Origin of the sequence: Capnocytophaga gingivalis ATCC 33624 (assembly GCF_000174755.1) — a bacterium.
GTDB lineage: Bacteria > Bacteroidota > Bacteroidia > Flavobacteriales > Flavobacteriaceae > Capnocytophaga > Capnocytophaga gingivalis.
This window is the reverse complement of sequence record NZ_ACLQ01000019.1, coordinates 230,687-288,357: the sequence shown is the minus strand read 5'-3', so window position 1 is coordinate 288,357 and position 57,671 is coordinate 230,687. Positions and strand designations below refer to the sequence as shown.

The following is a 57,671-nucleotide window of genomic DNA, read 5'->3' as shown; positions in this document are numbered from 1 at the left end:
ATATCCTATACTACGCCCTTGTAGGTAGCAGAAATGTAAATAAAGACATTGTAGTTAATGATTAATGGTCAATTGTTAATAAATTATATAATTATAAGGGCGAATGATTCATTTGCCCTTTTTTAGTTTGTAATTATATATTATGTGGTATTTTTTTAATTATTGTAATCAGATGATTATTAACTTGTTATATTTTGTTTATTGGAAAATTATCTTTAGTACTCAGAGATAAAGAACAAGGAGGTGATAATTAACAATTAATAATCAACAATTAACCATTATTATCACTATCTTTGTTCCTTAAAATATGATCTTATGACAATTGAGAATTTTGATAAGTTTGTTGATAAAACTTTGGTAAAACAAGGCTGAGAAGTTTTCGAAAAAGGTAAAGTTTCTTCCATAGAAGAACTTGAGGATGGGCTATGGGTTGCCACTGTGACCGACAAAGATTCATACAATTATCTTCTTAGCTGAAGACGAAAGAGTGCCACTTGCTCTAAAAGAAAAAGCTACTTCTTTTCTATTAAAAGAATTATATAATGCGACAAATTACGAATATGATTATTATGGAAAGAAAATAACAGAGGCTTCTAAGAGAATTTGTCTACAGTTTCAAAAAGAAGAGGAATATTTAGCTGCCTTAGATAGAATTCTTTCTAAAAAGAACCTTTCGGGATATGACAAACGTATTTATACAGCTGAAAAAATAAGTATTCTTTCTCAAAAAGGAGATACTGAGGGAGTTAATAAGATAATTGATGAGAATCTTGAGGATCCTGAACTCGGAAAAATAAAAATACAAGCTTGTATAGAAGAAAGAGATCTAAAAACGGCAAAGAAACTACTCGAAGAAGGGATAAAGACACTTACTCAAAAAGGAAGGAATCAAAATATGATAAAAGAATGGACAGCAGTCCTAATATACATTGCTGAGTTAGAAAAAGATATCCCAACTATTCGTCATTATGCTAAAAAAATTGCTTTGGAAGACAAAGGAAATATAGAATACTATGAAAAATGGAAAAAAACCTATACAGAAAAACAATGGAAGGAGGTGATAGAGAAAGAAATTAAGGAACTCGAAGATGATTACAACCAGAAAAGAAAAAAAATCTCAAGTTATTGGAATTATTCTATCATTTCTCCTACATTATTCTTTATCTATGAGCAAGAAGATAACCATGAAAAGCTTTGGAATTATGTAAAAGAATTAGATATTCAGACTACTTTGTATTTCCTACCCTACCTAAAGAAATATTACAAGGAAGAAATAATAGAAAGATTAGCCTATTTAGTTCATTTATTTTGCGAAGAAATGTATACAAAAAATGACTATGAAACTATAGGGAAAGCCATTCGCTATATGATTAAAGAAGTTCCTGAGAAGATAAATATAATAAAAGATCTAGTGCTTGAACTTAAAACAATCTATAAAAGAAAACATAACTTTGTAGAAATCTTAAACCAAATAATAGTAGAATACAAGATATAATACAATTATGATAAATATATTGAAGAATTATTTTATATTATTTCTTATTCTTGTAGTTCTTAATATAATTTTAATTAGTACTACAGGAAACGGATACTTTATGTATCTTTTTTTCTATCTCTATGGATTTTTTGCCTTGCTTGCTTTTGCAAACATTCTCTTCCATATAGGAATCCATCAGAAAGGTTCAAGAATCTATATTCTTGCTTTTGTTTTCTTAGTGCTCATAGGAGTATTCCTTACTTATTATGGTGGAGAATTGTCTAGCAAACTTTTACTCTACAACTCCAAAAGAAACTTTCCTCCCGCACTTGAAAAATTCGTTTCCCTAGGAGAAAATCCCATTTCTGTAGAAGGAAAAGAGATTATTCCTTTTAATTCTTACAAATGGTTTGATTTGGAAAACTATACAATGTCTGAGAAGAACGAACTCATTGCTCTCTATAGGGATTCAAGACCTCAGGAAGGAGACTTAGAAGTTCTTGTGAGGAAATTCGATACTACGGGAGAGGTTATTGATTCTCTTTCCTTTCATTATTCAAAGGAGAAAGAAAGCAAAGTATTTCTCATAGAGGATTGCCTAATAGATGTTTATAGTCGGACTTATAACAAATCTTGGTTTGTAGATGGAAATAAAGAATTTCTTCCTATGAAATTAGTAGAAGGTTCTCAAAAGTGGAATTTCCAACAAGTAAAAGACTTTCATTATAACAGAACTAAAGATTCTCCTTATTGTCATATTATAAAAAATTCTTATTGGTCACTTCCTGATAAAGGTGATTTCCCCGAGTCAGGTGACCCTCAATTTATAATTGTTTTCCTAAAAAACAATCAATTATATTATTACATTACCTCTTATGATATTACTGACGATTTTTATTTCTATAACGAAAAATATGTAATAAAATTCCCTGAACATACATCCTCTCCTCTCCTATTAGCTTACAGAAATAAGTTCTTATATAATGAAGACCATTTAGTAAAAGGGGAAAAATCATCACAACGTACCCATATTGATCCCGTTTATTATTTGGACAAAATGATAGAATGTAGAGGACTAGAACCACTTCATCCTTCTTGGTCTTTTGAAGTGGGAAATAGATACGGTGAGTTATATTATAGATTAAAGATAGAAGATAAAATACTCCCTTTGAAAATGGATTATCGCACCTACGGAAATCATGAAAGAAGTATAAAATATCCTACTTACTATTGGAAAAACGGCACCGAAACCATTGAAGAATGTAAAAATATATATTTGTATAGTAATAAAAACCTAAAATATTATCTGCTACACACTCCATTAGGATTTTACATCATAAAATAAATATTTTATAGTTATGAAAAAGAAATTATTACACTTGTTTTTTGCCTCTCTTACAGGAATTGCTTTTGCTGTAGCTTATGCTTTTATAGTGTATAAGATATATACTTTAGTTACACAAATGGGAGGTAAGTTCTTAGCAAAGTTTGTTCTTATTCCTTTTGTCTTGGGGATGTTGGTGTTTTATAGCTTTCATTATCGTTGGGCTAAAAGATTTTTTTTCTATGGAATAGGGGTGTTTACAGCTTTTGTACTCTTTGTACTTTATTCGCCAAATATATGCCAAGAAGTGTTTCTGCAATATTCACGTATCGGGAAGCAAGAACAAGCACGCAGTTTCCTTTCCTTAGCAGATACGACAAGAGTTACAGCTAATACGAGATTTTCACTACTTTCCCCTAAAGAAGGATATCAGATAAAACAATGTTTGCTTAATCAAAATCACGAGTTAGTAGTACTATATACAGAAAAGTATCATGTGGAAAATCCTTTCTATATATCAAGGAAACTTGTAGGTCAAGATTCTTTTGAGACACCTCCTTATATGGTTGTGTATGATACAATAGGAAAAGTTAAGTATATTGTCTTCTTGGCACATCCAGAGGAAGAACCAATAGGAGAGTTTTTGCTAAAAGGAAACTATATTATAGATCTTAGTACTTATGAATATGCAAATTATACCTATGACGGATCATTTATTATGCAACCTATGGAATATTTGAAGGGATATGATCCTGCTCATAGAGAAACGAGGGCACCTATATCTTATTACGAAACATTCCTCTCTGATGAAGGAGAATGTGGAGGATATCCTGCAATAATAGGAATATTTATAGAGGATGACCAAGCCTATTACTTTTTCCCCCCTACATCAGAAAAGAATACTCAGTACAGAGATGATCAGGATGAAAATATGCTAATAAGTAATCTGTTCTCTATATTAGAAGAAGAGGAAGAAAAGGGAGCGCATTCTTTCGAGCGGAGAAATATTCTTCCACAAGATTTTTATTATGAGTATCTTACTATGAATGGATTTTTTAGGAATGACCAAGGGGAAAATTGCGAGTTGACTTATTCTGATATACAATTGTTATTTGACCTTAAAATAGGAAAAGATACTTTTCACTTTAAGAAAGGAAAAGTATCTAACTATAAAGGATATAACCAACTTAAAACCCCTACTTATTATATAGAAAATGAAGAAGAAACCTTAGAGAAGTACAAAGATATGTTTCTTTATACCAATAAGCATCTATCTTATGCTATTTTCTATGATGGGGAATATGTTTATATGATAAAATAAATATTTTACAGCTATGAAATCAAAATTATCACATCTGTTTTTTGCCTCTCTTACAGGAATTATTTTCTTATTAACCTATTTATTGATTATTTATTGGGATTATGAAGTCATTTTTAGAGGAAAAAAAATATTACTATATGTTTTTTATGCATTATTTTTTGGAATAGGTGTTTTCGCTTATTATTATTTCCAAAAGAATAGTATAACCAAGCGTTTTATACGTATATTTCCTATTTGTATGCTTGTATTTTTTCTTTTCAAACATTCTTATTCGGTATATTCCTATTACAAATACCTTGTTTCATATAGGGAAATGCCTAAAGAACTTAGAAAATATGATTTGTTGGATAATAAAGAGATATATCAAAGAGGAAAAATAATTTCTCCTATTTCTCAAAGTAAAATACCCGCCGATACTGATTTATTCCTTGATAAAGAAGGTCATCTGTTCATATATTATAAATTTTATGATGATGAAACTACATTTTATATAGATTGTATATTGAAATATGATACTGAAGGAAACCATATGGAAACTTTATATTTGGAAAATTTTGTGAATCAAAAAAGAGACATCGTGGTAAGAAAAAAATATTTGATAGATATTTATGAAAAATCCTATTCTTCTTTTTTGATAGATGGCAATAGGGACTTTCTACCTATGAAAGAGCTAAAAAAAGAGGAACAACCTTCAGAAAAAGATATGGAAGAACGTACATTTAAAAATTCTAATAACAATTTAATAGTTATTATTCAAAAAGATAGCGAAAGAGATGCAATGGTTATTATTAAAAAAGAAAATAAGTTGTACTATTTCTATACACAAGAGTTTTATTATCTAAAATATATGGATTTTCCTGTTTCAGATGATTTTAATTTGTTTAACGACTTCATAAAACCTCCTAAAGAAAAAGGAATAGCTCCTCAAGAAAGCCCTATAAAATATATGTATTATCTGAAGGAATATACATCCAATTCAGGACTTCATCTATTTGGAAAAGAGAAATCTTTTCAAGAAGATTGGAGTCAAGGCTATGTATATTTTAATTTAATATTGGATGAACAAGAGCTACACCTAAAGACTTTCTATAGTCAAAATCTTTTTTCTTTTAATCAAACCTCCGATGATATTCGCTATTATGAAAATCAAAATGAAACACTTGAAATACACAATAACATCCGATTATATAGAAATAAATACTTATCTTATTACTTACTCAGCACAGGATATCAATATTATTTAATAAAAAATAAATTTTAAAGATTATGAAAGAGCATACACAGCATAAAAAAAGATTTCCCATATTGGTTTGGCTTCCTTTTGTGACATATTATGTTATGCAATATAAGGTATATATGCTTAACATCAAGAACGAAAAAGTTGTTACATTCTTTATTTATATTATGGTAGGAATGATAGCTTGGCTTATCTCACTTGCCAATATGCTTACCTATGTAAAGAAATATCATTGGTTGGTTATTTTATTATATTGCATTATTTTTGTATATTGTTCAGCATAACTATCCAAAAACACAAAAATATAGAAAATACCATCTTGTAAATAGAATAAACAACCTTGTATAATTCATTTTCTATCTTGTAAAATGGAAAACACATCTTGTGTAATCTGTTTTCCTTCTTGTAAAATAAAATAACCATCTTGTGTAATTAATTTACAAGGTATAAAATCACATAAACTATTTGTATAATTAAATAAAAATAAAAAAATATGAAAAAACCTCATTTTTTTAGAATAATGATAAAAGTATTTTCTATACTTTTTTTATTGATTTCAATTTATATTTTATATATTTTCATAAGAGAAGGTATGAATAACAAATTTGAAGCTACATCAATTATTTGTTCTTATTTGTTTATTTATTCTATTGTAGTAAATTTATTGGGGTATTATATATATAAGAAAAACAAAATAGGAATACCATTATGTAGTATAATTATTCCAAACCCTTTCGGTTCCAACCTTCTTGGCACATCCAGAGGAAGAACCAATAGGAGAGTTTTTGCTAATAGGAATACCATTATGTAGTATAATTATTCTATATATGATTTATGTTCCTTCTATTTTGTTTATAATTTCTAATTCGTGGATTGATGATTCTTCTGAACTTTTATTTTTTTCAATTAAATGTGCTATTATCGTTACATTATTATTAATAATTTTCTTTTTGAGTATTTATACTTTCTATTATAGAGAATTAAAGAAGTTTCTCATTATTTTTGGCACTATTTTTGTGGTATGTATATTGGTTTTCTATGTGATTTCATTTGTGATTTTCAAGAAAACTAATTTATTTTCTGTATAAAATAAATTATTTTCATTCATTGTTTAATATATAAAAAGTAAATTTATGCCGAGAAAAAATTTTTCAACAAACTTAGCTGAATCATCTGTAATGATAGATGGGCTAAAGGGTCGCAATGACAATTTGCCTTTGGGAATAAAGGCTGAAGATATTACCAAGCTCGAGGAGCTTCGTAAGAAAATGGAAACGCTCAATAGTGAGCAAGAAAAGCTAAAAGCTGACCTCAAAACAAAAACCGAAGAGCTTAACAAAGCTGTTTCTGAGGTAGAAAACAAGGTTACTTTTCTTAAAAAACTTATAAAAATTGATATTCCCCAAACACAATGGAGGGAATTCGGGATTGAGGACAAGCGATAGAAAAAATACCTTGTAAGATTCTTATCCTTACAAGGTATTTTTATATTCTATTCAATCAAAAAATAATTTTATGAAGAAAAAACCGAATGTTAAAATAGGAATCATTATAAACATAGCACTTACTGTGTTATCTATTGTTTATATGTTTGTATATTATATAGGACAAAATGGTTTCGAATTTAATTACAATAGTTTAGAGTTTTTTATTTATTTTTTTATATTCTATATATTCCCTTTTATCCTTGGGGTCAACTTTTTATTCTTTCTATTTTATAGTTTCTTTTATAAATGGGCGAGAATAGGATTAGTTATTACTTTATTAATGGCTGTTTTGTTTTATTTATAAAAATAATATTTTTATACTATCATTAGTTTATGAAAAAGAAACCGACTATCTCAGTAGGAATTGTTATAAGTTTGATTCTCTTGCTTATCAATTTCTGTTACACTATAAAGGAACTTCTTCTCCAATGGGATTATCTTGATTTTAATAGTTTCAATACTTGGATGATCTATTTTTATATAAATCTTATAGTAGTTCCTTTGTTTATAGCTTTATTATTCTTTTTATTTTATAGTTTTTTCTACAAATGGGCAAAAAAATGGCTTTGGAATATAGGTTTTTTACTTGTAATAGCATTAATAGTTTATTGGTTCTATGGAGCGACTTTAGTTTTCTAAAAATATAAATTTTACACTTATGGAAAATAAAAAAACACCTTATACTGACGACACCATAGTTGCTTTGGCTACTGCTACAGGTGTGGGAGCTATTTCGGTAATACGTTTATCAGGAAAAGAAGCTATCGAACTTGCTGACAAAGTATTCAAAACACTAAGTGGAAAGCCTTTATCCGAAGCACCTTCTCATACCGTTCATTTAGGAACTATCAAAAGCGAAACTCAAGTAATTGATGAGTGCTTGGCAACTATTTTCAAAGGCAAGAAATCTTATACAGGCGAACCCGTAGTAGAGTTTTCTTGTCACGGAAGTGCTTATATTACTCAGGAAGTAATAAAATTGTGTTTAGCAAATGGTGCAAGGCTTGCTCAGGCTGGAGAATTTACCAAACGAGCTTTCCTCAATGGGAAATTAGCTCTCAACCAAGCCGAAGCAGTTGCTGACCTTATTGCCTCAGATAGTAAAGCCTCTCACCAAGTAGCTTTACAACAAATGCGAGGTGGTTTTACCTCCGAGATAGAAGGACTCCGACAAGAGTTGCTTAACTTTGCTTCTTTGATAGAATTAGAATTGGATTTCTCAGAAGAAGACGTGGCCTTTGCTGATAGAAAACAATTAGAGCAACTACTCAAAAGGATAAAAACAACCCTGCAAGAGCTGGTGCAGTCCTTCTCTGCAGGTAATGCTATCAAGAATGGGATACCAGTGGCCATTGTAGGCAAACCCAATGCAGGCAAATCAACCCTACTTAATACCCTGCTCAATGAGGAGCGTGCTATCGTGTCGGACATTGCGGGGACTACTCGCGATACCATAGAAGAAACACTCCATATAGCAGGGGTTACATTCCGCTTTATTGATACCGCAGGCATCCGTGATACACGGGACCAAATAGAAGCTATAGGAGTAGAAAAGGCTAAAGAAAAAATAAAAAAAGCACAAATAGTACTCTATCTCTATAATGAAAAAGAGAATACTACCGATGAAGTAGTACAATTTGTAGGAGAAAACTATCGAAAAGGACTTAAGATATTACTTTTACATAACAAAACAGATAATGAATATATAGGCTTATCTGATTTTGATGAAGAAATAGAGAAAAAACTAAATCCAGAAGAACGAAAATATGGTTATGGTAAGCTAAGAATCTCAGCTAAAGAAAAAATCAATATAGAGGCACTTAAAAAACTCCTTTCTTTCTATGCCAAAGAGCTCACCTCAACAGAAAGTGCTACTATTATTACCAATATACGCCATTATGAAGCCTTAAAAAATGCTTTAGAAGCTCTTGAAAAAGTGGAAGAAGGGCTTATAAATCATCTTTCAGGGGACTTATTGGCTATTGATATACGAGAAGTACTCTATCACTTGGGTAGTATCACAGGAGCGGTGAGTAATGATGAACTGTTGGGGAATATATTTTCTCGCTTCTGTATCGGGAAATAAGGAGATTTTTTTAGGATTTACCAGTTCATTCATTTTAAGTTTCGCAAGATGTTTTTAGGAGATAAATATTTTTTTAATGTATTAAAATTCAATAAATTAAAAATCTTGCGAAACTTTTACATGATTTATGAATTAGCTTCTTCTTCTATGATGATTTCTGGATATAGAAAATTGTTATAAGGGAAGCGTGTGACGTGTATTTCTCGTACTTTTTGGTATACTTTTTCTCTAAATTCCTGTATATTTTCTTTGTTGATGGCCGAGATAAAGATAGCATCTCCATTCATGCGATTCATCCATGTCTGTTTCCATTCTTCCAAGGAGAAGTGACGGGAGGTTTTCTCGGTCATTAGGTCGTCATCTTCTATAGTTAGGTGCGTATAGGCATCTATCTTGTTGAATACCATGATAGTGGGTTTGTTGATGCTCTTTATCTCACCTAATATTTGATTTACTGAAGCGATGTGATCTTCGAAGTTAGGGTGAGAGATGTCCACTACATGCAGGAGAAGATCGGCATCTCTTACTTCATCCAAGGTGCTCTTGAAGGATTCGATAAGTTCGGTAGGAAGTTTTCGAATAAAACCTACTGTGTCACTCAGTAGAAAAGGAAGATTTCCTATAACTACCTTGCGTACCGTGGTATCCAAGGTAGCAAAAAGTTTGTCTTCTGCAAATACATCACTCTTGCTGATAAGGTTCATCAGGGTGGATTTCCCTACATTGGTATAGCCAATAAGGGCTACCCGTACCAAGGCGCCACGATTTCCTCGTTGTGTAGCCATTTGCTTATCTATGGTTTCGAGTTTTTTCTTCAGTAGCGCTATACGATCACGGACAATACGGCGGTCAGTTTCTATTTCTGTCTCCCCAGGACCGCGCATACCTATCCCTCCTCGCTGGCGTTCCAAGTGAGTCCAAAGACCGGTCAGGCGGGGGAGTAGGTATTGGTATTGAGCCAGTTCCACCTGAGTGCGTGCATAGCTGGTCTGTGCACGTTGGGCAAAGATATCTAAGATAAGGGTTGTCCTATCTAGTATCTTGACTCTAAGTATCTTCTCTATATTATTCTGTTGGGCAGGGGTAAGTTCATCGTCGAAAATAACGGTGCCTATCTCATTGTCTTGGACAAACTGGGTGAGTTCTTCCATCTTTCCTGTTCCGATAAAGGTTTTAGGATTGGGGGTATCCAAGCGTTGGGTGAATCGCTTTACGACTTCTCCTCCTGCTGTATAGGTGAGAAATTCCAATTCATCTAAGTATTCGTGAGCTTTTTCTTCGTTTTGGGTGGCAGTAATTACTCCTACCAAAACAGTTTTTTCATATTCTAAGTTCTTTTTTTCAAGCATAAACAAATGATTAATGAGCTATCTTATAATAGGATAAAAATAGTGGGTTGTTTCTCTAAGTGGAGCTCCTTGAATCGGTATTTCCACTCTCCTATAGTATAGGTGTGGATAGCTTCTTCTGGAAGGGTTACATTGGTGGCAACACATAGGGAGGTGTGTGGGGAGAGTACCTGTAGCATTTCTTGCAGTAGGGCTTCATTGCGATAGGGAGTTTCTATAAATAATTGAGACTGACGTTCTTCCTTAGCTCTTTTTTCCAATCGCTTGAGTGATGCTTTACGTTCGTCCTTATCTATAGGTAGGTATCCATTGAAGGCAAATGACTGCCCGTTCATTCCGCTTGCCATCAGAGACAGTAGGATAGAGGAGGGGCCTACCAAGGGAATTACACGAATCCCGTGCTGGTGTGCCATACGAACGATTTCACTACCAGGGTCTGCAATAGCTGGACAACCTGCATCGGAGATAATACCCATGGGAAGCCCTTCCAAGCAGTGGGATAGGTAAGTCTCCTTATCCGCTTGATCGGTATGTTTGTTCAACGGAAAAAGTTCTAAGGATTCTTGTGATTTTTCAGGAGCAATAGCCTTGATAAACCGACGAGCATTCTTGGGGTTTTCTACAATAAAATGATTGCATAGAAGGACTACCTCTGTTACTCTGAGAGGAAGAACATCATTCACTGCACTTTCCCCTAATAAGTTGGGGATTAAGTATAAGTCACCTATTTTTTTCATCGATTAATGGATATCTATTTTCTCACCTAAGAACTTAGGTTGTACCCCAAGGCTTAAGTCCCAAAACACTTTAGCACGGGCAAAATACTCTCTTAGCCTTGTCTTCATCCCCGAATATTTATCTACATCTCGGGCACAGAAGCCTATTGCCTTGATACCGTATTTCTCAGCTAAGTAGATGGCTCTTTCGTCATGGAAAGCCTGAGAGACTACTGTGAGGGCTGTCAGATCAAAGATTTCTTTAGCTCGTACGACAGAATCCAAGGTGCGAAATCCGGCATAGTCCAAATATATTTTCCCCTCAGGAATGCCCATAGCTACCAAGGCTTCTTTCATATCGGTAGGCTCATCATATCCTTGTCTGCTATTATCTCCGCTGATAAGGATAAAATCTACCTTCTGAGCCTTGAAAAGAGCTGCTGCTGCCTCTACTCTGTATCGAAAATACAGGTTAGGCTGTCCATCCTTGAGGTATTTGCCTGTGCCTAAGAGTAAGGCTACTTTGTTCTTAGGAATACTATCTACCTCTGTGTAGAGTTTTCCTTCAGCATTCTTGTGGATAGTACTATTGGCATTGTGGATCACTACTATACCCAACAGTAAAGCAAAGAGGATGAAGAACATACCTTTTTTTAGGAATTTTTTAGAAAAACGCAATTTTATACCCATCATTGTTAGAATTAGCTTTACAGCAGGCAAAGATACTACTATTTATGTTTTTGAGCAAAAATATATTCAAAAAATGTAGGTGGTTTCGTTTTTTTTAGTATATTTGCTATCTGAAAATAAATCTTAATTTATAATGAAAGTATCAGTAGAACTTACTCTTAGTCCTCTGCAGGACGAATTTGAAGCACCGATTATTCACTTTATCAAGAAGCTCAGGACCTCAGGGCTTATCGTATATGAGAACCCGCTGAGCACCCAGATATATGGAGAGTATGATCGGGTAATGGAGGTGCTAACCAATGAGGTAAAGGAGGTTTTTGAACTCTTGGAGAAAGGTCTTATTTATATAAAAATTGTAAAATCTGATCGCCACGACTATGAACCACATTTTTGATTGGGTATTTGCTCAATACCAAGGCGTACCTACTCATCTGATCTATGTAGAGGTTTTTGGTGTATTGTTCGGATTGCTTAGTGTTCTTTTCTCAAAGAAAAGAAATATTTGGGTATATCCTACCGGAATTATCAGCACAGTACTTTTTGTCTATCTTCTATGGGTAGGAAGGCTTTTTGGCGATATGTTGATCAATGCTTACTATACTATTATGAGTGTGTATGGTTGGGTGCTTTGGGCAAAAAACAGTCAGGATAATGTTCATGTGGAGATTGCTACTATGGGGGCTAAGGATCGAAAGATAACACTATACCTTGCTCTACTGAGTGGACTTTTTGTGATGTTGGTCTATTATTTCAAGCCTTATATCAATAATGATTTTTCTATGGAGGGGATAGCCTTAGGTTGGGGGCACTTTGTGTGGACGGACTGGGTAGATGCTTTCACAACAGCTATTTTCTTGGTAGGAATGTGGCTCATGGCAAAGCGCAAGATAGAGAATTGGCTCTTTTGGATAGTAGGGGATGTGATTTCTATTCCTTTATATACCTACAAAGGTTTTGTAGTCACAGCTTTACAATATGTGATTTTTACAATTATAGCTATTTTAGCCTATAGAGAATGGAGAAAGAATTTGTACAATACCCCAGTTCTTGTAAGCGAATCGTATTCTTAGGCCCTGAATCCACCGGAAAGACGACCCTAAGCCAATACATGGCGGCGGCTTACCATACACAATGGGTTCCAGAATATATGCGACTCTACTTGCAAGAGAAGTGGGATAAGTTTCGGCAGCTTTGTACTTGGGAGGATTTGCTGCCTATAGCCAAAGGACAGGTGGACTTGGAGAATAAGGCCGTACAGGGAGCTCACGACTATGTCTTCTGTGATACTTGTCTGATAGAGTTAGTTATTTATTCTTATATATATTATGGGAAGTCTGATCCTATTATAGAGCGTTATGCTTTCACACATCGGTATGATCATTATTTCCTAACCTACATAGATACTCCATGGGTGGCTGATGACCTTAGGGACAAGCCAACTGAGAGAGCAGAGATTTTTGCTTTCTTCAAGGAGTTTTTACAGAAAAAATCTATCCCTTTCTATGTTTTGAAAGGGGATTTAGATAGCAGAATCCAACAGATTAACCAAAAACTAAAAGCATGAAAGAATTGACCGAGTATGACCAACTTCTCTTAGGAGAAAAAGGGATTAAAGTGAGCAAGTTGCAAGAGCAAGTAGCTATTTTCTTAGCAGGGGTTCCTCCAGTGAATCTGGTAGCACCTGCCCATGTAGGCAGTGGAATCCTCTCCTTCTCGCGTGATGAGGCCATTCAGTACGTAGCCATCTACCAGAAGAAAAAAAACGGGTTGGATATCCTTAAGTTTGTCCCTGCCTCAGGGTCTGCTACCCGTATGTTCCAGTTTCTCTCTTCCTTTATCACTGATTTTGATCCTGAGAAACAGACTTTTGAGGCGTATATCAAGGAAAGTGGTAATGTGAATGCAGAAATTTTCTTTGAGTATCTCTCGCAGTTTGCTTTTTATGATTCCCTACAGAAATATATAGAGCAGCACAAGCTCTTGGAGGGGCTTTCCTCAGATCAGCAGAAACTCCGTATAGCTAAGCTGCTTTTGGAAGAAGAGCCTTTCAACTATAAGAATAAGCCTAAGGGACTTTTCCCTTTCCACAAATATGGGGAAAAGGTAGTAACAGCCTTCGAAGAGCACTTCCGTGAAGCCTTTCTCTATGCCTCTCAAGGGGAAATCGTCAATATTCATTTTACGATTAATAAGGAGTATACTTCTCTCTTCCTCAATACTTTGGCTGAGATTCGCCCTAACTTAGAAAAGCATTATGGAGTACATTTTGAAGTCTCTTTTTCTCATCAGAGTGAAAGCACTGATACTGTAGCGCTTACCTTAGACAACGAGTATTTCAGAGATAGAAACAATCAACTGCTTTTCCGCCCAGCTGGGCATGGCGCCTTGCTTAAAAATCTGAACGAACTCAATGCTGATATTATCTTTATCAAGAATATTGACAATGTGGTAGCAGAAGCCTATACCGATGAGGCTATTTTCTACAAAGAAGTACTCGCAGGAAAGCTCGAGGATACACGCTCTAAGGTACATAAGATTCTCCGACAGATTCAGAAGGAAAAACTCAAGAAAAAGGATCTTCCTGAGGTGCTCAAGTTCCTTCCTGAATTGAATATCAAGGTGCCTGCTTATGTATATAAGTTTGCTAAGCGCTATATGATTGAGTATATCTATCAGGTGCTCAATCGCCCTATACGTGTGTGTGGTATGGTTAAGAATGAAGGTGAAATAGGAGGTGGACCTTTCTGGGTGAAAGATATGGATGGCAATGAGTCCTTACAGATTATTGAAATGGCTCAAATAGATAAGAACAATCCCCAACAATGGGAACGCTTGAAAGCCTCTACTCACTTCAATCCGGTAGATATAGTGTGCTGTATCAAGAATTACAAAGGTGAAATCTTTGATTTGGAAGAGTTCCAAGACAAAAAACTTAGCTTTATCACTGAAAAATCTTACGATGGTCGCCCCTTAAAAGCCTTAGAACTCCCAGGCTTGTGGAATGGAGGAATGGCCGGATGGATAAGCATTTTTGTAGAAGTACCTCAGATTACCTTTAACCCTGTGAAGTCTGTAAATGATTTGCTAAAGAAAAATCATCAAGGATTTTAAAAACGCCATCGATTCCAAATTATGAAACTCTTTTTGATGATCAGTAGCTTGCTACTCACTTATATAGGATACGGACAGGGAGAGCTACAAAGAGCTAAAGATAAGCTCTCCTCTCCGCCTATGAGTACTTCCTCTGAGTCAAAGGAGGTACACACTTATAGTACTTACGAGGATAGCCCTCAAAACAATTCCTCATGGGATGATATTTCCTTCTGGCCTGCTTTCTTAGACCTTACATTAGTTTTGGGGTATAACTTAATGGTAGAGAGTAGCTATGAAAAGTCAGGGCGTATGCGTCACGCAGAATTATCTCCCTATCCCTATTATAAGGATAAGGGAGATTATACTTATGATAAGCATTCGATAGAGGATTTTTCCCTCTTTCGTACAGTGCTTAGTAATGAACTTTTTGTAAGTGAACACCTCTTCCAAAATCACTTGGAAGCAAAGATACGCTTTGCTAGTCGCTTTGGTGCCAAGCTCTCTTATAGACACTTTTGGGAGAAATGGCGAGGTTATCCCACCGAACATTTGGACGCTTTGTCCCTAACAGCCCAGTACTATCGTATTCGTACCGAGCATGTCTCTTTAGCATGGGGGGTAGGGGCAAGCTATGTAGGAAACCAAGTCCGACAATGGGGTTTTGCCCTAACCAGCGATGGAGAAGTCTTTATTCGTAAGCCTTTTTCCTTAGCCTATGCACTACAATTTACTACCTTTGACTACTCAGATATGTTCTCTGTTTCTGTAGGAGGTAATTACTATTATAAGAACTGCTACATGGGGGTAAAATACCAATATCACAATATAGCTTCTGCTAAGTTTTCGGGCATGCTGCTCTCGGTGGGTATGAGTTTTTGAGAGGTGGATTTAGGCAAAAATGACTAATTAGGAATCCATTTTTTTTCAAAATTAGGTTTGCGCTTTTCTAAGAAAGCATCTCTACCTTCTTTGGCTTCATCAGTCATATAAGCTAAGCGAGTGGCTTCTCCTGCAAATATTTGTTGTCCGACCATACCATCATCGGTAAGGTTCATGGCATATTTGGCCATTTTGATTGCGGTAGGTGATTTTCGAAGGATTTCCTGTGCCCACTCAAAGGCTGTACTTTCTAGTTCTTCATGAGGGATAACAGCATTGACCATTCCCATCTCGAAAGCCTCTTGAGCAGAATAGTTTCTTCCTAAGAAGAAAATTTCACGAGCTTTTTTCTGCCCGACCATTTTGGCTAAGTAAGCCGAGCCATATCCAGCATCGAAGCTTGCTACATCGGTATCTGTTTGTTTGAAGATAGCATGCTCTTTGCTGGCTAAGGTAAGATCACACACCACGTGCAAGCTATGTCCGCCCCCCACAGCCCAGCCAGGTACTACGGCAATAACCACCTTAGGCATAAAGCGGATTAGGCGCTGTGCTTCTAAGATATTCAAGCGGTGGGCACCATCTTCTCCTACATATCCTTGCTTACCGCGTACACGCTGGTCTCCACCACTACAGAATGACCATACCCCATCCTTAGGCGAAGGCCCTTCGGCGGAAATAAGCACACACCCGATAGAGGTGTCCTCTGTGGCATCTCTCAGAGCATCGATAAGTTCGGAAGTAGTACGAGGGCGAAAGGCATTTCTGACTTCAGGACGGTTGAAGGCAATACGTGCCACGCCATTATATTTCTTATAGGTAATATCCTCATAGTTTTTGGCTATTTGCCAAGGAATTTCTTTATTCATCGGTATTTTGATTAGGTATATACATTCGGTTATAATAGGCAGCACCGCTTCTGGAATTGTCTATATCCTTGAAGGATAGATCCTTTGTTCTTGTACTGCGGCGGCTTCTGGTGGAAGCAGTAAAGCGAGGGACACCTATGATCTCTTCTATAGCCTTGGCCAGTAGGGGCTCATTCTCATCACCCAAGATCCCCAACCTACCCAGTTGCTCTCTTAGAAAGATATCAGGGGCAATTCCATTTTCATAAGCTCCAAATCCATTAGCATTCTCTGATCTAAGAACGATAGGCTGCATAGCCCATTTGTTATCTTTGTTTTTGGTATCCTTGATGGTAATAGATGCTAAGGGCTTTCCTACAGTAACATCTCCTATTTGTATGACTTTTAAGTAAGGTTTTAATCCATTGATAATCAATTCTGAAGCGGAGGCTGTCTGTCGGGAGGTAAGTATATATACCGAGGAGAGTTTTAGGCTGTGGATAGGGGTGCCTGCAATATTGTCCTCAAAGGCATAATCGCTCTTCCAGCGACCTTTCATTTTAGGATTAGAGGTCTGTCGAACAAATAATTTTTGGGTATCAGTACCGGCTATCATACTGGCTAAATAGATGGCCGTTTGTACACTTCCTCCAGGATTGTACCTCAGATCAAGGACAAGATCGGTCACTCCACCTGATTTAAATGTTCCAAATACCTCATTGAGTTCCTTATCATACCGGTTAAGGAAAGAATTATATAACAAATATCCTATTTTCTTATCTCCTTTTTGAAGAATTTTGTGTAAGAGAATCGGATTTTCATGAAGTGTATGCTGGGAGATGATTTTATGCGCTGAAAACTGAAATCCCCCATCCGAGATGGTGTAAAAAGAAAAAGTAATGGATTTGTTTTTGTTGTCCCTCAGTAACCTTTGATAATTCTCAGTGGAGAGCTTTTCTCCATCTACCTCCAGAAATATATCTCCTCGCTTGACTCCTTGCTTTTCAGCATCAGAATTAGGAATCACATAGCGGACATACCCGATAATAATATTATTCATATCCGTAAGTTGAGCTATGCCAAACTCCATACCTGTACTGAGTAATGCTCCTTGGAGTTCTTCCTCCAATTCCTCATAGTTGTCAGTGATATAGCTAAATCGATCCCCTTCGTATTTCAATGAATTGAAAAGCAATTCATTAGAAGAAAAACTTTTTAAGAAATTTACATAAGCAGGATTGGTAGCATTTGCCGGAGAGAATCGTGTATCGGAGAGTAGCTCCTGTTGTGGTTGCCATAGATAATACTGGTTTAGTCCTCGCCAGATAAAATCTTTTACAGTATAGTTGACATCTTCAGTCAATGCTTTTTGGGTAGCCTTTTGCAGGTAATAGCTTTCAGGTTCTACCTTGCTGCAGGAGAGAAGAATCAGGGTACATAGTATGGAAATATAGGTTCTAAATGTCATGAAAGTATACACTTGAAATATTTTGCAAAGGTACACCTTTTTATGGAATTTGTCAAGTGTTAATTATTCGATAATCGTTGATAATTAAAGATTATTTTTGTACCTTTGCAAACATTTTAAGAATAAAAAATGGTAGCGATTGGCGATGTAGTGGAGGTGATAGATGAATCTATCAAAGGGAAAGTAACTAAGATTACTGCCCAGGGTGTGTGTGTAGAGACCTCAGAGGGCTTATTGCTTACTTTTTTACCTCAGGAATTGATCAAAATAGATGAAAACGCTTCTTTGCATTACCACAGAATGACAGGGATAGCTCCTAAGGAAGAAAAAAATACAAAAACAGCTACACTAAAAGGGAAAAAAGCTAAGAAAAAAGTGGCTCCTGCCATGGAGGTAGATTTACATATAGAGAAATTGGTTGCCACCCCTCGCGGCATGACCAACTATGATATACTCACCACTCAGATAGAAGAAGCTAAGCATCAGTTAGAATTTGCCATCAAGCGTGGGATTCCACGTATTGTTTTTATACATGGAGTAGGGGAGGGAGTGCTCAAGGCGGAGTTGGAGACACTCTTTGCTCGTTATAGCAACCTCATCTACCAAGATGCTGATTATGCTCGCTATGGGATAGGGGCGACAGAAGTGTTTTTGCAAACTATATTTTAAAAAAGAAAAATAATGACAACAAAAGAAAAATTATCATTACTTCGTAATGAGATGAAAGCCAATGGCTTGGACGCTTTTGTGGTTTTCAATGCGGATCCTCACATGAGTGAGTACTTTACCCCTTATTGGGAAGAAAGAAAATGGATTACAAGTTTCGATAGCTCAGCAGGTTATGTATTTATCACCCAAGATAAGGCTGTGCTTTGGACAGATGGTCGCTACTTAGTACAGGCCAAAAATCAGCTCACAGGTACAGGGGTGGATTTCTATATAGAAGGTACTAAGGATGCCCCTGAGAGTGATCAATGGCTCTTGGATGAACTTCATCAGGGGGCTAAGGTAGGATGCAATGCTCTTTGTACTCCTCATAACACTTGGGTTTTGCTCAGTCAGACCCTCAAGCGTAAAGATATTACCATCGTGGATGCTCCTCTTATCGAAAAGATTTGGAAGGAAAGACCTAAGGATGAGCGTCAAACTATCTATGTGCGTCCTGAAAAATATACAGGCGAATCTGCTACTAGTAAGATTGCTTCCCTTAGGAAGATAATGCAGAAGAAGGGTGTGACTCACTTTTTGGTAACAGCTTTGGATGATGTGGCTTGGGTAACCAACTTACGTGGTAATGATATAGTTTTTAATCCTGTATTCCTCGCCTACCTTTCTATTACTCCAGAGAAAGCAACGCTTTTTGCAGAGCTAAAACAGTGTGATGATTCGGTAAAGGCTTATCTGAAACAGCATCATATAGAACTGAAGGATTATCACGATTTCTTCAAAGAAATTAGTCATATAAACGGAGAAAAAATATTGCTCTCTCCAGATGCTAACCAATCTATTTTCAATACAGTAGAACCTAAAAATACCATATATACAGAAGTTTCTCCTATTCAGCTACTCAAGGCTGTTAAGAACGAAACAGAGCTCGAAGGCTTCCGCAAGGCGATGATTAAGGATGGGGTGGCACTGACCAATTTCTTCTGTTGGCTTGATAAGAATATAGGTAAGGTAGAGCTCACCGAATACTCCTTAGGGAAAATCTTGGATAAGTTCCGTGCCGAACAAGAAGGTTTCTTGGGCAATAGCTTTGCGATGATTGTAGGCTATTTGGGCAATGGGGCTATAGTTCACCACCATGCTACCGAGACACCAGGGGTGTCTGTCAAGGCAGAAGGTACTATCCTAATCGATTCAGGAGCTCACTATACTGAAGGAACTACCGACATTACTCGTATTATTCCTTTAGGAAAATTCTCTGATGAGTTCAAGAAGGATTACACCTTGGTGATGAAGGCCATGATTACTCTAAGCAATACTCTATTCCCTACAGGTACTCGTGGGGTACAGCTCGATGCCATTACAAGGGCTATCCTATGGAGAAATATGCGTGATTTTGGTCATGGTACTGGCCATGGAGTAGGTAGCTATCTCTGTGTGCATGAAGGACCTCAGAGTCTTCGTAAGGATCTAAGAGATGTCGCTCTACTTGAGCACATGGTATGTTCTAACGAACCTGGTCTCTACTGCGAAGGACGTTATGGTATTCGTATAGAAAACCTCTTTGTAGTACAGAAAAAGGGTACTTCTGAGTTTGGAGATTTTTACGGATTGGAGACACTTACTATTTGCCCATTGGATACCCGTGCCATTGATGTTGCTCTACTTACCGAGGAAGAACGCAATTGGCTCAATAACTATAACAAATGGGTAGAGGAAAAAATTAGTCCTTTAGTAGGTGAAGAACAACGTGCTTGGCTCAAGGAAAGATGTAAAGCCATATAAGCGTATAGATTCTAAAATACTAAAAAGCCACTTGAGCAGTCAAGTGGCTTTTTATATTAGCTCTACTCGTTCTACTAAGGCGTGGGGCTGTACAACAAATTTTCGGTTGGTTTCCACCTCAGTACATTCATAGCGCTTGATTTTCTTTTCTCCTTTGCGGAAGAGACGTCCGTCATCGGTACGAAAGAAGCTCCCTGTAGGTAGTTCAAAGAGATAGTGTTTGCGGCGTTCTTCTGTATCATATTGTTGCATGGCCAGAGATAGGTGTACATCGGTATCACTACTGGCCGACGGATTCTGAAAGTGAATAACAAGATAGGAGAGCAGCTCCCTAGGGAATATCTCAGGACGGAGGAAAGGCTGCATCAGCCCTTGGTAAGTCAGTTTCCACTCATTGCCATGAGGCTTGATCTGGCGACCGTACTTCTCGATGGCTACAAGGTGGGCAATCTCATGAATGAGGGTCATCAGAAAACGGTATTTGTTCAGATTAGCATTGATCGTAATTTTGTGTTGCCCATTAGGAAGCCGCTGATAATCCCCATGACGACTCTGTCGTTCATTGACGATTTTTAGGTAGATTCCCAATTCCTTAATCAGAGCAAAACAAGGAATAACCGATTCATGAGGGAGATATTTGTATAAAATTTCTTCCATAGCCACTATGTATTCTTGCGTACAAACTATTCAAGTGCAAATATACAATAATATTCGAGAAAAGAAGTTAGAAATATTAATTTTCTAATTTCGTAAAAAATATCTATATTTGTCCCTTCAATAAAGGAACTTTCCATGCGTTCGAAATATGATACAATAATCATAGGAAGTGGTCTTGGGGGACTGATGACCGCACTTATCTTAGCCAAAGAAGGTAAAAAAGTAGCTGTACTTGAACAGAACAAACAGTTTGGGGGCAACTTGCAGACTTTCTTGCGTCAGGGAATCCTATTTGATACGGGAGTTCACTATGTGGGTAGCCTTGATAAGGGGCAGCCCCTCTATAATTATTTTTCTTATGCAGGTATCCTCCCTTATTTGGATTTAGAGCGCATGCCACAGGAGGGGTTTGATTATATTTGTTTTGGTCAGGAGGAGATAGCTTATCCTCATGCACAGGGATATACTTCTTTTGTAAGGGCATTATTACCCTATTTTCCCCAAGAGCATGAGGCCTTGGAACAATATATAACTAAAATAAAAGAGGTCTGTGATGCCTTCCCCCTATATCGTTTCCGCTTGGAGGGGAGCTACGATCAGTCTTGGCTGGAGCAGTCTCTTACGGAATATATCAAAAGCCTTACTGCCAATGAGCGCCTGCAGGCGGTACTCTTAGGGAGTAATTTTCTATATGGGGGCGTAGGGGAGCACACGCCCCTGTATGTACATGCCCTTTCGGTCAATTCTTACATAGAGAGTGCCTGGCGTTTTCGCCAAGGAGGATCTCAGATTACTTCCTTACTGCTTAGGGAATTACGCGCTTTAGGAGTGGAACTATTTGCTGAGAATAAGGCACTTGCTTTTGAGTACAGAGAGGGGAAAATCTATTCGGTGATTACCTCTCAGCAGGAGAAATACATAGCCACAGACTTTGTCTCGGATATAGATATAAAGCAGCTGCTATCCATAGCGGGGAGAACCCATTTCAGACCTGCCTACTACAAGCGGATAGACGCATTGATACCCGTTGCTGGGGTCTTCTCGCTGCACTTGGTACTCAAGAAGCAGTCTTTTCCTTACTTGCCCTATAATATCTATTGGCATAGAGATTCTTCTCAGGTATGGCAGGCAACCCATTACACAACAGATACTTTCCCCACTACCTATATGCTCTCCATGAACCCACCTAAGGACGGGGGGGGGTATGCTGATAATATGACGATCCTAACCTATATGAATGCTCAAGAGCTCAGTCAATGGGAAAGCACAACCCATACTCTCACAGCACCACAGGGTAGGGGTGTGGACTATGAGGCCTTCAAGGCTCGAAAAGCCCAACAACTTTTGGAAGTAGTATATCAGCGTTTTCCACAGCTCAAGGGGTGTATAGTAGCGCAATATACCGCTACTCCGCTGACCTATCGCGATTATATAGGCAACCCCACAGGGGCTATCTATGGCTATGAGAAGAATATCCTCAGAACAAGACAAAACCATATTATGCCACAGACACATATTCCCAACCTATATGTGACAGGACAATCGGTCAATATGCATGGCTTGGTAGGAGTAACCATAGGGGCTGTACTGACCTCCATGGCACTACTCGGCGGAAAGATAAAAGGAATAGGGGAGTGAAGAAGGAAAAATGAAAAATAATTTACCATGGAAAAAATTGTACGTCAGTTTATACTATTGCGCTATGTGCAAAACCGCAACCGAAAAGGAGAATATCCTAATTTTATAGAAATAGCACGCAAGATGTCTTCCTACATAGGAGGAGAGTATGACAGACAGAAGTTTGAGCGAGACAAAAAAGCACTTTTAGACAAAAATTGTGGATTGGAGTATGATTCTAAAGAAAAAGGATATTATTACAATGAGGAAGGAAAAAACAAGGATAATCCTATGGTGGACGACCTGATTACCAATTATATGTTCCTTACCGCTCAGAACAAAGAAGCTCTATTGCCCAGCTATGTTATTACAGAGACACGCCTGAGTACAGGTGTAGAATATTTGCTAGAATGTATGCGTGCTATAGAAACCTCTTGCGAATTGCAAATTTCCTACTATGATTATCGTATAGATAAGGTCAAATCCTATACAATACAGCCTTATAGGCTCAAGCACAAGGATTACAAATGGTACCTCTTGGCGGTAGATGTAGCCCATCCCGAAGTGCCGTTTAAGTCCTTTGCTTTAGAGCGCTTTCGTTCTTTGGACGAAGGGAAACCTTTCCGGAAGAATGAAGAGCTTGATTTTGAGACTCCTTACCGTGATGCTTTTGGTATGTTCACCGACGCACAAGCGGAGCGACTTGTCCTTGAGTTCGACCATCGCGATGGCAATTACCTGATAGCTTCCCCTATACATTCCTCCCAAAAGGTAATTCGGCAAACCCCTAAGCACATTACCTTTGAGCTATATGTCAAGCCTACTCTTGACCTTATCATGGAGCTGATGAGGCGCAGTTGGTCATTAACCATCATAGAACCCGAACACCTACGCGAGGAGTTTCTCAATTACTGGAAAGAAGCAATCAAAAGAAACAAGAAAGTGAAAAGTGCAAAGTGATAAAGGAAATAAAATACACCTCTATCATGGTTGGAGGATGATAGAGGTGTAATATTGATAATCAGGATTTTATAAATGAAATAATTAAAGTACTATACTACAACTATTTAGCTCCTTTTTTACTATTATAGCTACTATGCATTAACTGTAATTCAACCTTAGCATTTATTTTTTCAAATTCTTTTTCAAATTCTTTAAAGTCTATCTTGTTGATAAAGTTATCATCATTAGCTATTAAAGATGAAAGGAGGCTTATTTGGTCATCACTTAGATTGCCATTAGCACGTTTTCTAAATTCATCAGTTATAAGAGTGAATTGAGGATATTCTTCTTTGTCTAAACTTTCTAATATAGAACTTATAGGTTGTATATGATCTATAACGATCTCTCTTAAATTGTCTTTTCTATCAACCTTAAGTTCTACTAACTCTCCAAGATCAGTCTTAGTATTAACTTTTTCTTGGTTAATAAACACAGAGCCATTCTTTAAAATTTTTAGTTCTTTTACATCTTTTATTTTTTTAGGAATACTATCTACAAAATAGATAATATCATCTATTTGTTTTTTTATAATATTTCTAAAAACTTCATCTTTTCCTTTTCTACCGAAAACTAGTCGGATAAAACGGATAGGAAATATTATCTTACCATTATTATTATACCTACTTTGTGTAGTCAAACGGTTATATAAGGTATGTCTAACTTTTTTATAATCATAATAAATAGAACCATCAGTGTTATCTACCTCAACTTTAGGATTAATTTCTTCAATATTTCCAAAAGGAATAGAGATGTGTGTTATTTTTTCTGAAAGAGCAATCTCTTTTTCGATAAAATCAAGATATTTTATGAATCCTGCACGATAATGAGTTTTAGAAGCACTTTCAATAATTTCAAAAAGCTCTTCTCCTATTTCTCTTAATTCATCAAGAGCATCCAAACTTTTTGCATTGTAGATGTTCTCTATGATTTCAAATAGACGATTTCTGAAATATTTATCAGCATTCTCTACATAGTTTATATAACTATCAATGCTCTTAACGCCATTCTTTGGCAAGAATTCAATAAATTCTTTCTTTTTGAAGAAAATTTTATTCATTGTAAAAAAAATTATTAGTTCGACAAAATTACGAAAATATTTCTATATATACAAATAAATTTTTATTATTTTTTATAATTAAACATATAAAATTATTAATATATTAAGATTGAGTAAATTACAGCTTAATTTTTTTAATTCTTAAACTCATTTTTGTTCACCAACTGGAACTCCACTTTTGAGAGGATGTCCTCTATTTCCGAGAGTAGGGCTATAGGGATTAACTGTGGAGCTATCTTTTTGCAAGTCTCACCTCTTTGTAATCCTTCACTAACAAGCCATAGCTGAGGATAGGTAGCCTTGTCTAAATGATCTAAAAACATAACTGATTGTGGTGAAGCGTGTAGCTCGAGCTCAAATTGTGAATTGGCTACAAAGGGAATTAAATCACCTTTTAGAGTAGGGGTATAGGCTGCTTCGCCGTTGATATATACTTGTCTACTTTCAGGATCTATACGAAGTTCTGTTAGTTCTGTTAGTTTTTTAGGGCTATTCCCTACGAAGTAGGTGATGTTTTGACTCAAGCGAACAAATATCTCATCAAAAAACTTTCTCATACGAAGGGGAAGTATTGTATAAATATCTTTTAAGGGGAACTTTATACGTTCATCACTACTACGCAAAGAGTATGCATACATGGAGGAAGAAAGAATTCTTTGTACTTGTAGAAAGTCTATAGGTTCAAAGGCATTCTTTTCTCTGTTTTTTAAAAGTTCTGCTATCTGTATAAATAGGGTAGTTTCATGGGAGAATTTCATTTCTTCGGTAAAGAATGGCAACTGAATGAGGGTGCGATCATGGTGCATATATTGTTTGCTGTCAAACCATAGAGAACTATTGAATAAGGAATTGTACTCCATGACCTCCTTTACTGTCATGGTATCTTTATCCAAACACTCCGAGCTACCTATTAGGTGGATACCTTGTGCCTCACATCCTTCTAAGGAATTGAACTTTTCCTTGTACTTGTGATAAGTGGCATAGGCATCATTGACAAAGACTACCCAATGGTTTTCAAAAGAACCTTCTGCTTTACGTTTTTCATATTCTTTCACTACCAAGGTAAGTATTTCTTCTACTTGGGTAGCTTCTGTAAGCATAAAGGGCTCAATACGGGATAGCAACTCAGGATGCTGTTTGCGCTCATCTATCCAAGCAATCCTTGTTCTTTTTTGGAAGGGACGTAAGGTCAGTAACGAATGTAGAAAGAGCTGTTGTATCTTATAGAGGTAAGAAGGCTCATCGCTTTCTATAGCGATATGCTTAGTGGTAGCTAAGTCTATGATATACAAATCTTTATCGTCTAACCCTAAGGCAATAGGGAGCACTCCTTTATAGTGAGTGAATTGTCTGGAAGAGAGCAACTCCCATAAGTGGAAAAAATGGCTGGTCTGGTTAGGGATACGAATTTCGACAAATTTTCCCTTGGTTATCTGTTCCATAAAGCTATCGGAAAGCACTACTATTTCCTCAGGGAAAGCTTGTTGTACTTTCAATAACTCTTTAGAAGAGAACTGTTTTTTTAGTTTTACTGAGAAAGAGGTGTACGCTTTGTTCACCCTAAAGTGCAGAGACTTTTTGAAAGGAACACCGAGTTTTGTTAGCGTTTTCTTGATGTAGCACTCTTGTTCAGTGATTTCTCTTTGGAGCAATGCTCGCATGGTAGGTTGTTGGTTCATGTTTCTGATATTAAAAATTATGCGGCAAAGGTAAAGACAGTAGAGTGACAATTCGTGATACACCTACAAAAAAAATATCCAAATCCAATGAGATGCTTTTTACTAACTTTCTAAGAGGCTGTCCGAAAACTCCAAAACATTATTTTTCAAAGTTTAAATCGAATATTTTTTAATTTTATTGAAAATCAGTTTTTTAGTTCTTGTTGTAGGGGCGATTTACAAATCGCTCTTCATGAATAAGACTTTTCGGATAGCCTCTTAACGAATTAGGTTACACAAAAATTTTTGTCCCTTGATTCACATTAGAATTTGTATTCTGTTTCTATTTGGAATATTTGCAAGCTAAAAAATTTCACTTGAGGGTGGAATTGGCACGATATTAAAAATTAAAAATAATACTTGATTTATTGAGAAAAAGTTGTAAATTTGCTTCCTTAAAATTAGCTGTGAAATCCACAGTATGTAACAATTGACAATTTAATAATTAGAAAAATGAAATTTACAGAGTACAAAGCCTTAGAACTAACCAAGATAGCCCAAGAGATATTGCAATTTTGGAAAGACAATGATATCTTCCAAAAGAGTATAGATTTCCGTAATGGCAAGGAACCTTTTATTTTCTATGAGGGACCTCCTTCTGCCAATGGGCTGCCTGGTATCCACCATGTGATGGCTCGTGCCCTCAAGGATATTTTCTGCCGCTTCCATACCCAGTTGGGAGCACAGGTATTCCGCAAGGCAGGTTGGGATACTCATGGTCTTCCTGTGGAATTGGGGGTGGAAAAGGAATTAGGCATTACCAAGGATGATATTGGTAAGAAAATCTCTGTGGCTGACTATAACAAAGCTTGTAAGGAGGCGGTGATGCGCTATACCGACATCTGGAACAACCTTACCGAGCAAATCGGTTATTGGGTGGACTTGAACGATCCTTATATCACCTATAAGCCCAAATATATGGAGACGGTATGGTGGCTTCTTAAACAATTGTATAACAAAGGTTTGCTCTACAAAGGATATACTATTCAACCGTATTCACCAAAGGCGGGGACTGGGCTTTCCTCTCATGAGCTAAACCAACCAGGCTGCTACCGCGATGTGAGCGATACAACAATCGTAGCCCAGTTCAGGGTAAAGAATTTTGCCCCTCAAGCAACAAAGGAACTCGGAAATCCTGAAGGGACTCTATATATCTTAGCTTGGACGACCACTCCTTGGACTTTGCCTTCCAATACAGCCTTAGCAGTAGGTAAAAATATTGATTATGTATTGGTGAAAACTTTTAACCAATATACATTCGAACCTATACAAGTGATATTGGCAAAAGCATTGGTGTCCAAACAGTTTGCTGGAAAATTCTTTCAAACTTCAGAGGAGGCTGATTTTGTGGCTTATGCCAATGATGAAAATCGCAAGAAGGTACCTTACCAGATCGTAGCCGAATGTAAGGGTACTGACCTTGTCGGTACTACCTATGAGCAGTTGATTCCTTGGTTTCTTCCTGCTGAAAATCCAGAAAAAGCCTTTAGAGTGATTGCAGGTGACTTTGTAACTACTGAGGATGGTACTGGTATCGTACATATAGCTCCTACTTTCGGGGCGGATGATGCTCGTGTAGGGAAGGAAAATGGAATCCCTCCTATGTTGGTTCATGATGAGAATGACAACTTGGTTCCCTTAGTGGACTTGCAAGGGCGCTTTCTCAAAGGAGACAAAGTACCTGAGCTTTTTGCAGGAAAATATGTCAAGAACGAATATTACAAGAGCGGAGAAGCTCCTGAGAAGTCTTGGGATGTGGAATTGGCTATTCTGCTCAAGACCGAAAATAAGGCATTCAAGGTGGAAAAATATGTCCACAGCTATCCTCATTGCTGGCGTACCGATGCCCCCGTGCTCTACTATCCTTTGGACTCTTGGTTTGTGAAGATGACTGCGGTAAGAGATCGCTTGGTGGCACTCAATCAGCAGATTAACTGGAAACCTAAGGCCACCGGTGAAGGACGTTTTGCCAATTGGTTGGAGAATATCAACGACTGGAATCTCTCTCGTTCTCGCTACTGGGGAATCCCACTACCTATCTGGCGTACCGAGGATACTAAGGAGGAGAAAATCATTGGTTCGGTTGAGGAGCTCATCACTGAAATTAACAAGTCGGTAGCGGCAGGTCTCATGCAGGAAAATCCATTTAAGGATTTCAAAGTAGGGGATATGTCTGAGGCTAACTACGATCTAATAGACCTACATAAGAATATTGTAGATACTATTGTTTTAGTTTCGGATTCAGGAAAGCCTATGAAGCGTGAAAGTGACCTGATAGACGTATGGTTCGACTCCGGTTCTATGCCTTATGCACAGGTACATTATCCTTTCGAAAACAAAGACCTTATCGATAAGGGCAAGGCTTTCCCTGCTGATTTTATCGCCGAGGGGGTTGACCAGACCCGTGGTTGGTTCTATACACTTCACGCTATTGCTACTTCAGTATTTGACTCTGTAGCTTATAAAAATGTGATGTCCAATGGTTTGGTATTGGACAAAAATGGTCAAAAGATGTCCAAGCGCTTGGGCAATGCCGTAGATCCTTTTGAAACTTTGGAAAAATATGGTGCAGATGCTACTCGCTGGTATATGATTTCCAATGCCAATCCTTGGGATAATCTTAAGTTTGACGTAGAGGGAATTGAGGAAGTACGCCGTAAGTTTTTTGGAACACTTTATAATACCTATTCTTTCTTTGCTCTATATGCCAATTTGGATGGCTTTACCTATGCTGAGGCGGAAGTGCCTTTGCAGAAACGTCCAGAAATAGACCGATGGATTCTCTCCGAGTTACATACGCTTATTGCCAAGGTAAAAGAAGCTTTCTTGGATTATGAACCTACTCGAGCTACCCGACTCATCTCGGATTTTGTACAAGAGAACCTAAGTAACTGGTATGTACGTCTCTGCCGTCGTCGTTTCTGGAAGGGAGAATACGAAGAGGATAAAATATCCGCTTACCAAACCCTCTATACCTGTTTGGAAGTGGTGGCTAAGCTCTCTGCTCCAGTAGCACCTTTCTTTATGGATAAGCTCTATCGTGACCTCAATGGGGCTACAGGAAAGGATAAAGCAGAATCTGTACACCTTACGGATTTCCCTCAGAGCAAGTCAGAATACATTGATAAACAGCTGGAAAGCAAGATGGAGAAAGCACAGAATATCTCCTCCTTGGTACTTTCCCTCCGCAAGAGGGAGATGATCAAGGTGCGTCAGCCTTTGCAGAAGATACTCATTCCTACCCTTAGTCAAGCCGAAAGAACTGAGATATTGGCGGTGGCTAATCTCATCAAGCACGAGGTGAATGTAAAAGAGATTGAGTTTATCGATGATGCCTCTGGTATTTTGGTAAAACAAATCAAACCGAATTTCCGCACTCTGGGACCTAAGTATGGCAAACAAATGAAGGATATAGCGGTGGTAATCAATGACTTTACCCAGCAAGATATACAAGCTCTTGAGCGCCAAGGCACTAAAGAAATCACTCTTGATGGAAAAGTCCTAACACTGACCCTTGATGATGTGGAAATCACCTCTCAGGATATAGAAGGCTGGCTTGTGGCTAGCTCCTCTACAGGTTTGGTAGTGGCTTTGGATGCTACTATTACAGATGAGTTACGCGCAGAAGGTATCGCTCGTGAACTGGTAAATCGTATCCAGAACCTTCGCAAAGATACAGGCCTTGAAGTAACTGATAGGATACAAATCTTCCTACAAAAGCAAGATACACTTGAAAAGGCAGTACGTGCCAATGAAGTCTATATCAAAGCAGAAACCCTAGCCAATGAGATCCTTTTTGCAGACAACCTCCAAGGAGAAGAAGTCGCTTTTGATGATATCGTGACTAAGATTGGCATTCAGAAAGCGTAGTTCAGGTAACAGATGAAGCAATAAGTATTCATTGCTCGGTATGTGAATAGTAGATGAAAAAATAGATTTTTCAGAAAAGAATTACAATGTATAGAGAATCTCATCAACAGGTTAAAGAAGAGAAAATTATTAGTATTGAAGGATTACATAAAAGGTTGAGATCTAAATATTTGAAAGAAATTACGAAAGATGGATTATCCGTGTATATGATCCATCTCGTAATCTCACGAAAATGATTTCTCAAAATTTTATAAATAGATTGTGTTATGATATTTACGGAAGAACAAATCAAACAATTGGTGGATTCTCTCAATGCAGAAACAGCACGTGAGGTAATTCGCATTAGCCTTTCAATAGATGAAAATTTGGTTCTTACAGATAGTAAGTTGGGAGGATTGCCCTATATACCCAAAGAAGGGACATTGCCTACAACCTCTCAAGGTGAACCGCTCTTTATGTTAGCACAAATCAATTGTGACCAATTGCCTGAAAATAGCCTATATCCTAAGAAGGGATTGTTGCAATTTTGGATAGCCAGCGATGAGTACTATGGTGCTAATTTTGAGAATCGTTGCCAGAATGATACCAAGAGAATATGCTATTTTCCAAAGATACAAGAAAGTCTTCCTGTAGAATATATTAAAGAGCTTTATACAAAGATAAGTGCCTCAAAAAGAAAAACAAATAATATTTTCACACAGGAAAATTCCCTTGAGCTTCCTTTTAATCCTAACCAAAGCCTAACATTGGGCTTTGAAAAGTCAGTAGAAGGAATTTCTTATACAGATATACATTTTGACGATGAGATGCAGAAGATATGGGAAGCTGCTTTTTCGGAAGAATTTCCAGGATTATGGGGGCTACCAGAGGAAGTCCTAAAAGTGTTTTACAAATATCTGTCTAATGGAGCGGGACATAAAATAGGAGGTTATCCTGATTTTGCCCAATATGATCCAAGAGAAGATGATGACTTTCATGATACACTATTATTGCAAATAGAATCTGAGTGGAACGAACAGTATTCAGTAATGTTTGGGGATGCAGGGGTCGCGAACTTCTTTATCAATAGAGAAGATTTAGCCCATTGTAAGTTTGATGATGTCCTATACAATTGGGATTGCAGCTAATTTGGCTGTTAGTTGAGGTAGGAGAAGAGAGATAAATTGTCTTAGTTTCATTATAGCTCAAATCTTATGAAAACAGTTTTTTTATGGATATCATTTTTCTTAGTCTACGTGCTTATGGCGCAAGATACTATTTCCTATAAACACCTATTAGAAAGTCCAATGATACTCTCCTCGGGGGTGGATTTCTATGGGAAAAGAGTGAGCAGTTTCGCTGAGCATTGGCAAAAAAAATATGACTCTATTAAGCGAAGTGGGCTTGTAGATCTCCTTATTGTCCAAGATAGGAAAACAAAAAAGTATGGTTATGTAACTTTTAAAAATGAAGTGGTCATCCCCCTTGAATACGAGCAAGCACAGCCTTTTGGTTATCCAGATAAGATAGCTTGGGTCAAGAAAAACAATAAGTGGGGTGCTATCACCCCTCAAGGGAAATTAGTTATTCCTTTTGTGTATGATCAGGCAGAGGAGTTTGTTTCCGATAGGGCATTAGTGAGGCTTGACAAAGTGTGGGGCTTTGTGGATGCAAAGGGAAATAAGGTTATCCCTTTTCTATATGAAGAAGGAAAATCATTCCGTTACAATACTCCTTATACTGAGGCAAAAAAGGGAGGTAAGTGGGGATTTATTGACAGAGAGGGAAAAACACTTATCCCTTTCGAATATGACCGTATCTACACAGAAGAATATTACCCTAAACCTCAAGAGCAGATAAGAGTGATAAAGAATAACAAGATGGGGCTGATCAATTGGCAAAACCAAGTGATTATCCCCTTAGATTATGCTTCCATATATCAACCTACAGAGGGGATTTATGTAGTGGTTAAGGAGGGAAAAAAGGGATATATAACCGAAACAGGAAAGGTCTTGACACCGCCCATTTATGAGAGATTTGCCCTTTTCCATCCATATAAGAGCCAATTCCATGGAGGAACTGCCTTGGTCATGCTTGGAGGAAAGTATGGCTTTATCAATAACCAAGGAAAGGAAATAGTCCCCTGTAAGTATGAAGCGGTTAAGAGTAATTATTTTAGAGACGGCCTCATCCCTGTTCAGTACAATGGCAAGTGGGGCTATATTGATAAGCAGGATAAGATTGTGGTTCCTTTTGTGTATGATCAGGCGGATTATTTTTCAGCAAACTTTTCCTTAGAAGAACTCAACATAGCCAGAGTGCAACGCAATGGCAAATGGGGGTATGTCAATAAGGAAGGCAAGGAGGTTATTCCTGTGATATATGATCAGATAAGAGATTACTTTTTCAAGGGTATCTGTGAGTCAATGCGTGAAGGAAAATATGGTTTTGTCAATACCCAAGGCAAGGAAGTCATTCCATTTATATATGATTTCGTTTCTCTTAGCAATTCGGGAAAAGGGAGCATAATGGCATACCTCAATGGGAAAAGGGTCTATATGGATTTGCAAGGAAACCTGAAAGCAGGAGATTAATATTGTAACTAATTGTTTTTCAATAAAATATAAAGCATATCAAATAATACACAAAAAATCCCTTTGAAGGACTCAGTGGGGTAAAGCAATGTGGTAAAATCGAACTTTTTGGATGGAGATAGGAACTTAGTAATTCCTTATTTACTCAAGTATGATAGGTTTAACAAAAGTGATTATTTTACTAAGAAAGAGATACTTAAGTCATTTTTTTACTGGAAGATATACACTTATTTGTAAAAAAGCTATAAATATTCAAAAAAATGTTGTATCTTTGCACAATTCAAAAAAAGGATTTCTCTATAAATTTCTTAGGGAAAAATAAGTGTAAATAAAACATTGATATTATGGAAGAAGTAAAAGTCCGTTATTCGGATAAGGACCTACAAGAGTTTAAGGCAATTATAGAACAGAAGTTGGAAAAAGCCCAAATGGATTTGGAGTTTTTACGCAATTCTTATCTCAATGGAGCAGACAATAGTGTGGATGATACTTCTCCTACATTCAAGGCTTTCGAAGAAGGCTCTGAGATGATGAGTAAGGAATCCAATATGGCACAGGCTACCCGTTTGGAAAAGTTTATCCGTGATCTGAAAAATGCACTTATCCGTATAGAAAATAAAACCTATGGAGTATGTCGTGTAACGGGCAAACTTATTGATAAGGAACGCCTTAAAGCAGTACCACACGCCACCCTAAGTATAGAAGCTAAAAAAATGCAGTAACTTCTATTATATTATATAGTAAAAATGTAAAAGGTAACTGAGTCTCGTACTCATTTGCCTTTTATTTTTTCTAAAACCCAAAAGAAAGAAAAAAATTAAAATAAATTTGTGAAATAAGAAAAAAACATATACTTTTGCACAATCATTTGTGAGCTACTATCTCTTAGCTTCTATAACCAATATATTTATGAAAGCACCTACTATTAAGCATGAAGATTATGCGGTAATAGCTGATTTTATCGCGGTGAGTTTTGAAAGGGACTTGGATTCTTTTTCATCTACTTATAAGACTATGAATGCCTCTTATTTAGAGAACTTCAAAAAGGCAATTAGCCAACTGAAAAACAATGATTCAACCAATGCTATTGTGATCAAGCAGAAGGAAACTACAGCTAACCTATACAAACAGGCTGATGAGTTGCGCCGCAATATCACTTTCCTTAAGGATTATGCCACTCGATCTGGTTTGGATACTTCTCTGCTGAAGGTGGTGGTGACAAAGATCAATGGTAGAAATATCGCAGGAGTAGTCAAGGCTGTTCGCGATGCCATCCCTTACTATAGCGATAATATAGAGAGAATAGCTGATATGCCTGAAGGGTTCTTGGAAAAAATAGTGGAACAAACCAAGCAGCTGGATGCACTGAATGTCTTGCAAAATACCCTAATGAATGAGAGAAAGTACCATACACAAGCCAATAAGGAAATGTATGCTTTGATCAAAAAATATATAGGGGATATAGCCAAGGCAGGAAAGCTTATCTTCCAAGGACAGAAAAAGGAAGAGGAGTATGTCATCAGCAAAATTGTCACCCGTGCTAAAACTAACAAACAAAATAAGGTGGAGGAACTCTCCAAACAGGATATCAATCCACTTTATGAGGATTAGTACTATAGAGAGTTTTCTTTAGAGCTAAAGAGTGTCTGTAACCAATCTGTTGCAGACACTTTTCCTATTCATAGCGGATAAGCTCAGGAGTATGATAGTTGAAGTAAGGAAGCCTGAAATCGGTATTGCTTATCCCGCTAAACTTCTGTATGTGATTTCCCACCCCTGGAATACGTGGCATATAGATAAAGGAAAATTGAAAATTTCCCAAAGGGACATAGTCATTGGTAATGTAGAACCCTATACCAAACTTGGTTAGCATTTGGTCTTTCCAAAATGAATGATTGTCATCGCCTATAAAGCCTATATCGGCCATCAGAAAGGGGCTGATACGGAATCCCCAGAGAGAAACGGGCGAATAGGATTGTGTCTGTAGGGTAAAGATAGACTTATGTACTCCAGTGAGTGTGGGACTATCAAAACCCACAATCCCTGTGGAGCCATTGAGGGTCACACGATCTTTTACATAGTCCTTGCGGGAGAGACCTATCACAGAACGCCATTTGCCAAACTGTCTAAAGTGCCATCTGCCTATCTGAAATAAGGGGGAGAAGTAGGTGAATTCCCACCGTAAGGTACTCTGCTTGTGTGTGTCATGGCCGAAAAAACTCCCTATCTGTACATCCCCAGAAAAGTATCCTAAGGAAAAATAATCTCCATACATCAATCGTCCCCCTAAGTAGGGTCTTCTTTGTCCTAAATTCTCTTGAAAACCTCCTATAAGGGTAAAACTTTTTCCTATAGGAATATCTTCTATATCTTGATGACGAAAGATATACCTATCTTGTTCATATCCTATATAGTTGATCCCCACAGAAGCCAAATAAGTATCCTTATCCGAATAAAAACGATCGGGATCAAGAAATGTATCAGGGGCTTTTTGGTAGTCTATTTGGTAATAGCGCAAAGAAAAAACTAAATTAGTTACTCGGTTGGCAGGGGTGTGCCTTTTGAGAATCGGTACAGAGGTACTTCCCCAGATATTTTTTCCAGCTACTTTAAAATCTTGTCGGTAGATAGAGTCATTTTTGAGGATTCCATCTTCAAAGGTGCGTACATACACATTTGTTCCGGATGCCCAGCGAGTATAGAGGGAGTAGTATGGGCGGGTGACCGAGGCATATTTGTAATAATATCGGTCAAAGTCAAACGAATATCCTACGGCGGTATTCAGAGTGGTAGCATATAGGTTGGGAATGGCATAGTCTATCCCAAAGCTTGGGCGTGCACTCCCTCGAATCTCTTGGCTATAGCGAGTGGAGATCTGATGTCCCAATCCTAAAAAGTTTCTTTCAAATCCGCGTACGGTTCCTTCTCTCAAGGAACCTGAGGCATCAGCATAGAAGCTCCAGCTATCCAATACATTTACTTTTATATCCACTGAATCTGGACTATGAGTAGGGATAGCCTCTATACTGACCCTACGGATATGAGACTGATTACGCAATACACGAGCCGACTCTTTGATCTTGATAGAGTCTAAAAGGGTATAGGGACTAAAGAGTAATAAGCGCTCTACTACTTTGTTTTTCGTCTTGTTATGAAAGCGGTTTCCTAATACTTCCCACTTGTTAGGCTCTTGGGTACTATCCCGCTCATTGAACCCCAAAGGGTCATAAGTGGTGATATGGATATGGCGGATAATTTTCCCTTGGTAAGATCCCCAAGGAGATATTTCTTTCTTCTTAACAGGAGTAGGGGAGGGTGAATCTGTCTTTACAGAAGAAAAAAGCCATTCGTGGAGCTTACGAGTAAGCTTGTTTTTCTGTGTTTTGCGCTCTATCCTCTTATATAAGGAGTCACTTTTTATCCTTATAGAGTCATTTGTGATGATTTTGGTACGTAGCGTGTCCTGCGCCAGCACCAACTGACACCCAAAAAAGGCTATAAGAGCTATGAAAAAAGACAGTTTTCTCAAAAAAAAGTTAGTATATTTCGTTTTTATTACTGAATAAAATTCTCCTATCCTACCAAGCTCGGTTGTGTATAAGTATAGGGGAAAGAGTTGCTCATTTCTGTTTTTGTATCGTTATAATTCTTAACTATATCTCCCTTTTTAGTTTCTATTTCAGGTTCCTATACACCCTCTTATACAGTAGAAGGGAAATAGTATAAACTATCTATTTTCTCTTCTTCAAAAAAGAGGGTAACTTTTCCTATTTTGATATCCTTATCCCTGCATTTTCTCCCCAAAGGCCAAATCACCAGCATCGCCTAAGCCTGGGACGATATAGCTGTTTTCATTCAGGTGATCATCTATAGTAGCGATCCATAAGTGGGCATTTTCTGGGAAATGTTGGCTGACGTACTCCAATCCTTGTTTGGAGCCAATGACTGCAAAAAGATGTATTTCCTTAGGAGTGCCTAGTGGTTGGAGAGAGTTATATACATTGACAAACGAACGTCCTGTCGCCAGCATAGGATCGGCCAATATAAGGATGTTGTCCTGAAGGGAGGGAGAGGCTAAGTATTCGACTAAGATCTCAAACTCCGAAGGGGAGGTGTGCTTGCGATAGGCCGAGATAAAGGCATTGTCCGCTTTGTCGAAGAAATTCAATATCCCCTGGTGCAAGGCTAATCCTGCACGAAGAATAGAACAAACCACAATCTTATCCTTAATACGGGGAATGTCTTTTTCTCCTAAGGGGGTTACAACCCGTTGGGTTTGGTAGGGGAGGGTCTTGCTCATTTCATAGCTCAATAGCTCACCGATACGCTCTAAGTTTCTCCTAAAACGCATTCTATCTTTTTGTATTTCAACATTTCTGAGTTCGGCGACAAACTCTAAAAACAATGATGGACTCTGGTCAAAAGGATGGATAATCATTTGTTCAAAAATAAATTTTTTTATTACGCAAAATAACGATATTTTTGCAAAAAAAACAAGGAATATGTTTAGTAAATTAGCTTATGACATTTTTTGGGAGAGTATCCTGCGCTATCATATAGCCGATGATGTGAATCAACCCTTTGAGAATCCGTACGATAGTAAGACTATTGAGCATCTTCTATATCGAAAAAATTGGATAGATACCGTACAGTGGCATTATGAAGATATCATTCGTGACCCTGAGATTGATCCCAAAGAAGCGCTCCTACTCAAGCGAAAAATAGACGCTTCCAACCAAGACCGCACCGATACAGTAGAGTATATAGATAGTTATTTCCTTCATAAATATAAGGATGTAGTCCCTCAAGCAGGAGCAACGATCAATACCGAGAGCCCTGCATGGGCAGTGGATAGGCTCTCTATCTTAGCCCTAAAAATCTATCATATGCAGCAAGAAACCGAGCGCACCGATGCCACCCCTGAACATATTGCTAAGTGCCAGGAAAAGCTACGAGTGCTTCTACAACAGCGAGAAGACCTCTCTCTTGCCCTTGACCAACTCTTGGATGACATCGCCGCAGGGCGAAAATATATGAAAGTATACAAACAAATGAAGATGTATAACGATGAGGAGCTGAATCCGATCTTAAGGAAATGAGGTAATTAGCTGATGAGACAAATTATCTTATTCATTGAATAAGAATTTTTCACTATTTGTGTGAATCAAAAGTCAAAAATATATTTTCCAAATTATTAGGGTGTAATTGATAATTAATTTCTATCTTTGCACCCTATTACTATTAGTATGAATTTATTTAAAACATTGGGGCTAAGCGCACCCCTACTCGAAGCCATTGATGACTTGGGCTTCGAGCGTCCGTCTGAGGTACAACAAGCCGCTATCCCTGTATTGCTCGAAGCCCCTACCGATATGGTGGCCTTGGCACAAACAGGAACAGGAAAAACCGCTGCTTTTGGTTTTCCACTTCTTCAACTGATTGATCCCACCCAGCGTATGACTCAGGGGCTCATCTTAGCTCCTACTCGTGAATTGTGTCTGCAGATCGCCTCCGAGCTCAAGCAGTATGCTAAGTATATGCCACAGGTGCATATTGTGGCTATCTATGGGGGGGCAAGTATAGAGGAACAAGCCCGTAGCCTTAAGAAAGGGGCGCATATTATCGTGGCAACTCCTGGCCGTATGCAGGATATGATGCGCCGTGAGTTTACCTCTATTGCGCAGATTAGCTATTGTGTGCTTGATGAGGCCGATGAAATGCTCAATATGGGCTTCTATGAGGATATCCGCTCTATATTATCCGAAACACCTGATGATAAGAATACTTGGCTCTTCTCTGCTACGATGCCTGCCGAGGTGGCCAAAATAGCCAAAGAGTTTATGCACCATCCTAAGGAGATTACCATAGGGCATAAGAATCAGGCTTCTAACAATGTACTCCACGAGTGCTATATCGTCAATGGCCGTCAGCGTTATGAGGCTCTCAAGCGTTTGGCCGATGCCAATCCGTCTATCTTTTCAGTGGTGTTCTGCCGTACCAAGCGTGATACACAAGCAGTAGCCGAAAAGCTGATAGAGGACGGTTACAATGCTGCTGCACTACATGGTGACCTGAGTCAGAACCAGCGCGATTTGGTAATGAAGGGTTTTCGCGCCAAGCAAATTCAGATGCTCGTGGCAACTGATGTGGCAGCTCGCGGAATAGATGTAGATGATATCACGCATGTGATTCATTATCAACTTCCTGACGAGATAGAGACCTACACTCACCGCAGTGGTCGTACAGGGCGTGCAGGCAAGTCGGGGGTATCCATGGTGATACTAACCAAGAGTGAGGCTAAGCGTATCAAGACCATTGAGAAGATCATCCAGAAGACTTTTGAGTATAAGTCTATCCCCAGCGGAATGGAAATCTGTGAGATACAGCTCTACCACTTGGCCAATACGATTAAGGATACTCAAGTAAATCCTGCGGTAAATGAGTATTTACCAGCTATTTATGATGTATTAAGTGGGCTTAACCGAGAGGAGCTTATTCAGCGTATGGTAGCAGTAGAGTTCAACCGCTTCTACACCTACTACAGTAAGTCCAAAGATCTTAATGCAGAATCTCCAGAAGGGAAGTCTTATACTTCAGAAGGGGAAACACGTTACTTTATCAATATAGGGGAGCGCGATGGTTATAATTGGCAACTACTTAAGGATTTCCTTAGAGAAAATATTGGTTTGGGTAAAAATGATATTTTCAAGGTAGATGTAAAAGATACTTTTTCTTTCTTCAATACCGAAGCGGAGATGACCCAGCTTGTGTTGGATACCTTTGCTGATTTCAAGATGGACAATCGTGCTATTCATATAGAAATCTCTCAACAACGTTCCTCAGAGGGTAAAGGAAGAAAAGACAGACGGGATAGAAAGGAAAAAAAAGAGAGCAAGGACAAAAAATTCTCTCACAAAGAGGATAAGAAGAAAGGTGGCAAGCGTAAAGAAGCTTCTAATACTTTCTCTTCTAAAAGAAAAAGAAGAAAGTAATCGCAATATTTGTTATTGATCATTAAGTATTGGTCATTAATCATTAATTATTATGCATCATTTCATTAATTATTTATGTATTTTCTACGTACTGATGGTGCTTTTAGGGGCTTTCTGTGTGCGTAAGGCAGTAAAGTATAAGATTTTTACTTATTTGTATTATACAGCATCGGCTTTTTTCTTTTTTTATTTCCTTTATTTTTGGAATGAATCCTTTGCTGGTGTCTGGGATCAACATCGTCAGTTTTCCTTTGGATTGTTCCTCTCATGGTTACTATTTGTTACGCTTATTAGTATATTTTTCTTGGGAGAGACCTTGGTACGCTTGTTTTGTGCACCTTTTCGCACCAAAAAAGAGAAAGTTATCCCCTCACGCCGACGTTTTGTCAGCCTTATAGGGATGGGGGTAGCAGCAATTCCTTTTGCGGGGATGATCTATGGGATGCTTTTGGGAAGGTATAACTATAGGGTGGTAAAGCATACCTTATATTTTGATGATCTTCCTCAGGCTTTTGATGGTTATCGAGTGGTACATATCTCAGATATTCATTCAGGAAGCTTTGACAATGCTGAGAAAGTACAATATGGGATTGATATGATCAATGCTCAACAGGGAGATGTTATTTTTTTCACAGGTGACTTGGTCAATAACAAAGCTGAAGAGATGCGTCCATGGATAGCTCACTTCAAGCAGCTACATGCCAAGGATGGGGTCTATTCCGTATTGGGAAATCACGACTATGGTGATTATGTACAGTGGGATTCCCCAGATGAAAAAGCTAAAAACTTAGAGACACTCAAGCAGATTCATCAGCAGTTAGGCTTTTGTTTGCTCAATAATGAATCTGTGTTTCTCTCTCGTGGGCAGCAGCGCATAGCAGTAGTAGGAGTGGAAAACTGGGGACAGGGATTTATCAAAAAAGGAAATTTAAAGCAAGCCTTAAGCCAAGTAGATAAGAAGGATTTCAAAATATTGCTTTCTCATGATCCCACTCATTGGCAGTATGAGGTGCTCAAGGATCCTAATTTCATCCATTTGACCCTAAGTGGGCATACCCATGGTATGCAGTTTGGAATAGAGATTCCAGGAGTGATCAAGTGGAGCCCTGCCGGATGGCGCTATAAGTATTGGGGAGGGGTCTATAAGGAAAAGGATAGGTATATCAATGTCAATCGTGGCTTTGGCTATTTGGCTTTTCCAGGTCGTGTAGGTATGCCCCCTGAAATCACCGTTATCGAACTGAAAAAGAAAACGAAAGAAGCTCTTTCTTCCGAAGGGAAATAGAAGATTTTTCTTTGTTATTTGAAGAAAAAATTATACATTTGCAACGGATTATTGTTTTGTATGAAGGGTGTTATTGTTTGTGCTAAGACATCATGTAAAGGATGAAACTATGGTCAGAAAAATATCAAAAGCCAGTGAATTAGTATTTGTAACAATATTATTGTTCCTTACTATTTCATTTATAAGTTTTTTTCTTTTTATAGATAAAAATCCTTTTTGGAATATTCAGATAGGATTTCCATTTCCCTTTTTCCAATATAATTTTATGGGAGATGGTTGTCAATATTTCATTTATACTCATAGTGATAATTTATTATTTTTACTATGTGATCTTATATTTCCGATGCTAATTAGCTGTGGAATGTATGCACTATATAAAAGGACAAAAGGAAAACTCAAGCAAATATTGAGATTATCTTACAATATTGTTTTCCCCATCTTGATATTTTCTAGTATTTCTTTGTTGTCTTTTTTTCCTTTTCCAAAGCAAGCAAGAGTCTATGATATACATATAGGCTTCCCTTTTACTTACTATCAATATGACTATGTAGGGGAAAATTGTTTAGGGATAAATAGGTTATGGAATAATTCTCATTTATTTTGGAATATTCTATTTGTATATTTGCTGTATTTTATAGGTATAGTAGTACAGAAAAATTTTAATAAATAACTGATTTTTAAATATTTGTATGTAAATAATGACCTATAAATATTAGGTTCAATGTAAAAACTATAATCAACATGTCTGTATTTGGAGATATAATCAGTACTAATAAGCCTGTGCTTATTGTCTTTTATGCGGGATGGCATTATTTGGCTAAGGATGCGACCGATTCTATTCAGCAGGTGGCAGATTCTTTAGGCGATGCTGTACGTGTCATTAAGATCGATATTGATAAGAATAAAGAGCTTACCCAAAAGCTAAAAATTAATGGGATTCCTACTTATATGATTTTTCACAAAGGGGAACTGGTATGGCGTATAGAGGCGCTTCAACCCAGTGCTAACCTGATAAATGCAATAAAATCTTTTATAGAATCATAACAATGAATGAAGTGATTTCAAGTCTGAGCGATGGGTTTGCTTCCCTAAGCCAGGAAATGAGGTTAATTGCCTCTGACCCTATTTATCTATGGGATCTTATAGGGACTTTTGTTTTTGGGATTTCTGGGGTGTTGCTCGGATTAGAGCGTCGTATGGACATTTTCGGGATGTTCATCTTGGCTTTCGTCACAGGAGTCGGTGGGGGAACCCTTCGCGATATTATGATTGGAAGTATTCCTGTCTTCTGGATGAAGAATCTCATGTATATCTTTATGATTGGTGTGAGTGTCGTCTTTACCTTGTTTTTTAAAAACAAGTTTGCCGCACACTGGAACTACTGGCTATTACTTTTTGATGCTATTGGGTTGGGAGTATTCACCATTATTGGCTTAGAAAAGGCACTTCGATTTGACCTTTCACCTACCATTGCGATTGTTCTGGGAACTATGACTGGAAGTTTCGGAGGGGTGATTCGCGATGTCTTGGCCAATAGGATGCCTGCTATTTTCCAAAAAGAAATCTATGCAACAGCTTGTGTAGCAGGAGGTACGGTGTATTTCTTGCTCAATGGGGTTATGGCTGAGTATCACTCATGGGTCGTTTTTATTACCATTTGTGTGGTGATTGCTGTACGTATGCTTTCTCTAAAATATCATTGGGAGCTACCTAAGTTTCTTAGTTAGAAGTTTTTCTTCGTGTATATAACAAAACTACTTATCTTTGTCCCCAGCGGAGCATGTACATAAGGCATGTAGGGCAAAGATAAGTAGCTTTTCGCATAACATAATCCGCTATTTATAATAGAATGAAAAAGGATAAAAATATTATAGTACAAGGAGCCAGAGTTCACAACTTAAAGGATATAGATGTGCAAATACCTCGATATCAATTGGTTGTGGTTACAGGCTTATCAGGAAGTGGAAAGTCTTCTTTGGTTTTTGATACCATCTATGCTGAGGGACAGCGCCGCTATATTGAGACTTTTTCTGCTTATGCACGTCAGTTCTTAGGTGGATTAGAGCGTCCCGATGTGGATAAGATTGACGGACTTTCTCCTGTGATAGCTATTGAGCAAAAGACTACTTCTAAGTCGCCCCGCTCTACCGTCGGTACTATTACCGAAATCTATGACTTTCTGCGCTTGCTCTATGCACGTGCATCCGATGCATATAGTTATCGCACAGGCGAGAAGATGGTCAGCTATACCGATGGTCAGATACAACAGCTGATATTAGAGGATTATCGGGACAAAACAATCCATATCTTAGCACCTGTAGTACAGTCTCGTAAGGGACATTATCGCGAGCTCTTTGAGCAAATCGCCAAGCAGGGGTTTCTCAAAGTACGTGTAGATGGTCAGATCCGTGAGATAGAGTATGGTATGAAGCTCGATCGCTACAAAACCCATGATATTGAGGTGGTCATTGACCGCTTGGAGATAAAGGATAATGACACCACCCATCGCCGCTTGAGCGAGAGTATACAGACGGCCATGCGCCATGGCAACGGCATTCTGATGGTTCTTACTGAAAAAAAGGATACTCCTCGCTATTTTAGCCGTAACCTAATGTGCCCCACTACTGGAATTTCCTATCCACTGCCGGAGCCCAATACTTTTTCTTTCAACTCCCCTAAAGGAATGTGCCCTCACTGCAATGGATTGGGGACAGTACAGGAGGTAACTCTAAGCAAGCTGATTCCTGATATGTCACTCTCCATCAAGCAAGGGGCAATTATAGCTATTGGGGCAGAGAAGAAGACTTGGATATTCCAACAATTGGAGACGATACTGCGAAAGTTCGGTCATAAGCTCTCTGATCCTGTAGAAAAACTCCCTAAGGAGGCTATAGATATGATTCTCTTTGGAGGGAAAGAAAAATTCTCTGAAAAGTCTGAAACAATGGGGGTAACCCGTGATTTCTCTATTGATTTTGAAGGAATTGTCAATTTTATAGAACAACAATACCAAGATTCCGAAAGCAGTTCCTCCATGCAGCGCTGGGCGAAGGATTTTATGGAAGAAAAGCCTTGCCCTGAATGTGAGGGTTCTCGCCTAAGGAAGGAAGCCTTGTATTTTCGTATAGCTGATAAGAATATAGCTCAGCTTTCGGCTATGGATATAGGGGAGCTTGTGCAATGGTTCGATACCTTGCCTGAAAAACTCTCTGACAGGCAGGAGAAGATCGCTCATGAGATTCTTAAGGAAATCAATGAACGTTTACATTTTCTCTTGGATGTAGGCTTGGACTATCTTTCCTTAGGAAGAAGTTCTAAGACCCTCTCAGGGGGAGAAGCACAACGTATCCGCTTGGCTACCCAGATCGGTTCAAAGCTTACCAATGTACTCTACACCTTGGATGAACCCAGTATAGGATTGCATCAGCGTGATAATGAACGATTGATTAATTCCTTGAAATCACTTCGAGATATAGGAAATTCTGTAGTGGTGGTAGAGCATGATGCCGATATGATGCTCCATGCTGATTATGTGATTGATATTGGCCCCAAAGCAGGCAAGGGTGGGGGAGAAGTAATCTTTGCAGGGACTCCCAAAGAAATGCTCAAAGCACATACCTTGACAGCCTCTTATCTCAATGGAGAACGGGAAATAGAGGTACCCAAACAACGACGCAAGGGCAATGGACACTTTATAGAACTCATAGGGTGTACAGGGAATAATCTTAAAGATGTATCGGTAAAGTTTCCTTTAGGAATAATGATTGGAGTTACAGGGGTATCAGGTTCGGGGAAGTCTACCTTGATTAATGAAACTCTCTACCCGATTCTCAACGCACATTTCTATCATGCGCTCAAGAAGCCCATGCCCTATAAGCAGATTTTTGGACTGGAACATATTGATAAGGTGATTGATATAGATCAGTCTCCTATAGGGCGTATTCCGCGCTCGAATCCTGCTACTTATACAGGAGTTTTTGGCGAGATACGAGATCTCTTTACTCATACCCCTGAGGCAATGATTCGAGGCTACAAACCAGGGCGCTTTAGCTTCAATGTCAAGGGGGGACGCTGTGAGACCTGCGAAGGAGGAGGAATGAAGGTCATCGAAATGAATTTTCTCCCCGATGTGTTGGTGGAGTGTGAGACTTGTCATGGTAAGCGATTTAACCGAGAAACTCTTGAGATTCGCTACAAAGGAAAATCTATAGCCGATGTATTGGCTATGACTATAGATGAGGCTGTAGATTTTTTTGAACCCATCCCGAAAATCTACCGAAAGCTCAAGACCATACAGGAGGTGGGATTGGGATACATTACCTTAGGACAGCCCTCTACAACTCTTTCGGGAGGAGAGGCGCAGCGTATCAAGCTAGCTACTGAACTTTCTAAGCGTGATACAGGCAATACCTTCTATATTTTGGACGAGCCTACGACAGGACTGCACTTTGAGGATATAAAGATTCTGATGGAGGTGCTTAGCAAACTCACTGAAAAGGGCAATACTGTACTTATCATAGAGCACAACTTGGATGTAATCAAGATGATGGATTATCTTATCGATATAGGCCCCGAAGGCGGAAAGGGTGGCGGAAAGGTAGTAGCTATCGGGACACCAGAGGAAGTGGCCAAGAATAAAAAGAGCTATACAGCTAAGTTCTTGAAAGAGGTTTTAAAAACAAAGAAATGAGAATAGGATTCGATGCTAAGCGGGCTTTTCATAATTTTCGTGGCTTGGGAAACTATAGCCGTGACCTGATCCGTATCTTACAAGAGAGAACTGATACAGAATTGGTGCTCTTTAATCCTTTGAAAAGGAAATTCTTAGGGGTGAAACTCACTCCTAAGACTACTGAGATTACTCCTAAGGGTTTCTTCTGGAAACGGTTCAAGAGTCTTTGGCGTCTTTTTCATATCACAACTCTTGCTCGGAAGGAGCGCCTTGATATCTATCATGGACTTTCGGGAGAGATTCCTATAGGTATATACAAGCAGGTACCTACAGTGGTTACCATACACGACCTTATTTTCTTGCGTTTTCCCCAATGGTATAGTGCTTTTGATAGGAAAATACATACTCTTAAGTTCCGCTATGCTGCCCAGAAATCGCAGCATATTATTGCCATTAGTGAACAGACTAAGCGGGATATAGTGGATTATTTCCATATAGATCCCAATAAAATATCGGTGGTATATCAGGGATGCCATGCCGCTTTTAAGCAAACTTATACAGAGGAAGAGAAAACTAAAATACGAGAAAAGTATGCACTTCCTGACCGATTTGTACTCAATGTAGGAGCTATAGAGGAGCGAAAGAATGCTTTGGAGATTGTAAAAGCGCTCAAAGGGATAGACCTACCGTTGGTTATGGTAGGGAAGAAGACTGCTTATTATGAAAAAATAGCAACCTATTGTCAGGAGAATAATATGGAATCACAGATAAGAGTGCTTTCTGGAGTTTCTATGCAGGAACTGGCTATGATATACCAAGAGGCAACTATCTTCTGCTACCCTTCTGTATTTGAGGGATTTGGTATCCCTATCATAGAAGCGCTTTTCTCCAGAACTCCAGTGATTACCTCTCAGGGAAGTTGCTTTGAGGAGGCTGGCGGTAAGGGGAGTATATATGTGAATCCTACAGAGAATACCGCACAGGAGATTCGACAAGCCATAGAACAACTCCTTGCTTCCCCTGAGCGTATACAACAGATGAGGGAAGTAGGCTACAGCTATGTACAAAAATTCACAGACGAGAAGGTCTGTGAAAATCTGTTGAAGGTATATCAAAAAATGATTTCTTAAGCCATCAGGAGAGATTGCTGCCGAATTTCTCTTTGACTTCTCCTAAGAGTTCCTTGATACTTTGTTCTTTTTCTTTAGGGTAGATCATCAGTACCGAAGCTGTATCCACTATGATATAGTGCTCTATTCCATCTACAATCACTACCTTGTTGGTATCGGTACGAATGATATTGTCAGAAGCGTTTTTGAATAGGGTCAGGGCATTAACTACAGCGTTGTTATTGGAATCTTTAGCCAATTTCTCATGAAGAGAACCCCAAGTACCCAAGTCATTCCAGTCGAACCCTACTGGATATACATAGATATTGTCCGAGGGTTCCATAATAGCATAGTCCACCGATGTGTTTTCTGCTTTTCCATAATTATTCTTGATAAACTCCCATTCTTCAGAGGTGTTGTAAGTGGCTTCTCCTGCTTGGAAGAGCGCAAACATCTGAGGTTGGTATTTCTCAAAGGCTTTTAATACACTCTGGGTGTGCCAAATAAAGATACCTGCGTTCCAGAGGTAATTCCCTTCGGAAAGAAATTGTTTTGCTCGCTCATAGTCAGGCTTTTCGGTGAATTGGAGTACCTTTTTGCTTTGCTGTGGATCTGTTTTGTCGTACTGTATATAGCCATAACCGGTATTAGGGAAAGTAGGCTTGATGCCTAAGGTCATCAGGATATCCTGTTTTTCACATAGAGCAAAACAATCTTTTACATTCTCTTGAAATTCTTCTTCTTGTTCTATCCAATGGTCTGAAGGAGCTACAATGAAAACCGCATTGGGATTGCGTTTCTGGATTTTCATAGTAGCATAGAGGATACAGGGTGCTGTATTGCGCATGGAGGGCTCCAAGACTAAGTTCTCATCCGAGATACCTGAGAGTTGTGTCTTGACCAAGTTTTTATAAATCTCATTGGTGGAAATAAGAATATTTTCCTTAGGGATAAAATTGGCCAATCGCTGGTAAGTACGCTGCAAAAGGGTTTGTCCTGTACCCAACATGTCGTGAAATTGCTTAGGGAAAGCCCAAGTACTTACAGGCCAAAAACGAGAGCCAATACCCCCTGCCATGATGATGGCATAATGGTTCTTATTCATAGGTGAGTTTTTTGTGAAAATAAAGTGCAAAAGTACAATATATTATGCAATTAACCAAAGAAAAGCCCTTATTTCTCCACTTTTAGGTACCAGCTAAGTTGTTCTATCTTTTCAGGGGAGTATCCTAAAGCTTGCAATTCCTCCAATGATTGTATGTTTCCTTTTTCTGAGCGGAAGATCAAGAGGGCTTCAGCTTCTTTATAACCTAAGTAGGGTATCTTAGCCAATTCTCTTTTGGAGGCTTGGTTCAGATCAAGTTTGGTAATCTGTGCAAGAGTGAGTAGGTCAAAGTATTTCCATACTTCTTTGATGACTTCCTCAGAAAGACCATATACCTCGTTCAATTGTTTCTTATGAGAGAAACCTCCTAAGCGCTCCCGGTACTTTATGATACGTTCAGAGAGTTTTTCTCCAATTCCTCGTATGGGCAATAGGTCTTCGGCGGTAGCAGTATTGAGATCTTTCTTGATGATTTTTTCGGGGGATTTGCTTTGATAGGAATCGTTCATTTTTTTTCGATTTACCCAGTCGGGAAATTTGAACAGAGGGGCTATGACAGTCAAAAGGGAGTCGGATACTTTGGTAACCTTTTGGAACTCTTTCGCGGAGTTAACATACTTTCCTCCTTCTCTAAAGGCTTGTAGCCGAGCATGTTCTTCTTTGGAAAGCCCTAAGAGATAGGCTTTGTAGTCAGAGATAAAGTTGGGGTTAAAGGGGCTTAAAGTATATTTTTGGGCTTGTTCTTGGGATTTTAGGCTATCTATCCGCTCTTGAAAGCTCAAGAGCTGTGCTTGAGAAAAAGCTGTGGTATGTGTAGGTATATTTATTACAAAATAAGCTACTTGCAATAGTGTACAACAGAGAACTAAGCCTAAAATGCCTCGCTTTTGCCCTCTTGTCCAAAACCGGTAGCCTGATGTATATTTTTTCATGGGTAGGGTGACGCTGTAAAAGATATACAAATGTACGATTTTTATAGTAGAAAAACAAGAAAAATATTTGGTGGTTATTGTGATTCTTCCTATATTTGCACCTACCATTAATCATTAATCATTATAATAGATGAATTATATAGAATACGATTTTACAGTTTCTCCTACAGAGATGGGGGCTGAAATCCTTACAGCAGAACTTGCCGAAGTAGGCTTTGATAGTTTTGTAGATACTCCTACGGGGCTCAAAGCTTACATCTCCAAAGACCTTTGGAGGGAAGATATTCTGGAGGATATTTATCTGTTGAGCAATCCAGAATTTACCATCTCTTACCAAGTGACTGAGATAGAGCAGGTCAATTGGAATGAGGAGTGGGAAAAGAATTTTTCTCCTATTGTAGTAGAGAATCTCTGTACAGTACGGGCTAATTTTCACCCAAAACCTTCTACTCCCTATGATATTGTGATTACTCCAAAAATGAGTTTCGGCACTGGGCATCATGAGACTACTTATATGATGCTTCAGCAGCTTATTCCTCTATCTCTCCAGGAGGTTAAGGTCTTGGATATGGGCTGTGGCACGGGGATTTTGGCTATTATGGCAGCCCTACGAGGGGCTCATGATATTACAGCTATAGATATAGACCCTTGGTGTGTGGAGAATGCTACAGAGAATGTCCAGCAGAACAATTGTGATTTTATCACTGTAAAGCAAGGAGAGGTCTCAGCTATTGCTGGAGAGAAATACAACCTTATATTGGCCAATATCAATCGTAATATCCTGCTCTCGGATATTCCTGCTTATGCCCAGTCATTGCTGCCTCAGGGGGTGCTTTTAGTCAGTGGCTTCTATCTGGAGGATTTGCCAGCTATTCAGGAGTGTAGTCAGGCGGCAGGACTTCATTATATAAGTCATATAGAGAGAAATAACTGGGTATCTGCCAAATTTCAGCGCATATAATATGACTATAGACCAGAGATACATGCAGCGTTGCTTATCCTTGGCGGGCAAGGCTTTGGGTTATACTTATCCTAATCCTTTGGTGGGCAGTGTGATTGTCCACCAGGGTAAGATTATAGGGGAGGGATGGCATACCAAGGCGGGGGAACCTCATGCTGAGGTCAATGCTATTGCTTCGGTCAAGGATTCAAGTCTGCTTAAGGAAAGTGTTTTGTATGTCAACTTGGAACCTTGTGCGCATTTTGGGAAAACACCCCCTTGTGCAGATCTGATTATAGAAAAGGAAATCCCTAAGGTTGTCATCGGCTGTATGGATATTTTTTCTAAGGTGGCAGGCAAGGGTATTGAGCGTCTGCAGAAGGCTGGTCGTGAGGTGGTTGTAGGGGTCTTGGAAAATGAATGTCAAGCACTGAACACTCGTTTTTTTACTTTTCACTCTAAGGGACGCCCTTATATTATTCTCAAGTGGGCACAGACACGTAATGGTCTTATAGCGCCTTTACACCAAGAGCAGCAGGCTCCTGTATGGATCTCTAATGAATTCTCTCAGCAACTAACTCACCTGTGGCGTGCCGAAGAAGGTGCTATTTTAGTGGGGAGAACTACAGTGGAGAGGGACAATCCTTCTCTTACAGTACGACATTGGGTAGGGAAAAATCCTTTAAGGTTGGTTATAGAGGGAGAGCACTCCTTACTTGATACCTTCAATGTTTTTCAGGGGGAACCTACAGTGGTTTTTTCCTCTAAACAGTCTCCTAATACCGAACATGTATCTTATCAGACTCTTTCTTCTGATCTTTCTATGCCAAATGAGGTGTGTAATTATTTGTATGATAGACAAATACAGAGCCTCATTGTAGAAGGAGGGGCGCAAGTACTCCAGCAGTTCATAAGTGAGGGGCTATGGGACGAAGCTCGTATTTTCGTAGGAAAGTCCCAGTTCTCTGAAGGGATTAAGGCACCTCTGTTGCACGAGCCATGGGAATCAGTACATAATGTAGAGGGAGATTATTTATTCATCTATAAAAATCCGATTCAGGGGTAAGCATAATTCTCCTAAATCAATCATGGCATTGATAAGTCCTATATGGGTAAAGGAGGGAATATCAGTAGCATGAATAATCCGTTCTTTTATTTTTCTTTCGCTTAATAAGCGTTGTCTACAGGTGCCATTCAGCAGAAAGGTCGTAGGGGTAACCCATTCTGTACCATCAAAGAAAACGAGATTGGCATAGCTGCTATCGGTCACTAAGCCATTCTTGACAAAGATCACCTCATCTGTTTTGGCTTCTTTCTTTAGCTGAAGTAGGGCTTCTCTATGGGCATACTTATAGCTATATTCTACATCATCTGCACTTACACAGCTTATGGACTCAATAGGGGTTATCTGGTAAGGAAGTATCTCTATCATATAGTTGTGGCTACTATATACAAAGCGAATTTTATAGATTCCTTCCACTGGAAGTTCTTGTTCTTTTAGGATAGTTGTCAAAGGGAATACCTTTTCTTTTGGGAAAAAATGTGAAAAGGTATCTCCTAAGCGTTTTTCATGCCACTTCAGATGACAGATTTCTCCATTTAGAAGTTTAAGAGTTTCGATAAACTTATTTTCTTCCATTCTTAGTTAGGAATGTATATTTTTTCTAATATTTCCTTATATTCACTCTCTGGCTTACTCTGTACAGTGATGCCTGCTCCACTTTTGTAGTAAAATTTCTCTCCTATATGTTCGATAAAGCGAATCAGTACACAAGTATCCAAGGTCTTTCCATCGAATACGCCTGCAATACCTGTATAGAATCCTCTGTCATAGGTTTCTGCCTCAGCGATGATTTTCATAGTGCTCTCTCTGGGTGCCCCACAGATGGAGCCTGCGGGAAGGAGCTTGCTAAGGAGGGTGCCTAATTGTGCTTGCCAATTATTGGGGAGGGTACCTATGATCTCTGAGCTGGTTTGCAGTAGGTCTCCAGTGGATTTTTCGATTACATCTACATAGCGGAATCGGCTTACATGTATATCCGAGGCCACTTGTGCTAAGTCCATAGAAAGGAGTGCGACAACTTTTTTGTGTTCGTCTATCTCCTTAGGGTTGTTCAGCAACAATGCTTCTGCATCGGGCAGAGTAGCGCTGATGGTACCCTTCATTGGGTAGGTTTTTATATGGTTATCTTCTATTTTTACAAAAATCTCTGGGGAAAAGCATACCCATTCATCTTTGTAAAGTATCTTGTACTTAGCTTTGGCTTTTTGGTATACCTCTTCTAAGGAAACGGGTGATATTTCCGTGGCAAGGGTTAGGTTGATTAGCTCCGTATCTCCTTTTTCCAAGTGGGCATGTACCTTTTGGAAAGATTTTTCAAAAACTTCGTAGGGAACAGGGTGTTTTTCTATAGTGATAGGTGCCTCTGTTGGGGCTGTCTTCTCTGAGAAAGAAAAACGAACAGATTCGGGTAGGTCTGTAAGGGGGAATACATGCCCGTGAGTTCCTTGATAATTGATTGTAAAAAAACAAGGAGTGTGTTTGGCTCCTAATTCATTGAGCTTTTCTGCCCATGTAGGAAGTGTTTTCATTAGCTTTTCTTTTCTTCATTAAAATAAATAAGATAGTAGAACATACCACGTTCTTCATCCCAACCTTTTTCGACAAATTTCTCTGCGGATTCTGGGTTGATGAAGTCCATACGTATCTGTATATTGGTGTCTAAGTCAATGATATTCTTGATTTTCTTACGCATGTCCGATACGGCTTTGTTCACAATAGGAAAGGAGGAGACATCCTCTATATAGTATTTCTTTCCCTTGGTTTCTTTGAAGTTGTGGAACTCTGGGATCAGATCCATATAACCCTGTTTGGGGCTTTGGTCTTCGTCGTCCTCATGGGCAGCATATTCTTTCTTGAATACTTTGTCTCCCAATACTTCGTTGAGGAAGTGGGTTTCCTCGAACTCGTCATTCTTAGCAAAGTGATTCACAGCTCGGTTCATGAATAGGATTTCTTCTTGCTTGCCTTCAGCAGGGAGAACAACTTCCTTGGCGAAGTCCTGACACATCTTTAGGTATTTCTTGGTGAAGAAGGCATCATCGGCAAGAGCATCGATTCCTAAGAACTGTTCAGTCCAGTATTTGGTATCATAGCGGTTGCTATCTACCGAGAGGATCTTATAGCCTTCTTCTTCGTTGACATTGAAAATCAGGCATCCTTTGTCTAACTTATTGACATTCACTCCTTCTTCCAAGAGAATGTCTAATTGGTTTTGCCCTTGTTCGAACTGTAGAAAGTTCTGTTTCATCTCGGACTTGAAGATACCAATGGCTTCTACCTTGGTATTGTCAAGGGTGATGTGTGTCAGGTAGGCTACATATAGCTCTCCAGACTTGATATGAGGGTGGTTGGACTGTTCATATAGTAGCTGGGCAATTCGTAACGAATGGGTGTGTATAGTCGAAGGGTTTTCGAAAATCTCTGTAACTATGGCAAACATCTCATTGAACTCCAGTGAGGTGTCGTTCACAAAGCGCATAAAGTTTTCTTCCTTCTCTCTGAAGGGTTTTAAGAAATATTCCTTGAGCACACTGGTTATCTGGTCATCAAGGGCATAGGGTTGCTGGGAGAGAAATAGGTTTTCTCCCTTTTGCATATTTCCTACCTGATGAATCGAAAGAGATTCTATCTGGGTATTAAAGAGTTCTAACATAGTGAATGATTGATTAAGATGGGGGCAAAGGTATAAAAAATTATTTTTTTAGCAATCGGTATCCCATATAGGCTAAAGGGAGCGCCATAATCCCCAAGTAGAGCGCATTCTCAACTATGAATAAGGGCTTCAACAAAGCTATAACGGAAATCCCAAAGATGGCACCCCCTAAGTGGGCAGCATGTCCTACATTGTCCCCCATACGAGGATCAAGCATCCGGTATACCGAATAACCAAAATAGATCGTCCCAAAGAGCCAACCTGGAATAAAATTGACTCTCAGGTGTGGCATAAGTGCTATGGAAGCAAAGATAATTCCAGAAACTCCTCCAGATGCCCCAATAGCCGAATAATAAGGCTGATGCCTATAGATATATAGACAAAAAAGATTACCGAAAACAATGGCTCCTATATAGATAAGCATAAAGACATCTACTCCCATTCCTACAAGAATAACCTTATGAAAGAAGAATAGAGATATCATATTGAATATCAAGTGTTCCCAACCGGCATGTAAGAAGCCTGCCGAGAGTAGGCGTATGTAGTCTCCACCTTTTACGGCTTTGACATTGAACATATAGCGCCTAAAGAAAGCCTCATGGGTAAAGCCATAATAACTGATTCCTATAGTGACTATAAGAATACCAAAAAAAACTACGTCAGTAAGGGGCATTGGCTACTTAGGAATAAAATTCATCATCATTGTAACCATGATATTCGTCAAATTCATCTTGGTCAAATTCGAAATCATTGAACTCTGAGTCGAACTCATTGAAGTCTTCAGCTACAAAATTCTTCTCAGGGGCATCTTCTGGGACAAAACCATGGGTAGTTAGTATATGTGGATAGCTTACCCCTTCTTGTTCATGGCCTATTTCTTTCAGATCGACAAAGAAAGTCCACATATTGTAGAAGTCATATACATAGAGGAAGTGTCGGTTATCTTCGTCCATAACGGATTCCAGAATGGTATCGGCCATCACTGGGGTATCTCCTTCGGTATCAAAAAGGCTATATTCTTCTCCTTGGTTCCAGTCCTCATCGCTCTTGTAGAAGGAAGCCATTTCCTCTCCATTGAACCCGAAGGATTTGGATATACATTGGTGAAAGTCTTCTAAGTTGATATGGCTTTCTACTTCTATATCACGGAATACATCCGTATCTACATCCAAAATAACTCTAAATCGGTATATCATAATCAGTATTTTCTAAGATTCTTTATTGTAAAATGTATTGTACATATCTTTGTATTTCTCAAGGATAATACGGCGCTTGAGCTTTAGGGTAGGGGTGAGGTGGCCTCCATCAATACTCCACTCATCTGGGGTGAGGTCGAAGGCCTTGATTTGCTCCCATTTTCCTAATTTTTTATTGATGCGTTCTACTTCTTGTGTTATGCGTTCTCGTACGCGCTCGTCTTTTACAAGAGCTTCATTGCTAAGGGTTTGTTTGTCTCCATGGCGCTTGAGCCACTCGCGAACGAAGGCAAAATTGACCTGTAGGAAGGCTGCGGGCATTTTCTCACCTTCTCCTACGACCATCGCTTGTTCTATGAAGCGGGATTGCTTGAGCTTGTTCTCTATATATTGGGGGGCAATGTACTTACCTCCTGAGGTCTTGAACATTTCTTTCTTACGGTCGGTGATCGTAAGGAAGCCTTCCTTGTCCAAAAAGCCTATATCTCCGGTGTGGAAGAATCCATCTTCATCTATGGCATTGTGGGTCTGCTCTTCGTTCTTATAATATCCCAGCATGATGTTGCTTCCTTTGCAGAGGATTTCTCCATCTTCGGCTATTTTTACTTCGATATGGTCAATAGGCTTGCCTATGGTACCTATCTTCCACAAGTGTCCCTTTTTACAATTCACTGAGATTACAGGCGAGGTCTCCGTAAGACCATATCCTTCCCAGATAGGAATACCTGCAGCAGAAAATACACGTACCAAGCGTGGCTGCAGGGCAGCACTTCCACAGATCATCTGTAGCTGACCGCCTAAAGCTTTTTTCCATTTGGAGAATATGAGTTTACGTGCGATTTTTAACTTCAGCGAATACCACCATCCTTTTTGGTTATAGGGCTCGTATTGGTAGCCTAATCGCAATGCCCAGAAGAATAGGCTCTTAGCTATTCCAGAGAGGGCAACTCCTTTGCTGTAGATACTATCATATACTTTCTCAACTACACGAGGAACTACCGTGATTAGGCGGGGCTTTACTTCACCAATATTTACAGCTACTTTTTCAAAGGATTCGGCAAAGTAGAGGCGTATGCCATTATACTGATATAGGTAGGTGAGCATACGCTCAAAGACATGGCATACAGGCAAGAAGCTAAGACAGATATCTCCCGATTTTACAGGAACTCGCTCGTGGCAGTTCTTGATATTACTAATAATATTATCATGGGAGAGCATTACTCCCTTGGGCTTACCTGTAGTCCCTGAGGTATAGATGATGGTTGCCATATCTGTTGGCTGAATCTGTTCCTTGAGAGAATCTACCTGAGCTTGATTGGTATTATCCTCTCCTAAGGAAAGAATTTCCCTCCATCCTCTGGCGCCTTCTACCGCATCAAAGGTGAATACTTCTTCCAAAGTGGCTATTTCTGAAACTATACTACTTACTTTCTCAAACAGCTCTTTGTCCGATGCAAAGCAATATTTTACCTCAGCATGGTTCAGGATATATATGTAATCTTCCTTGGGGATAGTTGGGTATATAGGAACATTGTGGGCGCCTATTTGCATGATAGCCATATCTAAAATATGCCACTCTGTACGGTTATTAGAGGTAACCATGGCTATCTTGTCATGGGGCTGTACTCCTAAGCGCAATAAGGCTCTACTTACTTGGTTGATCTTCTTTACATATTCTTCAGAAGAAATAGGAGTCCATGTATTGTTATATTTAGTGACTAAAGCATTCTCAATAGGATATTTCTCTAACTGATAATAGGGAATATCGAACAAGCGAGTGACTTCTCTCATGTGTTTTTTCAGATATAGATTACCAACTGCAAAGGTATGAAAATTATTAAAAACAACAAACTATCTGTCGGGAAGTTTTTGCAGAAATAATTTTTTGAACGATTTTTGCTATAATTCTATTTTGATAATCAATAGGTAAGCAAACTTTTACACAATACTCACGGATTTGTTGAAAACTAAAAGGGAAAAGATTGAGAAAATGCGTGTATTTTTGCCAAAAGAAAAAAGGAAACTGTCCTTTTTTGTAATTGATTAATTATTAAAGATATGGAAAATATTTCTCCTCAACCTATGGAGGTCGTAACCTCTTCTCGTACCATTCCAACCCTCGAAAGGGGGAAAATTCCGCCTCAGGACCTGGAGCTGGAAGAGGTGGTGCTTGGGGGAATGCTTATAGAAAAACGAGGAGTCGATGAGGTGATAGATATTCTCTCCGACGAGGCTTTCTATTCACCAGCTCACCAGAAGATCTATGCGGCTATCTATAAGTTGTTCAAGGATTCTCAACCGATAGATTTGATGACTGTTAAGGATCAGCTCCTCAAGGATGGTACGCTCAAGGAAATAGGAGGGGGGGGATATTTGGTATATCTTACCGAAAGGGTCTCCTCTTCGGCTAATATTGAGTTTCATGCCCGTATCCTTATCCAGAAATATATCCAACGTAGACTTATCAAAATGTCCAATGAGATTATCGAAGAGGCTTATGATGAGGAAACGGATGTCTTTGACTTGCTCGATAGCGCCGAGGGAAAGCTCTTTTCTATCACTCAGGGAAATATTACTCGTACTTCAGAGTCTGCCAAGGAATTGGTCATTAAGGCACGTAAGAAAATAGAGGAACTCCATAACCGAAAGGAGGAGTTCAGTGGGATTCCTTCAGGATTTACCAAGGTGGACGAGCTCACAGCGGGTTGGCAACCTACGGATCTTATCATCGTGGCAGCTCGTCCTGCTATGGGAAAAACAGCTTTTACCCTTAGTATGGCACGTAATATCGCTGTCAATAGCAA

At 38.6% G+C, this 57,671-nt stretch carries 49 protein-coding genes (2 of these 49 running past the window's edge); 31 read left to right on the top strand and 18 right to left on the bottom strand.

Annotated elements, in window-relative coordinates:
- The 7 genes from CAPGI0001_RS07590 to mnmE all read left to right on the top strand — a co-directional run.
- Positions 1–65, top strand: partial view of an MFS transporter gene (locus CAPGI0001_RS07590; protein WP_002668413.1) — the end only. It extends 1,231 nt beyond the left edge of the window; only the last 65 of its 1,296 coding nucleotides appear in the window; its start codon lies beyond the left edge, outside the window; the stop codon is at positions 63–65.
- A gap of 422 nt (positions 66–487) precedes the next feature.
- Positions 488–1,495, top strand: a complete 1,008-nt coding sequence (locus CAPGI0001_RS07585; RefSeq protein WP_002668554.1) for a hypothetical protein — start codon at positions 488–490, stop codon at positions 1,493–1,495.
- A gap of 7 nt (positions 1,496–1,502) precedes the next feature.
- Positions 1,503–2,822, top strand: coding sequence for a hypothetical protein (locus tag CAPGI0001_RS07580; protein WP_162013387.1), 1,320 nt, complete (start codon positions 1,503–1,505; stop codon positions 2,820–2,822).
- 13 nt (positions 2,823–2,835) lie between these two features.
- A complete protein-coding gene (locus CAPGI0001_RS07575; RefSeq protein ID WP_002668557.1) occupies positions 2,836–4,122 on the top strand; it encodes a hypothetical protein in 1,287 nt (428 codons plus the stop codon).
- Positions 4,123–4,135: 13 nt separating this feature from the next.
- Positions 4,136–5,383, top strand: a complete 1,248-nt coding sequence (locus CAPGI0001_RS07570; RefSeq protein ID WP_002668036.1) for a hypothetical protein — start codon at positions 4,136–4,138, stop codon at positions 5,381–5,383.
- A gap of 1,109 nt (positions 5,384–6,492) precedes the next feature.
- Positions 6,493–6,804: a hypothetical protein gene (locus CAPGI0001_RS07555; RefSeq protein ID WP_002668015.1), complete on the top strand. Its 312-nt coding sequence runs from the start codon at positions 6,493–6,495 to the stop codon at positions 6,802–6,804.
- A 700-nt stretch (positions 6,805–7,504) separates the two neighbouring features.
- Complete coding sequence (gene mnmE / locus CAPGI0001_RS07540) at positions 7,505–8,932, top strand: tRNA uridine-5-carboxymethylaminomethyl(34) synthesis GTPase MnmE (RefSeq protein ID WP_002668279.1); 1,428 nt, start codon at positions 7,505–7,507, stop codon at positions 8,930–8,932.
- Between the two features lie 125 nt (positions 8,933–9,057).
- Here the strand turns inward: mnmE and hflX are convergent, their stop codons facing one another.
- From hflX to CAPGI0001_RS07525, 3 genes are read right to left on the bottom strand one after another with little or no spacing between them, the layout of a single operon-like run.
- Positions 9,058–10,281 (bottom strand): GTPase HflX, encoded by a 1,224-nt coding sequence (hflX, locus tag CAPGI0001_RS07535; protein ID WP_002668076.1) that lies wholly within the window; start codon positions 10,279–10,281, stop codon positions 9,058–9,060.
- A gap of 23 nt (positions 10,282–10,304) precedes the next feature.
- The gene (locus CAPGI0001_RS07530) at positions 10,305–11,018 is read right to left on the bottom strand and encodes an SAM-dependent methyltransferase (RefSeq protein ID WP_002668484.1); all 714 of its coding nucleotides are present in this window, start codon (positions 11,016–11,018) and stop codon (positions 10,305–10,307) included.
- A 3-nt stretch (positions 11,019–11,021) separates the two neighbouring features.
- Positions 11,022–11,690 carry a SanA/YdcF family protein gene (locus tag CAPGI0001_RS07525; RefSeq protein ID WP_407934224.1) on the bottom strand — a complete coding sequence of 223 codons (669 nt, stop codon included), beginning with the start codon at positions 11,688–11,690 and terminating at the stop codon, positions 11,022–11,024.
- Between the two features lie 130 nt (positions 11,691–11,820).
- Between CAPGI0001_RS07525 and CAPGI0001_RS07520 the strand changes: the two genes are divergently transcribed.
- The 5 genes from CAPGI0001_RS07520 to CAPGI0001_RS07500 are packed head-to-tail and all read left to right on the top strand — an operon-like array spanning position 11,821 to position 15,659.
- Positions 11,821–12,081 (top strand): thiamine-binding protein, encoded by a 261-nt coding sequence (locus tag CAPGI0001_RS07520; RefSeq protein WP_002667963.1) that lies wholly within the window; start codon positions 11,821–11,823, stop codon positions 12,079–12,081.
- Positions 12,065–12,757, top strand: a complete 693-nt coding sequence (pnuC, locus tag CAPGI0001_RS07515) for a nicotinamide riboside transporter PnuC (protein WP_002668000.1) — start codon at positions 12,065–12,067, stop codon at positions 12,755–12,757. The genes CAPGI0001_RS07520 and pnuC overlap by 17 nt, the downstream gene beginning before the upstream one ends.
- Positions 12,703–13,251 carry an AAA family ATPase gene (locus CAPGI0001_RS07510; RefSeq protein ID WP_040359932.1) on the top strand — a complete coding sequence of 183 codons (549 nt, stop codon included), beginning with the start codon at positions 12,703–12,705 and terminating at the stop codon, positions 13,249–13,251. The genes pnuC and CAPGI0001_RS07510 overlap by 55 nt, the downstream gene beginning before the upstream one ends.
- A complete protein-coding gene (locus tag CAPGI0001_RS07505) occupies positions 13,248–14,798 on the top strand; it encodes a DUF4301 family protein (RefSeq protein WP_002668365.1) in 1,551 nt (516 codons plus the stop codon). Before CAPGI0001_RS07510 ends, CAPGI0001_RS07505 begins: the two co-directional genes overlap by 4 nt.
- A gap of 21 nt (positions 14,799–14,819) precedes the next feature.
- Positions 14,820–15,659: a hypothetical protein gene (locus CAPGI0001_RS07500; protein WP_040359930.1), complete on the top strand. Its 840-nt coding sequence runs from the start codon at positions 14,820–14,822 to the stop codon at positions 15,657–15,659.
- Positions 15,660–15,682: 23 nt separating this feature from the next.
- On the opposite strand, the gene CAPGI0001_RS07495 is transcribed toward CAPGI0001_RS07500, so the two are convergent.
- Both CAPGI0001_RS07495 and CAPGI0001_RS07490 read right to left on the bottom strand, forming a co-directional pair.
- Positions 15,683–16,528, bottom strand: a complete 846-nt coding sequence (locus CAPGI0001_RS07495) for a 1,4-dihydroxy-2-naphthoyl-CoA synthase (protein WP_002668300.1) — start codon at positions 16,526–16,528, stop codon at positions 15,683–15,685.
- On the bottom strand, positions 16,521–17,975 hold the full coding sequence (locus CAPGI0001_RS07490) for a S41 family peptidase (RefSeq protein WP_040359928.1): 1,455 nt from the start codon (positions 17,973–17,975) through the stop codon (positions 16,521–16,523). The genes CAPGI0001_RS07495 and CAPGI0001_RS07490 overlap by 8 nt, the downstream gene beginning before the upstream one ends.
- Positions 17,976–18,104: 129 nt before the next feature.
- Between CAPGI0001_RS07490 and CAPGI0001_RS07485 the strand changes: the two genes are divergently transcribed.
- Together CAPGI0001_RS07485 and CAPGI0001_RS07480 are read left to right on the top strand one after the other, a co-directional pair.
- A complete protein-coding gene (locus tag CAPGI0001_RS07485; protein ID WP_002667985.1) occupies positions 18,105–18,644 on the top strand; it encodes a Smr/MutS family protein in 540 nt (179 codons plus the stop codon).
- A gap of 12 nt (positions 18,645–18,656) precedes the next feature.
- Entirely contained in the window at positions 18,657–20,426 is a 1,770-nt protein-coding gene (locus tag CAPGI0001_RS07480) for an aminopeptidase P family protein (RefSeq protein ID WP_002668362.1), read from the top strand.
- A 51-nt stretch (positions 20,427–20,477) separates the two neighbouring features.
- On the opposite strand, the gene CAPGI0001_RS07475 is transcribed toward CAPGI0001_RS07480, so the two are convergent.
- Positions 20,478–21,083: a SprT-like domain-containing protein gene (locus CAPGI0001_RS07475; protein WP_002668276.1), complete on the bottom strand. Its 606-nt coding sequence runs from the start codon at positions 21,081–21,083 to the stop codon at positions 20,478–20,480.
- Positions 21,084–21,218: 135 nt separating this feature from the next.
- Here CAPGI0001_RS07475 and CAPGI0001_RS07470 point away from each other — a divergent pair, with 135 nt between their 5' ends.
- Positions 21,219–22,721: a phytoene desaturase family protein gene (locus CAPGI0001_RS07470; protein WP_002668582.1), complete on the top strand. Its 1,503-nt coding sequence runs from the start codon at positions 21,219–21,221 to the stop codon at positions 22,719–22,721.
- A 27-nt stretch (positions 22,722–22,748) separates the two neighbouring features.
- Positions 22,749–23,660, top strand: a complete 912-nt coding sequence (locus tag CAPGI0001_RS07465) for a helix-turn-helix transcriptional regulator (RefSeq protein ID WP_002668213.1) — start codon at positions 22,749–22,751, stop codon at positions 23,658–23,660.
- Positions 23,661–23,763: 103 nt separating this feature from the next.
- On the opposite strand, the gene CAPGI0001_RS07460 is transcribed toward CAPGI0001_RS07465, so the two are convergent.
- Together CAPGI0001_RS07460 and CAPGI0001_RS07455 are read right to left on the bottom strand one after the other, a co-directional pair.
- A complete protein-coding gene (locus CAPGI0001_RS07460) occupies positions 23,764–24,759 on the bottom strand; it encodes a hypothetical protein (RefSeq protein ID WP_002668360.1) in 996 nt (331 codons plus the stop codon).
- Between the two features lie 134 nt (positions 24,760–24,893).
- A complete protein-coding gene (locus CAPGI0001_RS07455) occupies positions 24,894–26,438 on the bottom strand; it encodes a hypothetical protein (RefSeq protein WP_040359986.1) in 1,545 nt (514 codons plus the stop codon).
- Between the two features lie 492 nt (positions 26,439–26,930).
- On the opposite strand from CAPGI0001_RS07455, the gene ileS reads away from it, so the two are divergent.
- The 5 genes from ileS (at position 26,931) to CAPGI0001_RS07430 (ending at position 34,531) form a co-directional block, all read left to right on the top strand.
- Positions 26,931–30,347, top strand: a complete 3,417-nt coding sequence (gene ileS, locus CAPGI0001_RS07450) for an isoleucine--tRNA ligase (RefSeq protein WP_002668013.1) — start codon at positions 26,931–26,933, stop codon at positions 30,345–30,347.
- A 266-nt stretch (positions 30,348–30,613) separates the two neighbouring features.
- Positions 30,614–31,474, top strand: a complete 861-nt coding sequence (locus tag CAPGI0001_RS07445; protein ID WP_002668578.1) for a YwqG family protein — start codon at positions 30,614–30,616, stop codon at positions 31,472–31,474.
- A 66-nt stretch (positions 31,475–31,540) separates the two neighbouring features.
- On the top strand, positions 31,541–32,920 hold the full coding sequence (locus tag CAPGI0001_RS07440; protein WP_155813453.1) for a WG repeat-containing protein: 1,380 nt from the start codon (positions 31,541–31,543) through the stop codon (positions 32,918–32,920).
- Positions 32,921–33,264: 344 nt separating this feature from the next.
- A complete protein-coding gene (locus tag CAPGI0001_RS07435; protein WP_002668060.1) occupies positions 33,265–33,642 on the top strand; it encodes a TraR/DksA family transcriptional regulator in 378 nt (125 codons plus the stop codon).
- Between the two features lie 187 nt (positions 33,643–33,829).
- Positions 33,830–34,531, top strand: coding sequence for a hypothetical protein (locus CAPGI0001_RS07430; RefSeq protein WP_002668094.1), 702 nt, complete (start codon positions 33,830–33,832; stop codon positions 34,529–34,531).
- A gap of 64 nt (positions 34,532–34,595) precedes the next feature.
- Here CAPGI0001_RS07430 and CAPGI0001_RS07425 read toward each other — a convergent pair whose 3' ends face one another.
- Both CAPGI0001_RS07425 and upp read right to left on the bottom strand, forming a co-directional pair.
- Positions 34,596–36,449, bottom strand: a complete 1,854-nt coding sequence (locus CAPGI0001_RS07425; protein WP_002668119.1) for a BamA/TamA family outer membrane protein — start codon at positions 36,447–36,449, stop codon at positions 34,596–34,598.
- A 252-nt stretch (positions 36,450–36,701) separates the two neighbouring features.
- Positions 36,702–37,358, bottom strand: a complete 657-nt coding sequence (gene upp, locus CAPGI0001_RS07420; protein ID WP_002667982.1) for a uracil phosphoribosyltransferase — start codon at positions 37,356–37,358, stop codon at positions 36,702–36,704.
- A gap of 64 nt (positions 37,359–37,422) precedes the next feature.
- Here upp and CAPGI0001_RS07415 point away from each other — a divergent pair, with 64 nt between their 5' ends.
- The 7 genes from CAPGI0001_RS07415 to CAPGI0001_RS07380 all read left to right on the top strand — a co-directional run bounded on the left by CAPGI0001_RS07415 (position 37,423) and on the right by CAPGI0001_RS07380 (position 46,999).
- Positions 37,423–38,019: a DUF4254 domain-containing protein gene (locus CAPGI0001_RS07415; RefSeq protein WP_002668444.1), complete on the top strand. Its 597-nt coding sequence runs from the start codon at positions 37,423–37,425 to the stop codon at positions 38,017–38,019.
- Positions 38,020–38,166: 147 nt separating this feature from the next.
- Positions 38,167–39,912 (top strand): DEAD/DEAH box helicase, encoded by a 1,746-nt coding sequence (locus tag CAPGI0001_RS07410; protein ID WP_040359922.1) that lies wholly within the window; start codon positions 38,167–38,169, stop codon positions 39,910–39,912.
- Positions 39,913–39,964: 52 nt separating this feature from the next.
- Positions 39,965–41,197 carry a metallophosphoesterase gene (locus CAPGI0001_RS07405; RefSeq protein ID WP_040359919.1) on the top strand — a complete coding sequence of 411 codons (1,233 nt, stop codon included), beginning with the start codon at positions 39,965–39,967 and terminating at the stop codon, positions 41,195–41,197.
- A 741-nt stretch (positions 41,198–41,938) separates the two neighbouring features.
- The gene (locus tag CAPGI0001_RS07395) at positions 41,939–42,241 is read left to right on the top strand and encodes a thioredoxin family protein (protein WP_002667960.1); all 303 of its coding nucleotides are present in this window, start codon (positions 41,939–41,941) and stop codon (positions 42,239–42,241) included.
- A 56-nt stretch (positions 42,242–42,297) separates the two neighbouring features.
- Positions 42,298–42,924, top strand: coding sequence for a trimeric intracellular cation channel family protein (locus tag CAPGI0001_RS07390; RefSeq protein WP_040359914.1), 627 nt, complete (start codon positions 42,298–42,300; stop codon positions 42,922–42,924).
- Positions 42,925–43,046: 122 nt separating this feature from the next.
- Entirely contained in the window at positions 43,047–45,887 is a 2,841-nt protein-coding gene (gene uvrA, locus CAPGI0001_RS07385) for an excinuclease ABC subunit UvrA (protein WP_002668510.1), read from the top strand.
- A complete protein-coding gene (locus tag CAPGI0001_RS07380) occupies positions 45,884–46,999 on the top strand; it encodes a glycosyltransferase family 4 protein (RefSeq protein ID WP_002668430.1) in 1,116 nt (371 codons plus the stop codon). Before uvrA ends, CAPGI0001_RS07380 begins: the two co-directional genes overlap by 4 nt.
- 4 nt (positions 47,000–47,003) lie before the next feature.
- On the opposite strand, the gene CAPGI0001_RS07375 is transcribed toward CAPGI0001_RS07380, so the two are convergent.
- The gene (locus CAPGI0001_RS07375) at positions 47,004–48,083 is read right to left on the bottom strand and encodes a mannose-1-phosphate guanylyltransferase (protein WP_002668296.1); all 1,080 of its coding nucleotides are present in this window, start codon (positions 48,081–48,083) and stop codon (positions 47,004–47,006) included.
- A gap of 68 nt (positions 48,084–48,151) precedes the next feature.
- A complete protein-coding gene (locus tag CAPGI0001_RS07370) occupies positions 48,152–49,015 on the bottom strand; it encodes a ComEA family DNA-binding protein (protein ID WP_050769236.1) in 864 nt (287 codons plus the stop codon).
- A gap of 130 nt (positions 49,016–49,145) precedes the next feature.
- On the opposite strand from CAPGI0001_RS07370, the gene prmA reads away from it, so the two are divergent.
- Positions 49,146–49,976 carry a 50S ribosomal protein L11 methyltransferase gene (gene prmA, locus CAPGI0001_RS07365; RefSeq protein ID WP_002668217.1) on the top strand — a complete coding sequence of 277 codons (831 nt, stop codon included), beginning with the start codon at positions 49,146–49,148 and terminating at the stop codon, positions 49,974–49,976.
- A gap of 1 nt (position 49,977) precedes the next feature.
- Positions 49,978–51,021 carry a bifunctional diaminohydroxyphosphoribosylaminopyrimidine deaminase/5-amino-6-(5-phosphoribosylamino)uracil reductase RibD gene (gene ribD, locus CAPGI0001_RS07360; RefSeq protein ID WP_002668176.1) on the top strand — a complete coding sequence of 348 codons (1,044 nt, stop codon included), beginning with the start codon at positions 49,978–49,980 and terminating at the stop codon, positions 51,019–51,021.
- On the opposite strand, the gene CAPGI0001_RS07355 is transcribed toward ribD, so the two are convergent.
- The 6 genes from CAPGI0001_RS07355 to CAPGI0001_RS07330 are packed head-to-tail and all read right to left on the bottom strand — an operon-like array spanning position 50,989 to position 56,658.
- A complete protein-coding gene (locus CAPGI0001_RS07355) occupies positions 50,989–51,594 on the bottom strand; it encodes an aminotransferase class IV (protein ID WP_002668417.1) in 606 nt (201 codons plus the stop codon). The two genes, ribD and CAPGI0001_RS07355, sit on opposite strands and share 33 nt — an antisense overlap.
- Positions 51,595–51,596: 2 nt before the next feature.
- Positions 51,597–52,547: an aminodeoxychorismate synthase component I gene (locus CAPGI0001_RS07350; protein WP_002668133.1), complete on the bottom strand. Its 951-nt coding sequence runs from the start codon at positions 52,545–52,547 to the stop codon at positions 51,597–51,599.
- The gene (locus CAPGI0001_RS07345; RefSeq protein ID WP_002667955.1) at positions 52,547–53,671 is read right to left on the bottom strand and encodes a nucleoid-associated protein; all 1,125 of its coding nucleotides are present in this window, start codon (positions 53,669–53,671) and stop codon (positions 52,547–52,549) included. The genes CAPGI0001_RS07350 and CAPGI0001_RS07345 overlap by 1 nt, the downstream gene beginning before the upstream one ends.
- A gap of 40 nt (positions 53,672–53,711) precedes the next feature.
- A complete protein-coding gene (locus CAPGI0001_RS07340; RefSeq protein ID WP_002668420.1) occupies positions 53,712–54,344 on the bottom strand; it encodes a rhomboid family intramembrane serine protease in 633 nt (210 codons plus the stop codon).
- Between the two features lie 7 nt (positions 54,345–54,351).
- Positions 54,352–54,867 carry an IS1096 element passenger TnpR family protein gene (locus tag CAPGI0001_RS07335; RefSeq protein WP_002668236.1) on the bottom strand — a complete coding sequence of 172 codons (516 nt, stop codon included), beginning with the start codon at positions 54,865–54,867 and terminating at the stop codon, positions 54,352–54,354.
- 12 nt (positions 54,868–54,879) lie between these two features.
- Entirely contained in the window at positions 54,880–56,658 is a 1,779-nt protein-coding gene (locus CAPGI0001_RS07330) for an AMP-dependent synthetase/ligase (protein ID WP_002668078.1), read from the bottom strand.
- A 267-nt stretch (positions 56,659–56,925) separates the two neighbouring features.
- On the opposite strand from CAPGI0001_RS07330, the gene dnaB reads away from it, so the two are divergent.
- Positions 56,926–57,671: the start of a replicative DNA helicase gene (gene dnaB, locus CAPGI0001_RS07325; RefSeq protein WP_002668547.1), read on the top strand. Its footprint extends 811 nt past the window's final position; 746 of the gene's 1,557 nt are visible here — the first part of the coding sequence; it begins with the start codon at positions 56,926–56,928; the stop codon falls past the right edge of the window.

Coding starts and splice junctions, on each gene's coding strand:
- CAPGI0001_RS07580 (WP_162013387.1), top strand. CDS start 1,503: ATGATAAATATATTGAAGAATTATTTTATATTATTTCTTATTCTTGTA.
- CAPGI0001_RS07575 (WP_002668557.1), top strand. CDS start 2,836: ATGAAAAAGAAATTATTACACTTGTTTTTTGCCTCTCTTACAGGAATT.
- CAPGI0001_RS07570 (WP_002668036.1), top strand. CDS start 4,136: ATGAAATCAAAATTATCACATCTGTTTTTTGCCTCTCTTACAGGAATT.
- CAPGI0001_RS07555 (WP_002668015.1), top strand. CDS start 6,493: ATGCCGAGAAAAAATTTTTCAACAAACTTAGCTGAATCATCTGTAATG.
- mnmE (WP_002668279.1), top strand. CDS start 7,505: ATGGAAAATAAAAAAACACCTTATACTGACGACACCATAGTTGCTTTG.
- hflX (WP_002668076.1), bottom strand. CDS start 10,281: ATGCTTGAAAAAAAGAACTTAGAATATGAAAAAACTGTTTTGGTAGGA.
- CAPGI0001_RS07530 (WP_002668484.1), bottom strand. CDS start 11,018: ATGAAAAAAATAGGTGACTTATACTTAATCCCCAACTTATTAGGGGAA.
- CAPGI0001_RS07525 (WP_407934224.1), bottom strand. CDS start 11,690: ATGATGGGTATAAAATTGCGTTTTTCTAAAAAATTCCTAAAAAAAGGT.
- CAPGI0001_RS07520 (WP_002667963.1), top strand. CDS start 11,821: ATGAAAGTATCAGTAGAACTTACTCTTAGTCCTCTGCAGGACGAATTT.
- pnuC (WP_002668000.1), top strand. CDS start 12,065: ATGAACCACATTTTTGATTGGGTATTTGCTCAATACCAAGGCGTACCT.
- CAPGI0001_RS07510 (WP_040359932.1), top strand. CDS start 12,703: ATGGAGAAAGAATTTGTACAATACCCCAGTTCTTGTAAGCGAATCGTA.
- CAPGI0001_RS07505 (WP_002668365.1), top strand. CDS start 13,248: ATGAAAGAATTGACCGAGTATGACCAACTTCTCTTAGGAGAAAAAGGG.
- CAPGI0001_RS07500 (WP_040359930.1), top strand. CDS start 14,820: ATGAAACTCTTTTTGATGATCAGTAGCTTGCTACTCACTTATATAGGA.
- CAPGI0001_RS07495 (WP_002668300.1), bottom strand. CDS start 16,528: ATGAATAAAGAAATTCCTTGGCAAATAGCCAAAAACTATGAGGATATT.
- CAPGI0001_RS07490 (WP_040359928.1), bottom strand. CDS start 17,975: ATGACATTTAGAACCTATATTTCCATACTATGTACCCTGATTCTTCTC.
- CAPGI0001_RS07485 (WP_002667985.1), top strand. CDS start 18,105: ATGGTAGCGATTGGCGATGTAGTGGAGGTGATAGATGAATCTATCAAA.
- CAPGI0001_RS07480 (WP_002668362.1), top strand. CDS start 18,657: ATGACAACAAAAGAAAAATTATCATTACTTCGTAATGAGATGAAAGCC.
- CAPGI0001_RS07475 (WP_002668276.1), bottom strand. CDS start 21,083: ATGGAAGAAATTTTATACAAATATCTCCCTCATGAATCGGTTATTCCT.
- CAPGI0001_RS07470 (WP_002668582.1), top strand. CDS start 21,219: ATGCGTTCGAAATATGATACAATAATCATAGGAAGTGGTCTTGGGGGA.
- CAPGI0001_RS07465 (WP_002668213.1), top strand. CDS start 22,749: ATGGAAAAAATTGTACGTCAGTTTATACTATTGCGCTATGTGCAAAAC.
- CAPGI0001_RS07460 (WP_002668360.1), bottom strand. CDS start 24,759: ATGAATAAAATTTTCTTCAAAAAGAAAGAATTTATTGAATTCTTGCCA.
- CAPGI0001_RS07455 (WP_040359986.1), bottom strand. CDS start 26,438: ATGAACCAACAACCTACCATGCGAGCATTGCTCCAAAGAGAAATCACT.
- ileS (WP_002668013.1), top strand. CDS start 26,931: ATGAAATTTACAGAGTACAAAGCCTTAGAACTAACCAAGATAGCCCAA.
- CAPGI0001_RS07445 (WP_002668578.1), top strand. CDS start 30,614: ATGATATTTACGGAAGAACAAATCAAACAATTGGTGGATTCTCTCAAT.
- CAPGI0001_RS07440 (WP_155813453.1), top strand. CDS start 31,541: ATGAAAACAGTTTTTTTATGGATATCATTTTTCTTAGTCTACGTGCTT.
- CAPGI0001_RS07435 (WP_002668060.1), top strand. CDS start 33,265: ATGGAAGAAGTAAAAGTCCGTTATTCGGATAAGGACCTACAAGAGTTT.
- CAPGI0001_RS07430 (WP_002668094.1), top strand. CDS start 33,830: ATGAAAGCACCTACTATTAAGCATGAAGATTATGCGGTAATAGCTGAT.
- upp (WP_002667982.1), bottom strand. CDS start 37,358: ATGATTATCCATCCTTTTGACCAGAGTCCATCATTGTTTTTAGAGTTT.
- CAPGI0001_RS07415 (WP_002668444.1), top strand. CDS start 37,423: ATGTTTAGTAAATTAGCTTATGACATTTTTTGGGAGAGTATCCTGCGC.
- CAPGI0001_RS07410 (WP_040359922.1), top strand. CDS start 38,167: ATGAATTTATTTAAAACATTGGGGCTAAGCGCACCCCTACTCGAAGCC.
- CAPGI0001_RS07405 (WP_040359919.1), top strand. CDS start 39,965: ATGCATCATTTCATTAATTATTTATGTATTTTCTACGTACTGATGGTG.
- CAPGI0001_RS07395 (WP_002667960.1), top strand. CDS start 41,939: ATGTCTGTATTTGGAGATATAATCAGTACTAATAAGCCTGTGCTTATT.
- CAPGI0001_RS07390 (WP_040359914.1), top strand. CDS start 42,298: ATGAGGTTAATTGCCTCTGACCCTATTTATCTATGGGATCTTATAGGG.
- uvrA (WP_002668510.1), top strand. CDS start 43,047: ATGAAAAAGGATAAAAATATTATAGTACAAGGAGCCAGAGTTCACAAC.
- CAPGI0001_RS07380 (WP_002668430.1), top strand. CDS start 45,884: ATGAGAATAGGATTCGATGCTAAGCGGGCTTTTCATAATTTTCGTGGC.
- CAPGI0001_RS07375 (WP_002668296.1), bottom strand. CDS start 48,083: ATGAATAAGAACCATTATGCCATCATCATGGCAGGGGGTATTGGCTCT.
- CAPGI0001_RS07370 (WP_050769236.1), bottom strand. CDS start 49,015: ATGAAAAAATATACATCAGGCTACCGGTTTTGGACAAGAGGGCAAAAG.
- prmA (WP_002668217.1), top strand. CDS start 49,146: ATGAATTATATAGAATACGATTTTACAGTTTCTCCTACAGAGATGGGG.
- ribD (WP_002668176.1), top strand. CDS start 49,978: ATGACTATAGACCAGAGATACATGCAGCGTTGCTTATCCTTGGCGGGC.
- CAPGI0001_RS07355 (WP_002668417.1), bottom strand. CDS start 51,594: ATGGAAGAAAATAAGTTTATCGAAACTCTTAAACTTCTAAATGGAGAA.
- CAPGI0001_RS07350 (WP_002668133.1), bottom strand. CDS start 52,547: ATGAAAACACTTCCTACATGGGCAGAAAAGCTCAATGAATTAGGAGCC.
- CAPGI0001_RS07345 (WP_002667955.1), bottom strand. CDS start 53,671: ATGTTAGAACTCTTTAATACCCAGATAGAATCTCTTTCGATTCATCAG.
- CAPGI0001_RS07340 (WP_002668420.1), bottom strand. CDS start 54,344: ATGCCCCTTACTGACGTAGTTTTTTTTGGTATTCTTATAGTCACTATA.
- CAPGI0001_RS07335 (WP_002668236.1), bottom strand. CDS start 54,867: ATGATATACCGATTTAGAGTTATTTTGGATGTAGATACGGATGTATTC.
- CAPGI0001_RS07330 (WP_002668078.1), bottom strand. CDS start 56,658: ATGAGAGAAGTCACTCGCTTGTTCGATATTCCCTATTATCAGTTAGAG.